This window comes from Agrobacterium sp. A3-95, assembly GCF_053521785.1.
This window is the reverse complement of the sequence record NZ_JBNWDR010000006.1, coordinates 1-57,671: the sequence shown is the minus strand read 5'-3', so window position 1 is coordinate 57,671 and position 57,671 is coordinate 1. Positions and strand designations below refer to the sequence as shown.

The 57,671-nt window shown below is 58.1% G+C and carries 48 protein-coding genes and 1 pseudogene (1 of these 49 running past the window's edge); 16 read left to right on the top strand and 33 right to left on the bottom strand.

Annotation, left to right across the window (positions count from 1 at the left end; genetic code table 11):
- A protein-coding gene (locus ACQZ5Y_RS16525; protein WP_174051484.1) for an aldehyde dehydrogenase family protein crosses the window boundary here: on the bottom strand, positions 1-1,266 show its 5' portion. It extends 150 nt beyond the left edge of the window; the window shows 1,266 of its 1,416 coding nt (coding positions 1-1,266); its start codon is at positions 1,264-1,266; its stop codon lies off the left edge, out of view.
- A 98-nt stretch (positions 1,267-1,364) separates the two neighbouring features.
- Here ACQZ5Y_RS16525 and ACQZ5Y_RS16520 point away from each other — a divergent pair, with 98 nt between their 5' ends.
- The 3 genes from ACQZ5Y_RS16520 to ACQZ5Y_RS16510 all read left to right on the top strand — a co-directional run bounded on the left by ACQZ5Y_RS16520 (position 1,365) and on the right by ACQZ5Y_RS16510 (position 4,923).
- Positions 1,365-2,264 carry a LysR family transcriptional regulator gene (locus ACQZ5Y_RS16520; RefSeq protein ID WP_003517025.1) on the top strand — a complete coding sequence of 300 codons (900 nt, stop codon included), beginning with the start codon at positions 1,365-1,367 and terminating at the stop codon, positions 2,262-2,264.
- 349 nt (positions 2,265-2,613) lie between these two features.
- On the top strand, positions 2,614-3,981 hold the full coding sequence (locus ACQZ5Y_RS16515; RefSeq protein ID WP_174051486.1) for an enoyl ACP reductase FabMG family protein: 1,368 nt from the start codon (positions 2,614-2,616) through the stop codon (positions 3,979-3,981).
- A 318-nt stretch (positions 3,982-4,299) separates the two neighbouring features.
- Positions 4,300-4,923 (top strand): pyridoxamine 5'-phosphate oxidase family protein, encoded by a 624-nt coding sequence (locus ACQZ5Y_RS16510; RefSeq protein ID WP_003517021.1) that lies wholly within the window; start codon positions 4,300-4,302, stop codon positions 4,921-4,923.
- 391 nt (positions 4,924-5,314) lie between these two features.
- On the opposite strand, the gene ACQZ5Y_RS16505 is transcribed toward ACQZ5Y_RS16510, so the two are convergent.
- The 3 genes from ACQZ5Y_RS16505 to ACQZ5Y_RS16495 all read right to left on the bottom strand — a co-directional run bounded on the left by ACQZ5Y_RS16505 (position 5,315) and on the right by ACQZ5Y_RS16495 (position 7,416).
- Positions 5,315-5,674 carry a hypothetical protein gene (locus ACQZ5Y_RS16505; RefSeq protein WP_336509988.1) on the bottom strand — a complete coding sequence of 120 codons (360 nt, stop codon included), beginning with the start codon at positions 5,672-5,674 and terminating at the stop codon, positions 5,315-5,317.
- Positions 5,675-5,768: 94 nt separating this feature from the next.
- Positions 5,769-6,392 (bottom strand): hypothetical protein, encoded by a 624-nt coding sequence (locus ACQZ5Y_RS16500; protein WP_174051528.1) that lies wholly within the window; start codon positions 6,390-6,392, stop codon positions 5,769-5,771.
- A 295-nt stretch (positions 6,393-6,687) separates the two neighbouring features.
- Positions 6,688-7,416: a DeoR/GlpR family DNA-binding transcription regulator gene (locus ACQZ5Y_RS16495; protein WP_013637539.1), complete on the bottom strand. Its 729-nt coding sequence runs from the start codon at positions 7,414-7,416 to the stop codon at positions 6,688-6,690.
- A 337-nt stretch (positions 7,417-7,753) separates the two neighbouring features.
- On the opposite strand from ACQZ5Y_RS16495, the gene ACQZ5Y_RS16490 reads away from it, so the two are divergent.
- The 8 genes from ACQZ5Y_RS16490 to ACQZ5Y_RS16455 all read left to right on the top strand — a co-directional run bounded on the left by ACQZ5Y_RS16490 (position 7,754) and on the right by ACQZ5Y_RS16455 (position 17,813).
- Positions 7,754-8,800 carry an autoinducer 2 ABC transporter substrate-binding protein gene (locus tag ACQZ5Y_RS16490; protein WP_003517012.1) on the top strand — a complete coding sequence of 349 codons (1,047 nt, stop codon included), beginning with the start codon at positions 7,754-7,756 and terminating at the stop codon, positions 8,798-8,800.
- Between the two features lie 71 nt (positions 8,801-8,871).
- On the top strand, positions 8,872-10,371 hold the full coding sequence (locus ACQZ5Y_RS16485) for a sugar ABC transporter ATP-binding protein (RefSeq protein WP_003517010.1): 1,500 nt from the start codon (positions 8,872-8,874) through the stop codon (positions 10,369-10,371).
- Positions 10,372-10,384: 13 nt separating this feature from the next.
- On the top strand, positions 10,385-11,362 hold the full coding sequence (locus tag ACQZ5Y_RS16480; RefSeq protein WP_003517007.1) for an ABC transporter permease: 978 nt from the start codon (positions 10,385-10,387) through the stop codon (positions 11,360-11,362).
- A gap of 14 nt (positions 11,363-11,376) precedes the next feature.
- Positions 11,377-12,375, top strand: a complete 999-nt coding sequence (locus ACQZ5Y_RS16475) for an ABC transporter permease (protein ID WP_003517006.1) — start codon at positions 11,377-11,379, stop codon at positions 12,373-12,375.
- Between the two features lie 4 nt (positions 12,376-12,379).
- Positions 12,380-13,462 (top strand): aldose 1-epimerase family protein, encoded by a 1,083-nt coding sequence (locus ACQZ5Y_RS16470; RefSeq protein ID WP_174051488.1) that lies wholly within the window; start codon positions 12,380-12,382, stop codon positions 13,460-13,462.
- 25 nt (positions 13,463-13,487) lie between these two features.
- Entirely contained in the window at positions 13,488-14,426 is a 939-nt protein-coding gene (rbsK, locus tag ACQZ5Y_RS16465; protein ID WP_174051491.1) for a ribokinase, read from the top strand.
- 19 nt (positions 14,427-14,445) lie between these two features.
- A complete protein-coding gene (gene deoC, locus ACQZ5Y_RS16460; protein ID WP_112496834.1) occupies positions 14,446-15,405 on the top strand; it encodes a deoxyribose-phosphate aldolase in 960 nt (319 codons plus the stop codon).
- A gap of 11 nt (positions 15,406-15,416) precedes the next feature.
- A complete protein-coding gene (locus ACQZ5Y_RS16455; protein ID WP_174060395.1) occupies positions 15,417-17,813 on the top strand; it encodes an aldehyde dehydrogenase family protein in 2,397 nt (798 codons plus the stop codon).
- A 71-nt stretch (positions 17,814-17,884) separates the two neighbouring features.
- Here the strand turns inward: ACQZ5Y_RS16455 and ACQZ5Y_RS16450 are convergent, their stop codons facing one another.
- The 25 genes from ACQZ5Y_RS16450 to ACQZ5Y_RS16330 all read right to left on the bottom strand — a co-directional run bounded on the left by ACQZ5Y_RS16450 (position 17,885) and on the right by ACQZ5Y_RS16330 (position 45,724).
- On the bottom strand, positions 17,885-18,115 hold the full coding sequence (locus ACQZ5Y_RS16450) for a hypothetical protein (protein ID WP_233283723.1): 231 nt from the start codon (positions 18,113-18,115) through the stop codon (positions 17,885-17,887).
- Positions 18,116-18,227: 112 nt separating this feature from the next.
- Positions 18,228-19,979: a nitrilase-related carbon-nitrogen hydrolase gene (locus tag ACQZ5Y_RS16445; RefSeq protein ID WP_174051495.1), complete on the bottom strand. Its 1,752-nt coding sequence runs from the start codon at positions 19,977-19,979 to the stop codon at positions 18,228-18,230.
- A 24-nt stretch (positions 19,980-20,003) separates the two neighbouring features.
- On the bottom strand, positions 20,004-20,699 hold the full coding sequence (gene urtE, locus ACQZ5Y_RS16440; protein WP_121557768.1) for an urea ABC transporter ATP-binding subunit UrtE: 696 nt from the start codon (positions 20,697-20,699) through the stop codon (positions 20,004-20,006).
- Positions 20,699-21,448 carry an urea ABC transporter ATP-binding protein UrtD gene (urtD, locus tag ACQZ5Y_RS16435; RefSeq protein WP_112292355.1) on the bottom strand — a complete coding sequence of 250 codons (750 nt, stop codon included), beginning with the start codon at positions 21,446-21,448 and terminating at the stop codon, positions 20,699-20,701. Before urtD ends, urtE begins: the two co-directional genes overlap by 1 nt.
- Before the next feature lies 1 nt (position 21,449).
- The gene (urtC, locus tag ACQZ5Y_RS16430; RefSeq protein ID WP_111802236.1) at positions 21,450-22,589 is read right to left on the bottom strand and encodes an urea ABC transporter permease subunit UrtC; all 1,140 of its coding nucleotides are present in this window, start codon (positions 22,587-22,589) and stop codon (positions 21,450-21,452) included.
- A gap of 1 nt (position 22,590) precedes the next feature.
- Positions 22,591-23,484, bottom strand: a complete 894-nt coding sequence (gene urtB, locus ACQZ5Y_RS16425) for an urea ABC transporter permease subunit UrtB (protein ID WP_174051497.1) — start codon at positions 23,482-23,484, stop codon at positions 22,591-22,593.
- 156 nt (positions 23,485-23,640) lie between these two features.
- On the bottom strand, positions 23,641-24,891 hold the full coding sequence (locus ACQZ5Y_RS16420; RefSeq protein WP_003516989.1) for a transporter substrate-binding domain-containing protein: 1,251 nt from the start codon (positions 24,889-24,891) through the stop codon (positions 23,641-23,643).
- Between the two features lie 249 nt (positions 24,892-25,140).
- Entirely contained in the window at positions 25,141-25,749 is a 609-nt protein-coding gene (locus ACQZ5Y_RS16415) for an ANTAR domain-containing response regulator (RefSeq protein ID WP_003516987.1), read from the bottom strand.
- Between the two features lie 12 nt (positions 25,750-25,761).
- Positions 25,762-26,913 (bottom strand): transporter substrate-binding domain-containing protein, encoded by a 1,152-nt coding sequence (locus ACQZ5Y_RS16410; protein ID WP_019565875.1) that lies wholly within the window; start codon positions 26,911-26,913, stop codon positions 25,762-25,764.
- Between the two features lie 362 nt (positions 26,914-27,275).
- Positions 27,276-28,082: an ethanolamine ammonia-lyase subunit EutC gene (gene eutC, locus ACQZ5Y_RS16405; protein ID WP_080803045.1), complete on the bottom strand. Its 807-nt coding sequence runs from the start codon at positions 28,080-28,082 to the stop codon at positions 27,276-27,278.
- 1 nt (position 28,083) lies between these two features.
- Positions 28,084-29,475, bottom strand: a complete 1,392-nt coding sequence (locus ACQZ5Y_RS16400; RefSeq protein ID WP_060641971.1) for an ethanolamine ammonia-lyase subunit EutB — start codon at positions 29,473-29,475, stop codon at positions 28,084-28,086.
- 9 nt (positions 29,476-29,484) lie between these two features.
- On the bottom strand, positions 29,485-30,273 hold the full coding sequence (gene hisN, locus ACQZ5Y_RS16395) for a histidinol-phosphatase (protein WP_174051498.1): 789 nt from the start codon (positions 30,271-30,273) through the stop codon (positions 29,485-29,487).
- On the bottom strand, positions 30,273-31,208 hold the full coding sequence (locus tag ACQZ5Y_RS16390; RefSeq protein ID WP_112154713.1) for a phosphotransferase: 936 nt from the start codon (positions 31,206-31,208) through the stop codon (positions 30,273-30,275). Before ACQZ5Y_RS16390 ends, hisN begins: the two co-directional genes overlap by 1 nt.
- A 47-nt stretch (positions 31,209-31,255) precedes the next feature.
- Entirely contained in the window at positions 31,256-32,221 is a 966-nt protein-coding gene (locus tag ACQZ5Y_RS16385) for a phosphotransferase (protein ID WP_236763174.1), read from the bottom strand.
- Positions 32,218-33,507: a Zn-dependent hydrolase gene (locus ACQZ5Y_RS16380; protein WP_174051500.1), complete on the bottom strand. Its 1,290-nt coding sequence runs from the start codon at positions 33,505-33,507 to the stop codon at positions 32,218-32,220. The genes ACQZ5Y_RS16385 and ACQZ5Y_RS16380 overlap by 4 nt, the downstream gene beginning before the upstream one ends.
- Complete coding sequence (locus ACQZ5Y_RS16375; protein ID WP_003516955.1) at positions 33,500-34,261, bottom strand: DeoR/GlpR family DNA-binding transcription regulator; 762 nt, start codon at positions 34,259-34,261, stop codon at positions 33,500-33,502. The genes ACQZ5Y_RS16380 and ACQZ5Y_RS16375 overlap by 8 nt, the downstream gene beginning before the upstream one ends.
- Positions 34,262-34,319: 58 nt before the next feature.
- Positions 34,320-36,155: a dipeptide ABC transporter ATP-binding protein gene (locus ACQZ5Y_RS16370; protein ID WP_174051502.1), complete on the bottom strand. Its 1,836-nt coding sequence runs from the start codon at positions 36,153-36,155 to the stop codon at positions 34,320-34,322.
- Positions 36,155-37,072, bottom strand: coding sequence for an ABC transporter permease (locus ACQZ5Y_RS16365; protein WP_003516951.1), 918 nt, complete (start codon positions 37,070-37,072; stop codon positions 36,155-36,157). The genes ACQZ5Y_RS16370 and ACQZ5Y_RS16365 overlap by 1 nt, the downstream gene beginning before the upstream one ends.
- Positions 37,072-38,052, bottom strand: coding sequence for an ABC transporter permease (locus tag ACQZ5Y_RS16360; RefSeq protein ID WP_013637573.1), 981 nt, complete (start codon positions 38,050-38,052; stop codon positions 37,072-37,074). The genes ACQZ5Y_RS16365 and ACQZ5Y_RS16360 overlap by 1 nt, the downstream gene beginning before the upstream one ends.
- A 71-nt stretch (positions 38,053-38,123) precedes the next feature.
- Positions 38,124-39,707: an ABC transporter substrate-binding protein gene (locus ACQZ5Y_RS16355; RefSeq protein ID WP_174051504.1), complete on the bottom strand. Its 1,584-nt coding sequence runs from the start codon at positions 39,705-39,707 to the stop codon at positions 38,124-38,126.
- Between the two features lie 917 nt (positions 39,708-40,624).
- Positions 40,625-41,674, bottom strand: coding sequence for an ABC transporter ATP-binding protein (locus tag ACQZ5Y_RS16350; RefSeq protein WP_141194255.1), 1,050 nt, complete (start codon positions 41,672-41,674; stop codon positions 40,625-40,627).
- Positions 41,674-42,720 (bottom strand): NAD(P)-dependent alcohol dehydrogenase, encoded by a 1,047-nt coding sequence (locus ACQZ5Y_RS16345; RefSeq protein WP_111802808.1) that lies wholly within the window; start codon positions 42,718-42,720, stop codon positions 41,674-41,676. The genes ACQZ5Y_RS16350 and ACQZ5Y_RS16345 overlap by 1 nt, the downstream gene beginning before the upstream one ends.
- A 7-nt stretch (positions 42,721-42,727) precedes the next feature.
- Entirely contained in the window at positions 42,728-43,546 is an 819-nt protein-coding gene (locus ACQZ5Y_RS16340) for a carbohydrate ABC transporter permease (RefSeq protein ID WP_003516943.1), read from the bottom strand.
- On the bottom strand, positions 43,543-44,406 hold the full coding sequence (locus tag ACQZ5Y_RS16335; protein WP_003516941.1) for a carbohydrate ABC transporter permease: 864 nt from the start codon (positions 44,404-44,406) through the stop codon (positions 43,543-43,545). Before ACQZ5Y_RS16335 ends, ACQZ5Y_RS16340 begins: the two co-directional genes overlap by 4 nt.
- Before the next feature lie 67 nt (positions 44,407-44,473).
- Positions 44,474-45,724 carry an ABC transporter substrate-binding protein gene (locus ACQZ5Y_RS16330; RefSeq protein ID WP_013637578.1) on the bottom strand — a complete coding sequence of 417 codons (1,251 nt, stop codon included), beginning with the start codon at positions 45,722-45,724 and terminating at the stop codon, positions 44,474-44,476.
- 135 nt (positions 45,725-45,859) lie between these two features.
- Here ACQZ5Y_RS16330 and ACQZ5Y_RS16325 point away from each other — a divergent pair, with 135 nt between their 5' ends.
- Positions 45,860-46,798 (top strand): AraC family transcriptional regulator, encoded by a 939-nt coding sequence (locus ACQZ5Y_RS16325; protein ID WP_013637579.1) that lies wholly within the window; start codon positions 45,860-45,862, stop codon positions 46,796-46,798.
- 361 nt (positions 46,799-47,159) lie between these two features.
- Positions 47,160-48,419 (top strand): RhtX/FptX family siderophore transporter, encoded by a 1,260-nt coding sequence (locus tag ACQZ5Y_RS16320; RefSeq protein ID WP_065660667.1) that lies wholly within the window; start codon positions 47,160-47,162, stop codon positions 48,417-48,419.
- A gap of 54 nt (positions 48,420-48,473) precedes the next feature.
- Here ACQZ5Y_RS16320 and rhrA read toward each other — a convergent pair whose 3' ends face one another.
- Positions 48,474-49,433, bottom strand: coding sequence for a rhizobactin biosynthesis transcriptional regulator RhrA (gene rhrA / locus ACQZ5Y_RS16315; protein WP_174051506.1), 960 nt, complete (start codon positions 49,431-49,433; stop codon positions 48,474-48,476).
- 161 nt (positions 49,434-49,594) lie between these two features.
- Here rhrA and ACQZ5Y_RS16310 point away from each other — a divergent pair, with 161 nt between their 5' ends.
- The 3 genes and pseudogenes from ACQZ5Y_RS16310 to htpG all read left to right on the top strand — a co-directional run bounded on the left by ACQZ5Y_RS16310 (position 49,595) and on the right by htpG (position 54,578).
- Positions 49,595-51,847 carry a TonB-dependent receptor gene (locus ACQZ5Y_RS16310; RefSeq protein ID WP_174051508.1) on the top strand — a complete coding sequence of 751 codons (2,253 nt, stop codon included), beginning with the start codon at positions 49,595-49,597 and terminating at the stop codon, positions 51,845-51,847.
- A 444-nt stretch (positions 51,848-52,291) separates the two neighbouring features.
- Positions 52,292-52,448, top strand: a pseudogene (locus ACQZ5Y_RS16305) (DUF4172 domain-containing protein); the annotation flags it as partial.
- 237 nt (positions 52,449-52,685) lie between these two features.
- Complete coding sequence (htpG, locus tag ACQZ5Y_RS16300; protein ID WP_174051510.1) at positions 52,686-54,578, top strand: molecular chaperone HtpG; 1,893 nt, start codon at positions 52,686-52,688, stop codon at positions 54,576-54,578.
- 297 nt (positions 54,579-54,875) lie between these two features.
- Here the strand turns inward: htpG and ACQZ5Y_RS16295 are convergent, their stop codons facing one another.
- The 3 genes from ACQZ5Y_RS16295 to ACQZ5Y_RS16285 form a co-directional block, all read right to left on the bottom strand.
- The gene (locus ACQZ5Y_RS16295) at positions 54,876-55,595 is read right to left on the bottom strand and encodes a class I SAM-dependent methyltransferase (RefSeq protein WP_003516926.1); all 720 of its coding nucleotides are present in this window, start codon (positions 55,593-55,595) and stop codon (positions 54,876-54,878) included.
- Between the two features lie 29 nt (positions 55,596-55,624).
- A complete protein-coding gene (locus ACQZ5Y_RS16290; RefSeq protein WP_236763172.1) occupies positions 55,625-56,269 on the bottom strand; it encodes a YbhB/YbcL family Raf kinase inhibitor-like protein in 645 nt (214 codons plus the stop codon).
- A gap of 154 nt (positions 56,270-56,423) precedes the next feature.
- Positions 56,424-57,314, bottom strand: a complete 891-nt coding sequence (locus ACQZ5Y_RS16285; RefSeq protein WP_174051514.1) for a helix-turn-helix domain-containing protein — start codon at positions 57,312-57,314, stop codon at positions 56,424-56,426.
- Positions 57,315-57,671: the final 357 nt, after the last annotated feature.

Below are 57,671 nucleotides of genomic sequence, written 5' to 3'. Positions count from 1 at the left end.
TGCGACGCGTTTTGCCCGCGCGACGTCGGAAGAAAAGACGTGCGCCTGCAGGCCGTAATCGGTGTCGTTCGCGATCGTGATGGCGTCTTCCTCGTCGCGGTAGGAGATCAGCGATAGCACGGGGCCGAATATCTCCTCGCGCGCGATGCGCATGTCGTTGCGAACGCCGGTAAAGATGGTGGGCTTGACGAACCAGCCGCGCTGCAGCCCTTCCGGACGACCTTCGCCGCCTGCCAGCAGTCTGGCGCCTTCCTCCTGTCCCAGGCGAATATAGCTTTGCACGCGATCCCACTGCTTCTGGCTGACCATCGGACCAACCTGAACCTGTTCGTCGGCCGGTTCTCCCGACCTGAAGTCTTTGATCGTGTGGCTGAGCCGTTCCTCGATTTCACCGAACCTGCTTTCTGGAGCAAGAATGCGGGTTCCGGCAATGCAGGCCTGACCGCTGTTGCGGAACCCTGCCACCAGCACCTGCGGGATGGCGACCTCAAGATCGGCATCGTCCAGAATGATGCTGGGGCTTTTGCCGCCAAGTTCCATTGTGACGCGCTTCATAGTGGCCGCTGCTGCCTGAACAATGCCGCGACCTGTGGCAGTGGAACCGGTGAAGGTGATCTTGGACACGTCGCGGTGAGCAGTCAGTGCCGCACCATCGACGCCTCCATACCCGGTGACGATATTGAAAATGCCATCGGGAAGACCGGCCGCGTGCAGGCATTCAGTGATCACCTGCGTCTGCAGGGCGCTCATCTCCGAAGGTTTGATCACCATCGTTGCTCCGGCTGCAATGGCGGCGGAGAGCTTGCCGCAGATAAAACTGTAATTGCTGTTCCAGGGCGTGATCGCCACGGCAACACCCGACGGTCGCATCTCGACATCGGCGCTGCCCATGCGGCGTTGGAACTCGTAGTCCTTCAGCGTTCTTGCCATGTCGAGAAAGACGCTACCTGCGCGTGACGCTGAAAAGCCGATGAAGCCCGATGGCGCACCGTATTCTTCACGCATGGCGGATGCGAGATCGTCGGTTCGGGCGGACACCGCGGCATGCAGCCGGTTCAGCATGTCGATCCGCTCTTTTCTGGTCGTATTCGAAAAGGCTGGGAAAGCGCGTTTGGCAGCAGCAACTGCGCGGTCGGCGTCCCGGTCATCTGCGAGCCGCACGCTGCCGATCTGGTCCTCGGTTGCCGGATTGAAAAGCGGCGCCCATTGATCGCCGTGCGGCGTGACAAACGCCCCGTTGATATAAATTCGATCGATGATGTGCATGTTTCTTCTCCTGTGATGGCTTCACAGCAAAAATGGCATGCGGTAAGTGTTGCGTGTAGTAGGACAAAATCGGACAGCCTGATGAACTGGATTGCGCAATGAGGGCAAGCCTGATCGAGCTTGAAGCGGTTGCCGGTGTCGCGCGTCACGGTGGATTCCGGGCTGCCGCGCGCGAACTCGGTATGTCGTCATCGGCTTTGAGCCATGCGATCGCCGCACTTGAGGAGCGCCTTGCCGTCAGGCTTTTCAACCGCACCACGCGTAGCGTGTCCTTGTCTGCAGCCGGTGAGCAATTCCTATCTGAAATCGCACCTGCCCTGCAGACGCTCGAGAAGGCGATCGAAAATGTCGGTGAACATTCAGATCGGCCCTCCGGAAGACTCCGGCTGAATATGGCGCCGGGCGCGGCGCGCATTCTGCTGCAGCCGCTCATCCTCGAGTACAGCCGCCGATACCCGGATGTCGACATCGAGATCGTGACCGAAAACGCGCTCGTGGATGTGATCGGCAAAGGTTTCGATGCGGGCATTCGTCTCGCCGAGGCTATCTCGCCCGACATGGTGGCCGTACCGATCATTCCGAAAATGCGGTCTTTCGTCGTCGGCTCGCCGCGCTACTTCGACGGCCGTTCAAAGCTTGTCGTCCCAGCCGATCTCGCCCGGCACGTCTGTATCCAGATGCGCATGACAAGCGGGAGACTCTATCGCTGGGAGTTTGAGAAGCACGGGGAAACACACTTGATCGATGTCAGCGGCCATCTGACATTTGATGGGTCTGACCTTATTCTGGAGGCCGCTCTTGCCGGATTTGGGCTCGCCTATCTGGGTGAACATGCACTTGCGCCCCATATTGCCTCAGGCGATCTCATTCCTGTTTTGGAAGACTGGTCTCCCGAATATCCGGGACTTAGCCTTTATTTCTCGCAACGGAGACACATGCCAGCCAAGCTGCGTGCCTTCATCGAGCTGATCCGAGAGCGTTCGACTGGCGACAATTGATAACGAGGATGCCTATCTTTGTCGTAAGCCTGGTCGTTGGTGCATATTTTGTCGATACCGGTCTTCTTGCAAGCTTGCGAGAAGGCAGTCTGAACAGTCTTCGACGCGACAAGATTCGGCGTGGTGCGCCACTGGAGAGTCGCGATGTTTCCAGCGAGCTCTTTTTGGTATCGGCGCGCCGATCCCCCGGCCTCGGCATCCCCTGTATTGTAGGGCGAACAGAGACCGACTTCACGTTTTGAAATGAACGGTCACCGAAAATGAGTTCCCATTCCGTGCCAATGCGGTCATGTCTTTGCAAAACTTGTACGAGCCAGTGTTCGATGACAAACTTTAAAGAGTTGACAGCATGGAAAATCCGGTTGCATTGAATCGCCTTTCTGAAAACACGGTCTTCCGTAAAGGCGACGTTTTCGTACTCTTCGGCGAACTGTTCGGCCGCGGATACGCCACCGGCTTGCTCGACGAAGCAAGACGGGCTGGAATGGAGATTGTGGGGATCACCGTCGGGCGGCGTGACGAGAACAACACGCTGCGGCCGCTCGACGCCGATGAACTGTCTTCGGCGGAGGCCCAGCTGGGCGGCAGGATCATCAACATACCTCTTATGGCGGGTTTCGATCGCGATGCGCCCGCAGACGGGCCGACTCCCACCGATCTCCTGGCAAAAATGACGCTTGAGAGCTGGGAGCACGACAAGCTCGACTGGGACTATGTCAGGCAATGCCGCGACATTGCCAATGCGCGTTTTACGGAATCGCTTTCGAAAGTCATGACCGTTCTCGACGGTATGATCGCCGATGGCCGCAATGTTTTCTTCGCCCACACAATGGCAGGCGGCATCCCGAAGGCGAAGGTGTTCCTGGTCATCGCCAATCGGATCTACAAGGGAACCGGAACCCGCCACATGTCCTCGCAGACCCTGCTCGACAGTGACATGGGAAAACTCATCCTGCAGAATTTTGACGACGTCTCCGCAAACACCTTTCGCCATCTCATCGATTTCAGTGCGGCGATCCGCGAGCGCGTTGAAGCTTCAGGCGGTCAAGTGCGATATACGGCCTATGGTTATCACGGATCGGCGGTCCTCATCGACGGAACTTATCGTTGGCAGACCTACACCAACTACACCCAGGGTTACGCGAAGATGCGGCTCGAAGGCATTGCAGAGGAAGCCTGGGCTAAAGGGATCAAGGCAACAGTTTATAATTGCCCCGAAATCCGGACCAATTCGTCCGACGTGTTCACCGGTATCGAGCTGCCCCTGATACCGCTGCTGCTTGCGTTGAAGAAAGAAAACGGCGGCCAATGGGCAGATGAACAGTGGCAGGCCTGCCAACAGCTGCTGGTAGATGGCCTAACGATGGAAGACGTCTTCGGCAAGATCGCCGCCATGCAGGCCAGCGATGTCATGCGTCCGTTCTATGACTTTTCGGCATGGCCCATGGCAAACAGCCAGGCGCAGGCTGATCTCACCATCGGCACGTCCAACGAAATCACCCAGATGCATCGGGATAGCAAGGTGATGATCAGCGATCTGTTGAGCAGTCTCGTTGTGACGGCAACAGGGCAGCTAATCTTCGGTGAATCTTCCGAACCCTCCGGTCCAGTTCTGTGGCTCAACCATGACATTGTGGCTCGGCGACTTAACGCTTCCCACCCGCATTCGAAGTCTTCCGCGCCGCTAATGGGATCCGCGCAGCCTGAGATGGCGTGAAGGCTTCCCAGCCTGGCCTGGAGACCGGGTGCTTTAGCCATGAACGATCCAGAACCATATGGGTGGACTGGTCCCTGGTGGTAAGAAACAACTACCCCGATGCCGAGCTTTATGTTGATCGTCTCTCTCGGGCCTTGGTCGGATCGTCGCTGATCGCGGCGAGATGCGTTGGCAAGTTGCAGGCTAGGGCTGGCAGGACTAACGTCTACGCCAGATCTGAAGGATATAGCATCGCAAAAAAATCGGGCTTTCTATAAGACAACTCAGGCTGACACCGGGAGACAGCGGTGCGAGCCTGCGTTAACAGGGGATTGAGACATGCCATATCATTTCCTTGAAGTCGCCGTGACGCCAAGCGTCAGAGCCGCTCAGTCTGCCATGGGCGTGGACCAGATCTGGTTGGGTAATGATAGCCGTCCCTCCGATACCCTCACAGAAGACGAGATCGCTTTCATCGCCGCACGTGACAGCTTCTATATGGCATCAGTCTCTGAAACGGGCTGGCCCTACGTTCAACATCGTGGAGGCAATGCCGGTTTTCTCAAAGTCGTTGATCAACGAACTCTGGCCTTTGCCGATTATCGGGGCAACCGACAGTACATCAGCACCGGCAATCTGGCTGCCAATGACCGGGCCTGTCTTTTTCTGATGGATTACGCGCGAAGGGCGAGGCTTAAAATCTATGTTCATGTAGATCGGCTGACACTTGATGCCGACCCGACGCTCAACGATCTGGTATCCGACCCCACATATAAAGGCCGTGCGGAGGGGATTTTCAGGCTTCGGCTTGAGGCGTACGACTGGAACTGCCCCCAGCATATTACTCCGCGCTACACCCAACAGCAGGTCGAGCAGGCAGTCGCTCCTCTTCGTGAAAAACTGCTGCAATTAGAAACCGAAAACGCAGCCTTGCGAGCACAGTTGGGAGGACTTCAAACATGAATGAAGTTCTACGACCACCATGTCCCCTGTTCAGTGTGGTGGAGAAAGTCCTGCTTGCCGTCTGTCAGGATATCTGGCAGGCGTTCTTGGCCGCTCCTTTGAGCACGCGCAACACCTGCAGTGATCAGCCTCATGGGGTACTCACGGTCTACCGGAAATAATTGTCAGCTTTCGGGCTTTGAGTTTGCGGTGAGGCCGTCACAACGCTTCCGACCGCCTTGTGTCGATCGCGGTAATTGTGGAAGAACGGCCAAGAATGTTGGCCGAGCCGCTGCCTTGAGGCTTGTGCCAGTGCGTATCGGAGCAAGCCATCAGGCAAGCCCAAAAGTGAGAGAAAATGTTCCGTTTTTCAGTGATAGTGGCTGCGTGCTTGAGTATCAGCGGATGCGGACTAACCAAGGTACCTGATTTTGTGCATGATCGCGACGTGAGCAAGCTGGATGCAGTAGGTGTCAGCCTGGAAGCCGCAAGAGCGATGGCGACGCGAAACGGCTTCCGATGCAACCAAAGCCTTGATCGAAACCGCACTGTCGTGACCAAAGACAACGTCCAACGCAAGACCGATATCCTTGAGTGCCATAAAACCTCCTTTGACCTGGTCTGCCCGCAGCGCAGATACGTGGTTTTCAATGCCGATCCGCAGAGCGGCATAGTTTACAGCGTAGGCCGGCGTATAACCCAACATTCCTGTTTCTAAACCGATGAACTCAAAATGCTCCGGCGTTGAACCTGCCGACGAATGTTCTTTCACGGCGAAGATCGCCGCTGCAACATTGACCCTGTCGATGAAATGTCAGGCCAAGTGCTGTGATCGCGCGTGATACCAAGAGTGTTGGCATAAGTGCTTAACGAAGCAGTCCGTCCACGTCGAACTCCTCCCAGCCGCCGAGCTTCGCGGCCGGATCATCGGAAGACGTCGTTGGCCGCTTCGCAACCTTCTTCTTGAGCGACCGCGTCAGCTTCGCCTGATATGCCGCGCGCCGCCTCTTTTCGGCTTTCGCCTCTGCATCCTCCACCCGCCATTCGTCGACAACGCCACGGTCGAGAAGGTCTTCGACCACCTTGGGGTCAAAGACATGGAACGTGATCTGACGGGCGCGGCCGTTCAGTCTGACCGTTCGCGTCCCCGCGCTCGGCAGGCGACCGTCTGCAAGCCAACGATGCCGCTCGCTCGTCTTGATAGTCAGGATGTCCTCGATTTCGCGCGGGATTACCGGCAGTGCAGCGGCCTCCGTCACCACTTTTGTGACGATGGTCGCTGCTGCATTGAACGCGGTCTTTTCACTGGCCGTCATCGCCAGGGTGAGATCAACTCCTTCGAGCGAGATCGACTTTTTTGCATGAGCGGGCAGCCTTGCCTGTATTTCTTGAAGGACGCCTTTGGCGCGAACGGCCGACCCCATTGTCACGGTAGCCGGCAGGGTCCATGTTCTGATCAGTTCGATGTGATGTTTTTCATGCTTCGGCATGTCGCACAGATGGTGTTTGAGCGCGTTCAAGTCAAACAGCTAATTGATGGCACTCGTTCACTCGGCCAACTTGCTACGAGGCATGAAAGACAAGTCTGATGAACATCAGCCGATCTTTCCTCTCCCTTCGTATTGCTGAAATCTTCCACCAAGATACGCAGGAATGGTGTAGCAGCAGGGGCGTTTCTGCCGGCTTTCTGGCCAGACTGCGGTGATGTTCGCCCTCTTGGGGCGAAAGATATCGCTGAGCTCTCTCTGCCGAGGCTTATTTGGGAGCCCTCGTTGTCGGTTTGTCTCAAGCCCAGGGTGAAGGCTGGTCTGCAATAACTGAGTTGAAGTCGCCTATGGCAGCGTAGCGCGCGGCTCGCACTTTTCTGAATTTGCTGCTGTCCACCACCAGATGCTTTTGAACCGAGCGTTGCATAACCATCTGCTTGATCGGCACTTCATGAAAATGTGAGCAGGTGACGCCATGCTGTTCGTCCACGCCACCGGCAGACAAGAATGCCTTGTTGATATTGATGCGCTTCAGCACCTCGATACCCTCATCACCCGAAAACGAAGCCGCTTCCGGATGATAGACCCCCCCGAGCATGATCAGGCGGACATCGGTTCTGCTCGCCAGCTCCTCTGCAACATTGAGGGAATAGCAGATGACCGTGACATGGGCGTTTGCCGGAATTTGCCGCGCCAGATGCGGCATCGTCGTTCCGCAATCGATGAATACAGTGTCATAAGGTTCGATTAGAGCTGCCGCCTGCGTGCAGGCGCGCGCCTTGGCAGTTGCATGGCTGTCCTTCTCCTGCTCGAGCACATAGTCGCTGCTGATGGCGCCATCCTGAACCGGAATAATGTAGCCGCCAAGACAGCTAAGCCGCTGACCGTCGGCGGCAATGTCGCGGCGAATGGTAATTTCGGATACGCCAAGCCGGGACGCTGCGTCCCGCAGCCTCAGGACACCCGTTTCCTGAACCAGCCCGGCCAGCGCGTCCAACCTGGCATTGTGTGCACTTATTCTGCTCACCTTATCTCCGCTTTCGGTTTGTCCCTGCGCTTCATATTTCGGTGTTAGTTTCCTTGCAATCGTCCTCTCTACGCTTGACAGAAGAACAACAAACATGAAACGATCGAAACATAATGATCGGATTGTATCATAATAGTTCGCATTATCGGGAGAGGAAAACAACAGGTTTCTGGGTCACATCGTGGTCCATCTACCGGGGCGTGGGAAGCCTTTTCCGGGAGAATGAGGAGGCGTCGGACGCGTGAGGAGCGGATACCGGCGTTAGGGATCGACCATTGTCGGGTGCTGCGACTGGAATAGGTCCGGCACAGTGCAGTTTCAAAGGGAGGAGTTATCCGTGAACAAGATTTTCGCAACCATCGCGCTTGCTGCCACGCTTTCGGCGTCGGCTGTCTTTGCGCAGAGCGCCGTCGATACATCGAAGGTCAATAAGGAATTGATCACCGCGGCGAGTGGCAAGAAATACACCATTGCGACCGTCGTGAAGGTGGATGGCATCGCGTGGTTTGACCGCATGCGCGATGGCGTCGAGCAGTTCAAGGGCGATACCGGAAACGATGTCTGGATGGTTGGCCCAAGTCAGGCCGATGCCGCCGCCCAGGTACAGATTGTTGAAAATCTCATCGCGCAGGGCGTTGACGCCATCGCCATCGTGCCGTTCTCGGTGGAAGCGGTGGAACCGGTGCTCAAGAAAGCCCGCGATCGCGGCATTGTCGTCATCAGCCATGAGGCTTCCAATATCCAGAACGTCGATTTCGACATCGAAGCCTTCGACAACAAGGCCTATGGCGCGAACCTGATGAAGGAGCTCGGCAAATCCATGGGCGGCAAGGGCAAATATGTCGCCACCGTTGGCAGTCTGACGTCCAAGTCGCAGATGGAATGGATCGATGGCGCCGTCGAGTACCAGAAGGCCAACTTCCCGGAAATGTCGCAGGCGACCGAGCGGCTGGAAACCTATGACGACGCCAATACCGACTATACCAAACTCAAGGAAGCGATGACCGCCTATCCTGATATCACCGGTATTCTCGGCGCGCCGATGCCGACATCGGCAGGCGCGGGTCGCCTGATCGCCGAAGGCGGTCTGTCGGGCAAGGTCTTCTTCTCGGGCACGGGCCTGGTTTCCGTTGCCGGCGAATACATCAAGAACGATAACATCCAGTACATTCAGTTCTGGGATCCGGCCGTTGCCGGTTATGCCATGAACATGCTGGCTGTCGCGGTTCTCGAGAAGAAGAACGAGCAGATCAAGGCCGGCCTGAATATGGGCCTGCCCGGTTACGAAAGCCTGCTGGTTCCTGACGCCTCCAAGCCACATCTGCTCTATGGCGCAGGTTGGGTCGGCGTGACCAAAGAAAACATGGACAAGTACGACTTCTGATCCGAACCACGGAGGGAGGGGCAACCCTCTCTCCTTACACCCCGTGTTTTCCAGCCTTGCACGAGGCCATTATGACTGAAAATCTGATCGAGCTGCGCCATATCGGCAAGCGGTTTGGCGGCGTGAAGGCGCTCGACGACGTGTCGCTGAGCATTCGCCCGGGAGAAATCCATTGCCTTGCCGGTGAGAACGGTTCCGGTAAATCCACTGTCATCAAAATCATGTCCGGGGTTTACACGCCCGAGGACGGCGAGATTCTGATCGACGGGAAGCCTGTTGGCAAACTCGATCCGGTAAAATCCGTTCACCACGGTATTCAGGTGATCTATCAGGATTTTTCGCTGTTCGGTAACCTGACGGTGGCCGAAAACCTGGCGATCAATACCTTCCTGATGGAAGGCCGCAAGACGGTCGACTGGCGACAGGTTCGTCAGCTGGCTCAAAAGGCGTTGGACCGCCTCGGCGTGAGCATCGATCTTGATGCGGATGTCGAAAGCCTGCCCACGTCGGGTAAGCAGATCGTGGCGATCGCCCGCGCTCTCATGGCCGATGCGCGCCTGATCATCATGGATGAGCCGACGACGGCGCTAACGCGCCACGAGGTCGATGCCCTGTTCAAGATCGTGCGCGATATTCAGGCGCAGGGCATTGCCGTTCTCTTTGTCAGCCACAAGATGCGCGAGATGCTCGAAATCAGCGAGCGCCTGACCGTTTTCCGCAACGGCAAGAAGGTTGCCGAAGGACCGATTGCCGAATTCGACGAGCCGGCAATCACACGCGCGATGACGGGGCAGGAACTGACCGCCCACAGCTACCAGTGGGCTCCTCGGGAGGGCGCCGACATGCCGGTGCTGGAAGTGCGCAATCTCTCGGTTCCGGGTTCGGTGGAAAATGCCGACCTGACGCTGAGGCCGGGCGAAATCGTCGGTATTTCGGGCTTGATCGGTTCGGGTCGTACCGAACTTGCACTGGCGCTGTTTGGCATGCGCCCTGACTTTACAGGTTCAGTGCGCCTTGCAGGCCGCGAGGTTCACCCGAGGACCGTTCAGGAAGGTATTGCCTGCGGTGTCGCCTATGTTCCGGAGGACCGCCTGACCGAGGGGCTATTCCTGACACAATCGATCGAGCGCAATATCATTGTCACGTCGATTGAGAAATTTGTCCGCGGTCTTTTCATCAATCGTAAAAAGGCCGACGAAACGACCCGCGATATGTTCTCGGCCATGCAGATCGTGGCGCCGGGACCGCACACGCCGGTCAACCATCTGTCCGGCGGCAACGCACAGCGCGTGGTTCTGGCCCGCTGGCTGCTGACGGGCGCCAAAGTGCTGATCCTGAACGGCCCGACCGTCGGTGTCGATGTTGGTTCCAAAGCACAGATTCATAACATCATCCGCAAACTGGCCGAAAAGGAAGGCCTGTCCGTGCTGATGATTTCCGACGATGTCCCGGAACTGGTGCAGAACTGCAATCGCGTGGTGGTTATGCACCGCGGCCGTTTCGTTGACGAATTGTCCGGAGAAGGCATGACCGAAGACGCCGTTAATGACCGGCTCAAGACGCTGAATTGAGGGGCCGCAAAACATGAAATTCTTCAGAAGCACAGAGTTTATTATCGCGGGCGTCTTGCTGGCGGCCATGGTCATTATTGGTACTATCAACCCGGCATTCTGGTCGCTGGACAACATTTTCGGGCTGCTGCGTTCCAATGTCGTGATCGGCATTATGGCGCTCGGCGTCCTGCTGGTAATGATTTCCGGCGGTATTGATGTTTCGTTCACGGCCTTCGCCATTGCAGCGATGTATCTGACTGTGCGCGCCATGGTCTATCTCGGTTATGACGGCGTGCTCGTTCCCTTCGTTGCGGCAACGCTGATTGGGCTGGCTCTTGGTGCGTTCAACGGGTTCATTATCCACCGTTTTAGGATGATCCCGCTGATCGTGACGCTTGGAACCGGATCGATCGTGCGCGGTCTGGTTCTCGGCCTCGTCGGCACCAGCATCGTCAACATCAACAAGATGCCAAAGGAACTGATCGGGTTCGGCAAAACCGACGTCATCTCGCTGACGTCGGCCACGGGATCGACTTTCGGCCTGACCGCGATGTTTGTGGTCTATATGGGTCTGGCGTTGGTTATCCACCTCGTCCTCACCTACACCATGATCGGGCGCAGTGTTTATGCCTATGGCGGCTCGCCCGAAGCGGCCAAGCGCGTTGGCTTCAATACGGGAGCGACGATCTTCTTTGTCTATTGCGTTGCCGGTGCGCTGGCAGGTTTCTCAGGGCTGCTGCACTCATCGATGATCTGGCTTGCCAACCCGCGTGACTTTGTCGGTCTCGAACTCGACGTGATAGCGGCCGTGGTTCTGGGCGGGGCATCGATCTTTGGCGGACGCGGCACGGTTCTCGGCACCTTGATGGGCGTGTTCATGCTGGTGATGGTCAAAAACTCACTGATCATCATGAAGGTGGACACCACCTGGCAGCGCGTCGTTGTCGGCCTGATCATTATTGTCGCCACCGCCATCACCGCATGGCGCGATCGCAAAAGCATAGCGTAACGGGAGAGCGCATCATGAAAAATTCGTTCGACATGCGCCGGCTTCTCGGCAACGACAACAACATCCTTCAGCTCCTTGTGATCACCGTCATCGTCTTCGCGCTGATGACCTGGATGAACCCCGGCAAGTTCCTGAATTATTACAACTTCGAGTCCATCAGCTATATCATGCCCGAACTGGGGATCCTCTCCATCGCCATGATGATCGCCATGCTGACCGGCGGCATCGATCTTTCCGTGGTGGGCATTGCCAATCTGGCGGGTATCATCGCCGGCGTCTATTTCCATTCCACCATGGTTCAGGCAGGGCAATCCTCCACGTCGGGCATGGTGTTCTACACCGGTCTTGGCATCCTGCTCGCCATGGCAGTCGGCTTGCTGGCCGGTTTGGTCAACGGCCTGCTGGTCGCGAAACTGCGCATTACGCCAATCCTTGCGACGCTTGGCACAGGCCAGGTCTTGATGGGGCTGGCACTGGTGATGACCGGCGGGCCGGCAATCGTCGGTTTTCCCGATGCATGGAACTGGATCGGTAACGGTAAGATCTTCGGCATCGCGACTCCGTTCCTGCTGTTCGTCGCCGTGTGCATTATCGTGGCTATCCTGCTGACGCGCTCGACGCTTGGCATCAACCTGATGCTGATCGGGACCAATCCGCGGGCAGCGGTGTTTGCCGGTATCCGCAAAGATCGCATGATGCTGTATTCCTACATGCTGACCGGCGTTCTGGCGTCACTGGCGGGGATCATTCTGTCTGGCCGAACCAACGCAGCGAAATCCGACTACGGTGCGTCCTATCTGTTGCAGGCGGTGCTGATCGCGGTACTTGGCGGCACCAATCCCGCAGGCGGGAAGGGGCGGGTTCTTGGTATCGCCATCGCGCTGATCGCCCTCATGCTGCTTTCCTCCGGCTTCCAGATGATGCGGTTCTCCAACCACCTTATCGACTTCATCTGGGGGGCATTCCTCATTCTCGTCATCGCCATCAATGCGTGGCGCAACCCCGGCAGGTGATCTCATGCAGGCGACGGAATTTCATCTCCGCAGGCAGGACTTTACAGACGTCCCGCATCTTCTGGCGGCAACGGGCGGGTTGCAGATCACCGCCTTCCGGTATCCTACCGGCATCGAGGCGCTACAGTTAGACAATCGCCACGGCCGGATCGTCATATTGCCTTTCATGGGGCAGATGATCTGGAGCGTCGAGTTCAACGGCGTCGACCTGACCATGGGAAGCCGCTTTTCAATGCCGCGGCCGGCCGGTTCGATCGTGGAGACCTATGGGTGTTTTGCGTTCCACAGCGGCATGCTGCGCAACGGCTGCCCGTCGCCGCAGGACAATCACCCCCTGCATGGTGAAATGCCCTGTGCCGCCATGGACAAGGCCGGTTTTGTCATCGGTCACGACGCGCGCGGCGCCTATGTTCGGGTAACAGGCGAAGTTGAATATGTCATGGGCTTCGGCGCCAATTATCTGGCCCGCCCCAGCGTGACTTTGCACGCTGAAGACACGCTTTTTGACATGGTCATGGATATCCAGAACCTGTCATCAGCGCCCATGGACCTCATGTATATGTGCCATGTGAACTTTGCTTATGCCGAGGGTGCACGCATCGTTCAGCCCGTGCCGTATACGCCGGAGCAGGTGAAGGTGCGCACGGCCGTGCCCGGCCATGTGACGCCAAACCCCGATTATCTTTCCCTGCTGGAGACGCTGGCAAAGCAGCCTTCAGCCATGGAAGTGCTTAACGAGCCGCAACGTTACGACCCCGAACAGGTGTTTTACATTAACGGCCTGCCGACGGACGGCGAGGGGCTTACGCATCTGATGATGCAGCGGCGTGAGGGCGATGGCTTTGCCATCTCCTATCCGCTTGCCGCCTTCCCGAAGACGGTGCGCTGGATCCTGGTCAATGGGGATTCGCAAGTTGCCGCATTTGCCCTGCCGTCGACCTGCGAGCCGGAGGGCTATCTGGCGGAGAAGGCCAAGAACAACGTGCAGAGCCTGGCACCGGGCGAACGCAGGGCGTTTCCGGTACGGCTCGGCTATCTCGATTGCGCTGCCGCCGATCAGTTCGGCGCCAGGATCAGCGCCCTTTGAAACAGGATATCCAGGGAATTTCGGCATGAGCAAGAAAATCGGGGTCGTAGGCTCCAACATGGTCGACCTTATCACCTATGTGAACCGTATGCCCGGACCGGGCGAGACGCTCGAAGCTCCCGGCTTCGAAATGGGTTGCGGCGGCAAGGGCGCCAATCAGGCGGTGGCTGCGGCGCGTCTTGGCGCTGACGTCATGATGGTCACCCGGGTCGGTGACGATGTCTTCGCCGACAATACCATTCGCAATCTCGAGAGCTTCGGCGTGGATACGCGTCACGTGGTGAAGGTTGCCGGCAAGTCCAGTGGCGTCGCGCCGATTTTCGTCGAGCAGTCTGGCGAGAATTCGATCCTCATCGTCAAGGGCGCCAATGCCGATCTTCTGCCGGCAGAGGTCGACAAGGCGGCCGCCGATCTGAAACAGTGCGGTCTGATCCTCATGCAGATGGAAGTGCCGGTTGAGACAGTCTATCACACCATCGAACTTGCGGCCCAAAACGGTATCGAGACGATCCTCAATCCTGCGCCCGCCGCTGCCAATCTCGATCCGGAGCGTATTCGCCAGGTAACGTTCCTCGTTCCGAACGAGAGCGAGCTGGCATTACTGTCCGGCTTGCCGACCGAGACCGACGAAGCAATCATCACTGCCGCCCGTTCCCTGATCGCACGCGGTATCCGTACCGTCATCGTGACGCTGGGCGGACGTGGCGCGCGCATGATTACGTCAGATGAGATCGTCAATATCGAGCCCGTCAAGGTAACGCCGAAAGACACCACCGGCGCTGGCGACGCCTTTATTGGCTCCTTTGCCCGCTTTTATGCCGAAACGGGAGAGGTCGTGTCCTCACTGAAGAAGGCATCTCTCTATGCGGCGCATTCCATCACCCGTCCCGGAACACAGAAGGCTTATGCCAGCATCGAAGAGTTCGAGGCATTCTGCCGCGAACATGACCATGCCGCAGCCTGACCAGAAGAATGGACAGAAAATGAGCGAAGCATTCCCCAGAAACAACGGCACGGCTCTCAAACCGGAATGGTTTGAAGATGTATCGGTCAATCGCAGTGCCTCTGAACGGCGGGCAGCAACAATCACCACACGGCGCTCGGTCAAGAAGGAATATCAGGTTGCCTGGCAGATCAAGGCGATTACCTGCATCGATCTGACAACGCTGTCCGGCGACGACACGCCCGGTCGTGTGCGCCGCCTGTGTGCGAAAGCACGACGTCCGGTCAGGGACGACATTCTTGAAGCACTCGGCCTTGCGGACGCCGGCATCACAACCGGTGCCGTCTGCGTCTATCCGACCATGGTGCCCCATGCCGTCAAGGCGCTGGAAGGCACGACTATTCCGGTCGCATCGGTGGCGACAGGCTTTCCCTCCGGCCTAACTCCGCTACCGCAGCGGCTGGCAGAAATCCGCTATGCCGTCGAGCAGGGCGCTAAGGAAATCGATATCGTCATTACTCGCGAGTTCGTTCTGACGCAGAACTGGCCAGCACTTTATGATGAGATCGCCGCGATGCGTGAAGCCTGTGGCGACGCCCATATGAAGGCTATCCTGGCGACGGGTGATCTCAATACGCTGACCAACGTCTATCGCGCCTCAATGGTGGCGATGCAGGCGGGGTCGGACTTCATCAAAACCTCGACCGGCAAAGAGGAAGTCAACGCCACTCTGCCGGTCAGTCTCACCATGGTGCGTGCGCTGCGCGACTACGGCGAACTGACTGGCCAGATGGTCGGCTTCAAGCCTGCAGGCGGGTTGAAGACAGCGAAGGACGCGGTGTCATGGCTGACGCTGATGAAGGAGGAGCTGGGCAATCGCTGGTTGGAACCGGACCTGTTCCGCATCGGCGCCAGCTCGATGCTTGGCGATATCGAGCGCCAGCTCGAACATTTCGTAACCGGTCGCTATTCCAGCGCTCACCATCACGCTGCCGCATAAGGACTGAAAAAATGCGACCCATCAAGGACATTTTGGAAACCATGGAATATGGACCTTCCCCCGAAGCCAATGGTGATGTGAAACAGTGGCTCGACGCGCATGGACGCTCGTTTGGACATTATATCAACGGCCGGTTCGTTTCTCCGGAGGGCCGCGAGACCATTTCCGTGTCAAACCCCGCAAACGGGGATAAGCTGGCGGAAATCATTCGCGGCAATGAGGAAGACGTCGATCAGGCGGTCAAGGCCGCCCGCACGGCCTTCGCAAAATGGTCGAAGCTGTCGGGTCACGAGCGCGCTCGTTACCTCTATGCCATTGCCCGACATGTACAGAAGCGCGAGCGCTTCCTGTCCGTTCTGGAAACGATGGATAACGGCAAGCCGGTTCGCGAAACACGCGATATCGACATCCCACTCGTCGCCCGCCATTTTTACCATCACGCCGGATGGGCCGAAATGGTGGAAGACGAGTTCCGTGGTTTCTCGCCGGTCGGTGTTTGCGGTCAGGTGATTCCGTGGAATTTCCCTCTGCTGATGTTGGCCTGGAAGATTGCGCCGGCGCTTGCTGCCGGCAATACCGTGGTACTTAAGCCTGCAGACCTGACACCGCTGACCGCTGTCGCCTTTGCGGAAATCTGCCACGAGGTCGGCCTTCCCGCGGGTGTCGTCAACATCGTGCAGGGCGATGGCTCGACAGGCGCTGCAATCTGCGGCCACGACGGCGTCGACAAGGTTGCCTTCACCGGCTCGACCAAGGTCGGTCGCGTTATTCGCGAGCAGATTGCCGGTTCGGGCAAAAAGCTGTCGCTGGAACTGGGCGGCAAGTCACCATTCATCGTTTTCGAGGATGCAGATCTCGATGCGGCGGTTGAAGGTGTTGTTGACGCGATCTGGTTCAATCAGGGCGAAGTCTGCTGCGCCGGTTCCCGCCTGCTGGTGCAGGAAGGTATTGCCGATAAATTTTATGCACGGCTGAAAAAGCGGTTGGAAACCCTGCGGGTCGGCGATCCGCTCGACAAGTCGACCGATGTCGGCGCGATTGTTTCGGCCACGCAGGTGAAACGCATCACGGATCTGGTACGCAAGGGCGTGGAAGAGGGCGGTGAACTCTGGCAGAGTTCCAACCCGTTGCCGGCCACCGGCAATTTCGTCGCTCCCGGCTTCTTCACCGAAGTCGATCAGGCATCGACGGTTTGCCAGGTGGAAATCTTTGGCCCGATCGCTGCGGCGACCACCTTCCGCACGCCGGATGAAGCCGTTTCGCTGGCCAACAATACCCGTTACGGCCTTGCCGCCTCCATCTGGTCGGAAAACATCAATGTCGCGCTTGATCTGGCCGCCCGCGTCAAGGCAGGTGTGGTCTGGATCAACTGCACCAACATGCTCGATGCCGGTGCAGGTTTTGGCGGCTACCGCGAAAGTGGCTTCGGTCGCGAAGGTGCGCGCGAGGGGCTTTACGAATATCTGGTGTCAGACTGGGAAAAGAGCCTGCCGGTCACAAAGCCCGCTGAAGCCTTCACGCCATCTGCATTGCCGAACGCTGACAGCAAGATGGCGATCGATGGCCTTGATCGAACCATGAAGAACTACATCGGCGGCAAACAAGCCCGCCCCGACGGTGGCTACAGTTATTCGGTGACCGGCAAGGGCAACACCGTGATTGGCATGGCCGGAATAGGCAGCCGCAAGGACATCCGCAATGCTGTGGAAGCAGCGTCCAAGGCAGGCAGCTGGAGTTCCGCAACCGCCCATAACCGTGCTCAAGTGCTCTATTATCTTGCAGAGAACCTTGATGCACGGCGTGACGAATTTGTCGCCCGCATCATCGATAGCACCGGTGTCAGCGAAAAGAAGGCAAAGGACGAAGTCGACGCATCTCTGCGCCGTATTTCCTATTATGCCGCCCAGGCAGACAAGTTCGATGGCGCCGTGCACTCCACCAAGTCACGTCACGTCACGCTTGCCATGAACGAGCCCTGGGGCATCGTCGGGATCGTTTGCCCCGATGAGGCACCCCTCCTGTCGTTGGTGTCGCTGGTTCTACCTGCAATCGCCATGGGCAATCGCGTTGTGGTGGTCCCGTCGTCTCGCCATCCATTGATTGCCGGTGATTTCTACCAGGTGCTGGACACGTCGGATATGCCCGGCGGGGTCATCAACATTGTGACCGGCGAAAGCGATCTGCTTGCAAAGACACTCGCCGAGCATGATGACGTTGCGGCTGTCTGGTATTTCGGCTCGACGGAGGGAAGCACGATGGTCGAGCGGGCTTCTGCAGGCAACCTGAAGGCCACCTGGGTCAATAATGGCCGTCAGCCCGATTGGCTAAATCGCACCGAAGCGCAGGGTCGTGATTATCTGCGCAGGGCGATCCAGGTGAAGAACATTTGGGTGCCATACGGAGCCTGACCGGCATTGTGCACGGGCGACAACTGACAAAATGGCTTACGGAGGCCAACGGTCTCCGTAGGTTTTTTGAGTTATACTAATTGCTGCAACCGCATCTTTGCCCTGTTGGTCAACCTGGGAACGTCATTGGCGCAACTTCTGGGTTTCGAGCGGAACGAGGGACTGCGCTGCAGCCACTTGCCGGTTTCCGGCGGATCGGCGATGACGCCAGTGAAAATTGATGTTCCAGCGCCAGTCTGAACGAGGCTGGCGAGGGGCGGCTGATCAAGTCCCGCCTTGACGACCCCACCGTCGGAAATCACCAGGACACGCGCTCCGAGCTTGGACTTGAGCTTTGAAAGCCTTGCGCTGCAGCCCGTCCCGCAATTATCTGCGGGACGGGCGTGAACGTGAATGTCAACATTGTGCCGACTTTTACTGATGCCATTTGACGAGAGGCTGATAGTGATGCGGCTGACGCATGACGACAAGGTCTTTTCGCCGGACGATGTTCGTCGGATATGGCGTGTCGAGATTGGTGGTATCGACAGCCGCAGCGGCAATCCCCTCCTCATCCAGGATCGCCGATTCCTGACGTGGAAAAGCAAAGGAATCCGGCCCGAATACCGCACTCTTGCCCAGATAACCCTTTTCCTGGTCCAGCACATTGGCGAAGGCGAAATAGACGTTGTTCTCGCCGCCGCGAACGCGAAGCGCATGCCAGTGGTAGGGATCGGCGCCCTTTGGGATCGGATAGTTGTGCGGGATTTTCGTACCGCCATGGCTGCCGGTGAAGGTGCCGGCGATCGCCGAAGGGCAGGCAACAAGATCGCATCCCATGAGTGAAAGCGAACGGATGGCTTCCGGATAAAGCGCGTCGTGGCCAATCGCCACGCCCACCCGGCCGATGGCAAGGTCGTATATTTTCCATTCGTCGCCGGCCGTTGCCCAACTGTCGGCGACGCCCAGATGCGTCTTGCGATAGCTGCCCACCAGCCCCTCGGGCCCTGCAAGGACCACGCTGTTATAGATCCTGTCTTCGTCCGCTTCGGCAAATCCGGCGACGATATAAAAGCCGAGCTTCATGGCCAGACGAACGAAGGCGGATACGGTTGGACCAGACAGCGGCTCCGCCCGCGTTTGCGGGGCCTCAAGTCCGGTCAGCGACAATTCCGGGAACACCAGAATGTCCGGCGCCGTTGTCGCCTTAGCCTCGTTTGCGAGCCTTGTTATGTGGGCAATATTGTCTGCAATGACGGAGGTTGGCGCGAACTGGGCAACGGCTGCACGCGATCTGCGTCCGCGCGGGATTGGCTGATAGCCATAGAGGCGGAAGTAATCGCCAGGGTTCCAGGTGAAACTGTTGGTCATCATGTTCATGTAGAGCTCGGGCCGGCGCGTCTTGAAGACCGGTTCGCTTAAGACCTCGCGGCGACGGGCACGGGCAAGATCGACCTTGCCATAGGCAATTCCGTCGCCTGTGTCGATGGATGCGGCAACCGTTCCGTCGGGCTCGATCAGGCAACTTCCCCCGGAAAACTGCACGGTTCTTTCCAGACCCCACCGATTACTTTCGATGACATAGCAGGCATTTTCGAAGGCGCGGTTGATCCAGTAGGGAGCGGGCGCGCGCTCCTGCAGCCAGTTGGAGATGTGGCATATGATGTCGGCACCGGCCAGAGCCTCCAGCCGCGCCGTCTCGAAGAAGTGCAGATCCATGCACACCAGCATTGAAATACGTCCGATCTCCGTTTCGAAGACCTCGTGCACGATGTCGCCATTTGCGGCCCATTTTGGCTCGGCGATATAGGGATGCGACTTGCGGTGCCGACCAACGATGCCATCCGGACCGATCAGAACTGCCGTATTGTAATAGAGATCGCTCGCCGGATCGACTTCCGGCATGCCGACGACGATGTAGCAGCGGTGTTTGCGGGCAATCGCCTGGAAAACATCGGTGGTCGGTCCGGGGATCGCCTCGACGAACGGCTTCACCTCGGCCCTGTCGAACCAGCAATAGCCTGTCGTCCCCATTTCGGGGGTGACGATCAGGCGGGCGCCGGCCTGCGCCGCTTCCTCGCAAAGGGCGCTCAGCCGGCTGATATTGCGCGCCTTTTCGAACATGGTCGGTTCGAACTGGATAGCGGCGGCGGTGTAGCTCTGTGTCGGTGTCATGATTGTTCCCATTGTCTTATGAAAGGATGCGTTTTTTCAAACAGCCATATGCCTATGAACCAGCGCGTCGGAGAGCGCGTCGATGGCGCCGGCCGCGACCACACCTCCCTTCTCCAGCATGGCGAAGTGGTGAGAGGCATGCCGCGCAAATGCAACGTTCTGCTCGACGAGGATGATCGTCATGCCGATCTCGCGATTGAGCCGGATGATGATCTTTTCAATCTCCTCGACGATCGAGGGCTGGATGCCTTCATTGGGTTCATCGAGAAGCAGTACCTTCGGATCCGCGGCCAGTGCGCGGGCGATGGCGAGCTGCTGTTGCTGGCCGCCCGAAAGCACACCGCCGGGCCGATCGAGGTTGGCCATCAGGTATGGAAAAAGCTCCGGCACCAGTACCGGAATTTCGCGTTTGCGATCGGTGCGCGCAAAGGCGCCCATCAGGATGTTCTCGCGGATGGTGAAATCGGGAATGATCTCCCGGCCCTGGGGGACGTAGGCGATCCCGGCCCGTGCCCTCATATGCGTCGAAGATGAGCCTATGTCTTTCCCCTGCAGATGCATCTCGCCCGTCATACGGTCGGTCAGCGCCATCAGGGTTTTCAACAGGGTCGTCTTGCCGGTACCGTTGCGGCCAAGAATGCTGGTTACCTTTCCCGCCGGGATATCAAGCGTGACGCCGTGCAGGATATGGCTGCGGCCGTAATAGCTGTGTACGTTTTTCAATGTCAGCATCAGGATATTCCTTTCGAACCGAGATAGGCCTCGCGGACCTTCGGATTGCTCTCGATATCCTCGACGCTTCCTTCGGCGAGAACCTCTCCCAGATGCAGAACGGTGATGCGTTCGGCGATTTCACGGACGAACCCCATGTCGTGCTCGACGACAAGGATGGTGTGGCGGCCTTTGAGATTTTTGATGATCTGGGCCGTCTTGCGCGTTTCGGCCTGGGTCATGCCCGCCGTCGGCTCGTCCAGCAGAACAACCTTGGGATCCTGGACGATGAGCATGCCCAGTTCCAGCCATTGCGTCTGGCCATGACTGAGATAAGCCGCAGTCACATTCTCCTCCGCTTCGAGGCCGGTGAGGGCGAGTACCTCATCGACGCGTTTGGCTTCGGCGCGCGAAAATCCAAACCGGAGATTGGCAAACACCGATGGATTGCGGCAATTGGCGACCTCCAGATTCTGCCGCACGCTGAGATCGCGAAAAACGCTGGGGATCTGGAATTTTCGACCGATCCCGGCGCGGGCGATCTTGTGTTCCGGCCAGTTGGTGATGTCTGTGTCGTAGACGAAGACCCTGCCTTTTGTGCTGCGGGTCTTGCCGCTGACCAGGTCCATCAAAGTTGTCTTTCCGGCGCCATTTGCGCCGAGCAACACACGCAACTCGCCATCGCGAACGGTAATGCTGACATTGTTGACGGCTCTGAATCCGCCAAAATCGACGCTGAGACCGTCGATGGTCAACGCGATTGCACTCATATTACAATGCCTCGCTCTGTTGCTGTAACGATGAGGATGCCGGGCCTGGTTTGACACGGCGGATAAACTGCCGCAGCACATCGTGCGCGACGCCGCCAAGGCCCCGCGGCATGAACAGGACGACAAGGACGAAGATGAGGCCGATGATCGCTTTCCAGGCCTCGACCAGCGCTTCGGTCTCGCTGACCTCGGCCTCGATCATGTTGATCAGGATCGCGCCGATGCAGGCGCCGAGCAGGGAGGAACGGCCGCCGACGGCAGCCCAGACGACCATCGTCACCGAGAAAGACAGGTCCATGAAGGTCGGCGAGGCGAACTCCGCGACGACCACATAGAGCATGCCGGCAACGCCGGCGATGCCGGCAGAAATGATAAAGAAGAATACTTGGTAAAGCGAGACGTCGAAGCCAAGATAGCGGGCGCGAAGCTGATCGTCGCGGATCGCCTGTAGGATCATGCCTGCACGGGTCTCCACGATGAGACGCGCGCCGATGAGCGTCAGGGACAGGCATGCGGCGCACAGATAATAGGTTGCCCGGCTGTAGGGGTCGAATTCGATGCCGCCGATCGTCAGCCAGCCAAGATCGGTCAGGCCGTTGAAGCCGTTCGTCACCGGTTGCGCATCGACCATGACGAGACGCACAAGCAGAACAAGCGCCAGGGTGATGATCGAGACAAAGACACCGGAAATGCGCTTGCGGAAAACCAGCATGCCCAGTGCCCCGGCAATCACGACGGGAAGCACGATGCCAAGCACGAGACCTACGGACTGGCTCTGAAACGGAAGCCAGAGGAAGGAGCCCTTGTTGATACAGCAAAGTTCCGTCGGCGCGCCGGGCTCGGCATTCCACAGCATGAAATCCGGAACCGGCCTGTCGGAGCCCTGTTGCAGACTGGTCAGGCTCGACAGTTTCAGCGACATGGCGAGCATGTAGGCGCCCAGGCCAAAAAACAGCCCCTGGCCGAGATTGAGAATGCCTGCATATCCCCATGTGAGCGCAATGGCGACGCCGAGCATGCCGTAGACCAGATATTTCGAAATGCGGTTCAGCCAGAATTCGTCACCGAAAACCGGCGCTGCAAAAATCACCGCGATGAAAAGCACATAGGCGGCGATCTGGAATTTTCGTTCGATGCTCATGTTAGCGCCCCTTGAACGAGAATAGCCCGCTGGGCTTGACGAGAATGACGAGGATGACGACCCCGAAGACGACGGCGCGCGCCAGAATGTCGTTCGTTCCAATCGCCACCAGCGCATTGATTTCGCCCAGAAGCCCTGACGACAGGGCCGTGCCGAAAAGGCTGCCGACCCCGCCCGTTACCACGACCATGAAACCGTCAACGACCATCGTCGTGCCCATGTCGGGGAAAACCGTCTTGAAGCCGGACATCATTACGCCGGCGACGCCCGCAAGGCCGGAACCGAAGGCGAAAGTCACGGCATTGATGCGTTTCACATCGATGCCGCAAGCGGCAGCCATTTTTGGATTACGGATGATGGCGCGCACCTGCATGCCCGCTGTCGTCCGGTAGAGAATGAACCATGTCGCCAGCGTCAACGCGGCCGTCACCGCGATGATGAAGGTGCGATACGCGTTGATGTCGGCGCCGGCGAACCTGAAGGTGCCCTGCAGATACGAAGGCACGGCGACGTTTTGCAGTCCGGCTCCCAGGCCCTCGATATGAATGCCGAAAAAGCTGAGGCCGAATTCGAGCCTTACGGCCTGCTGCAAAAGGATGGCAATGCCCCAGGTGGCAAGAAGCGTGTCGAGCAGGCGGCCGTAAAGCCTGCGCACCACCACCCGCTCGATCACCAGGCCGAGCAGGGCGGTCACGACAAAAGCCAGGGGAATTGCGAACAGAAGGCCTGTTTTCAGCCAGATGCCCGAGAGGACGGCGACGTAGGCACCGATCATGACCATTTCGCCGTGGGCCATGTTGATGACGCCCATGGCGCCGTAGGTGATGGCAAGACCGAGTGCCACCAGAAGAAGGATTGAGCCGAGACTGAGGCCGATAAAGAGAATGTCGAGCATAACGCCACCGTTCGTGAGAAGGGCGGACCAGACTTTGTCCTGCTCCTTGCCTGTCCCGAAATCGGGTTGGCACCGAGCAGAGGAAAAAACGCAGATCCGCCTTGCCGAGACATGGTCCCGCCAGGCATGGCTGGCGGGAGGACGCGGAAAGAGGGGTCAGCCCTTTAGCTTTGCTGCGTCGAGACCGTTGCTGGTGCAGAAAAGATTGCTTTCCGTCTCGCCATAGGCCGAATAGGGCAGCGGCTTGATCGGTGCCGGGTAGGCGTTGACGACCTTGCTTTGTCCATCCGGCTGCCATTGGCCGATACGCGGCGTCAGCCAGCAATGCAGGTTGTCGGGGTCGGTGGTCACCTTGCCGCCGGGCGCGTCATAGGTCTGGCCACGAATGCCGGCCCGGATAGCATCGGCGGACAGATCGCCGGATTTCTCCACTGCCTGCTTCCACAGGAATACCTGGAAATAGGCGGCCTCGAGCGAATGGTATGTCACTGCCTTCGGATCGTTGACGAAGGTCCTGAAGCGTTCGATGAAGCTCTTGTTGGCCGGCGTTTCGATCGACATAAAATATGGAAATGATGTGTAGCTGCCCGCCGCATATTCGGCGCCCATGGCGGCGATCTCGATTTCGGAGGTCACTGTCGCGCAGATCGGGATAACCTCCTGCGAGAGGCCCTGGTTCTTGAACTCGCGGTAGAAGGCGATGATCGAGTCGCCAACCACGTTGGAAAGAACCACGTCGGCGCCCGATTCCTTGATCTTGCTGACCATGACAGCCCATTCGGAGTGTCCAAGTTCCAGATATTCGTCCGCCACCCATTCTGCGCCCGCCGCCTCGATCAGTTTCTTGGAAACCTTGGCCATCTCGCGCGGATAGACATAGTTGGAGCCAACGATGAAGAACTTCTTCTTGCCCAGTTTCTCGACAATCCAGGGAATGTAGTTGGAGAGCTGCTGGTTTGGAACAGCGCCGGAATAGACGACGTTGCGCGAGCACTCAAAGCCCTCATAGTGCGTCTGGTAGAACAGCATCGCGCCGCGCCGTTCGAAGATCGGCAGCACGGCCTTGCGGCTGGCAGAGGTGTGGCAGCCGAAGATGGTGGAAATCTTGTCCTTGAGGATCAGTTTCGATGCTTTTTCGCTGAAGGTCTTCGGATCGGAAGCGCCGTCTTCGACGACGACTTCCACCTGGCGGCCAAGAACGCCGCCGGCTGCGTTGATTTCGGCCACGGCCATCATGACACCGTTGGCGAGAAGCTTCTCGGCGACAGAAAGCCCGCCCGTCTGGGAGTAGAGCGCACCGACCTTGATAGCATCGGCTGCAAAGGCCCGGCCGCCCAGCGCCGGCAAGGCGAGTGCGGCGGAAGCGGTGGCTGCGGTTTTCAGAAAGTCACGTCTGTTGAACACCATCTTGGTTCCCCTTTTTTTGATTGGCGCACGCGACGGCACTGCCCGGCTCTACGGCGAGGCTTTCATGCCGAAAAAATACTGGAAGGCCGACTTCACTGTCAGCAGATAACAAAAAACCCGCGAGGCTTTTCACAGCCTGCGGGCACCCTTGCCATCATCGCATCACGGCCGCGCCGCGTGCAACAGCGGCACATGGCTTCGCGAAACGAAGGGATGTGCCGGAGGTGTTCATCTGGAACACATCAAAAACTAATCATGTTTTTGGGAAGGGCGCAAGAGCTGTTCGGCGTTGATAATCGAATTGGCGATTTCATCGATTGGGACGCGCCGAGCCATCGCTTGCTCGCGCATTTCACGATACGCCTCATTCTCGCTCGTGCCGCGATTGGCCATTAGAATGGCTTTTGCCCGGGCGAGCTTCTGGTCTCCCAAGACCTTGCGCTTATATTTACGGGCTTCCTTGACGAGCCTTTGGCGCTCAAGCCAGAGACTGCGCGCTATGGCGAGATTTGTCAGCAGGCCGAACGGTTTGATCGGTCTCTCGACAATGGCAAGCGCGCCGCTTTCCAGAACGATCTGCAATGTGGAGGGATTTTCGTAACCGACGATGGCGAGCATGGTCGGAGCGGGATTGGGGAGGCACTTCAGCAGGCGTTCGATTTCCGGTCGCGCCTCGTCTTCCATGGCAAGAAAGACGACATCCGTGCCGTGTGGCAACTCGGCAGGGACCGGCCAGAGGCAACTGACCGTACAACCGATACGGCGCAGGTGATCAACGAGAAACTCTCCTTCGGATGTCCGGGGATGAATCACCAGAACCTTGAGGTCCCGCAAATCTCTGAGAAGGGCGAAAGACATCGTCGCTCCTTCTCAGACCTGAACACGATGTGGGAACGGCTGCGTCAGGTCCGGGCGATATTCTCGCATGAACGGATCTGGCGCCACGCGCAGCGACGGGTCATGGACGATGTCATAGCTGCCTTGCGCATTTACTTTTGCAACCCTTGGCCAGAGATGGGTGTGGTTCGTCAGCCGGTCTATCTTCACAGCGCCCTGCGGAGCGTCGTACTCGACCTCGTAAAGGGCTGGAAGAAGCTGCTCCAGCCCGTCGCCACCGGCCCGCTGCAAAGCTCCCGCATAGAGATAGACCTGGAAATAGGCCGCTTCGGCCGGCGCGGTCGGCAGCATCTGCTGGCCGTATCGCTGTTGGTAAGCCAAGACGAAGGCACGCGCGCGAGGCGTATCCAGGGAGGCGAAAAACGGGGCCGCGGTGATATGCCCCTCGGCCACTTCAGGCCGCATCCGGATCACGTCGGCCTCGCTTGTCGACTGACTGGCGATTGGCATCGTGGCTGAATCAAAACCCGCCTCTTTGAACGCCGTGTAGAAGGGAATGATACCGTCGCCGACGATTGTCGAATAGATGACATCCGGCCGTGCCGCGCGAATATGCCGGATGATTTTGGCGACATCTTCGGGCTTTAGGTTGAGAGGAACATATATTTCGTCCAGCACCTGACCGCCCAGCTGAAGAAAGAGATCGCTGATCGTCCGGTTGGATTCGTAAGGGTAGACGTAGTTCGAACCCACAAGGAAAACCCGCTTTCCATAATGCTTGGTGAGGAAGTCGACCAGCTGCACGGAGTTTTGGTTGGGTGCGGCCCCGGTGTAGATACAGTGCCGAGAGTATTCAAACCCCTCATACAGTGTCGGATAGAATAGCAGGGCCTCTCGAGCTTCGATGACGGGCAGTACGGCTTTGCGGGTGCTAGACATATGGCAACCGAAAACGACCCGGACCCGATCCTCGTCGCAAAGCTTGACCGCAAGTTCCTTATAGAGATTGGGCGTCGATTTAGGGTCATAGGCGACAGGCTCGATCATCCGGCCAAGGACGCCGCCAGCCGCATTGATTTCGTCGATCGCCAGCAAGGTCGCGAACCTCTGGGTTTTTTCGACGGCTCCGGTCACACCCGTCTCGGAGAAAAGCACACCGACCCGCCAGCTTTCTGAATGCATCATCGCCCACCAAAAAATAAAAAAGCTCCCGCCCGTTTCCGGTCGAGAGCTACCCTGCTCATGGAATATCAGCGGCCCATTGAAGCCTGCAAAACGATGATGTCAGTTTCCGTGTCCCGTGGCAACATAGAGGAGAGCCGAAAACATTCGCAAATCTAAAATCATGGGATCAAAATTCCTCCACGTTTTCGCCTGAGCATCGAGAATACGCACACACACCCCTTTGCTCCAGCGAGCGATGTCTAACTTTTCTTCATCCGCCTCTCCGCACTCAACACAAGGCAGTCGACTGGACTTTCGACGACAGGCCGCAATCCTTCCAAAGGAGATGGGCCGCGTTCCGAGGGTTTCGCACCCCAAAGACTTCAAATTGTCAGTAGGTCTTTAGCTGGAAGCGAATTGTCATGTCTTTCGAGAAACTCCACCATGGCAGCCTTGAGCGCCACGCCACTGACGCGGGTCCTCATCATATCCCTTGTCAGCGTCGCAATGATCTCGGCAGCTTCGCAGACCGGCAGACCACCATCCCTGATATTGGAGACACAATTTCGGCTGGAATCCAGGTTTCCCGACTTGGGACCGTAAGTGATGTAAGCACCGAGGCTGTCGGCAGCTGAAAGTCCCGGACGTTCGCCGACAAGCACGATCGTCAGTTTTGCACCTAATGCCTCACCGGCAGGATCGCCGAGCGCGACGCGCGCCTGGCTCGCCAGCACAATTGGTGCAGCGGTCAGGTTCAGGATAGCGAGCTTCGGAACAAGCGCCTCGATCAACGGCACGGCATTGAGATCGATCGCGTGGGACGACAGGCCATCCGCGACGATAATTGCGACATCATAGCCATTGATCGTTCTCTCATGTTTCAGCCGTTTTTCGGATTCCGCCGCAAGCCGCCGGCCAAGATCCGGCCGCCGCACATAGGTGCTGCGGTCACTTGCCATGCTATCGACATTGACAGCCGGAAGGCCGAGACGATCGAGCCTGTCTGCCAGCGAGGGCCGGTCGACGCTCGTCCAGACCGCTTCGCGTGCCCGCGCGTGGTCCAGAAGGAAGGCAAGTTGAGCGCGTGTCGGAAGACCCGCGCCATGACGGCCGAGCGAAACACGCGCATCGGTCATATCCTTGATAGTGAGGTTTTTTCCGGCAGCAGTGGGTTCTCGCACCTTTTCCATGTCAGGCTCCGATCAATGCGCTGTTGCGGACATAATTGGAAAGCGCGACAGGCTCGCCGACCAGCGCACCATCGGGATCGGTCAGGCCGATTTCGAAAAGCCATTTCTCGAACTCTGGTGCGGGTGGCCGCTTCAGCGTCTCGCGGCAATAGACGGCATCGTGATGCGATAGCGACTGGTAGTTCAGCATGATATCGTCGGCGCCGGGAACGGTGATGACGAAATTGACATTGGCTGCGCAGAGGAGCGTCAACAGCGTATCCATATCTTCCTGATCAGCATCGGCATGGTTGGTGTAGCAGACGTCGACGCCCATCGGCAGGCCAAGGAGCTTGCCGCAGAAATGATCCTCGATGCCGGCACGGATGATCTGCTTGCCGTTGAACAAGTATTCCGGCCCGATGAAACCGACGACCGTATTGACGAGCAGTGGATCGAACTCGCGCGCCACGGCATAGGCACGTGCCTCCATCGTCTGCTGGTCGACGCCGAAATGCGCATCGGCCGAAAGCGCCGCGCCCTGCCCAGTCTCGAAATACATGACGTTTGCGCCCGGCATGCCACGACCAAGCGACCGCCCCGCCTCATGTGCCTCCTTCAGAAGCGCCAGATCGATGCCGAAGCCGCGATTGGCCTTTTCCGATCCCGCCACCGACTGGAAGACGAGATCGACCGGCGCACCCCGTTCGATTGCCTGGATCGCCGTCGTTACATGGCCAAGGCAACAGGTCTGTGTCGGGATCGCAAGCTTTTCCCGCAATTCGTCGAGCAAGGAAACGATGCGGATATAGTCATCCGTCGCATCGGTCGCGGGATTGACGCCAATCACGGCATCTCCCGACCCCATCAGCAGCCCGTCGATGGCAGACGCTATGATACCGCGGCTGTCATCGGTCGGGTGGTTGGGCTGGTTGCGGGTGGAAAGCCGCCCGGCGAGCCCGATCGTGTTGCGGAATCGCGTCACGACACGTCGCTTGGCAGAAACAGCTATCATGTCCTGAAGGCGCATGATCTTCGAAACGGCCGCGACCATTTCCGGTGTCAGTCCAAAGGTCACCGCCTCCAGCCGCTCATGCGACGTCTCGGGCTTGAGCAGCCATTCGCGCAATTCACCGACAGTAAGCGAGGAAACTGCGGAAAAGGCTGCCGGATCGTGCCGTTGCGCGATCAGTCGGGAAACCTCGTCATCCTCCGACGAAATTAGCTCCTCGCCGAGAAATGCTTTCAGAGGTAGATCGGCCAGCGCCATCTGGGCTGCCAAGCGCTCGACCGGGCCTTGCGCCGCAATGCCGGCGAGCTGGTCGCCGGAGCGCTCCGGGGTTGCTTTCGCCAGCAGCATTTTCAGGTCATCAAAGCGGAAGACAGTCTGCTCGATTGTCGTCGTATAGGGCATTTGTTCACGTCACCGGTTGAGGAGGGCCAGGGCTTCGTCATGAAGTCTCGGGGTGGCCGACGCCAGAACCCGTCCGTCGGAATGGATCGAAAGCGCATTGCCCCGCCAGTCGGTAATGCATCCGCCGGCACCCGTCACAACGGGCACGAGAGCCATGTAGTCGTAAGGTTGAAGTCCCGTCTCGAGAGCGATGTCGCAATGGCCGGAAGCGATCAGACCATAGATGTAGCAGTCTCCACCGAAACGCCGCAGCCTGGCTTTGCGAGAGAGACGCTCGAAGCTCTCGGCTTCGCTGTCCACGAACATATCCGGCGAAGTCGTATAAAAACGGGCGCTGGAGAGGTTCTCGCAGCCGCTGGCGTGGGCCGGCTTGCCAGCAAAGAGTGTCTCTCCCGGCCGGCCCTGCCAGCGTTCGCCGGTGGCCGGAATATCGATCAGACCACAGAATGGCTTTTCCTGAAATGTCAGTGAGACAAGCGTACCAAACAGCGGGAAACCGGTGATGAAGCTCTTGGTGCCGTCGATCGGGTCCAGCACCCATGTAAAGGCGTTACCTTCCTTTACGCCGAACTCCTCACCATGGATGCCGTGATCGGGAAAACGCGCCTCGATCATCTCTCGGAGATGTTTTTCGATCGCTCGGTCGGCGATTGTCACCGGGCTATCGTCGAGTTTTGAGATAACGTCGAGCGGGGTCCGGAAATAGGAGAGCGCCAGCGGACGCGCGGCGTCGGCAAGTTCCGTGGCGAAGGTGATATAGGTCGCAGCTTCTTGCGGGCTGATATCGGTGACTGGCATCAAAGGGCTTTCAGGAACAGGGGCCAACGGGGATCGTGGATAATCGAGCGGGCGCGCATATGCTTCCAGATTCCGTACTTGTAAAAGTCGAAATCGAGGGTCGATATCCGGTTTTGTACCATCGCCCAAGTGCTCCACTTGATGTCAGCGAGTGCCTTGTGGACGATGAAGCGAGCGTGATGCGCCTTGTCGTAACGACCGAAATACTCCTCGATTATCTCGCAGTCGGTCGCCTCGGAATAGAACATCTCGCCACTCCAGATCGCGAGATCGTAGAGCCTCTCATTGTTCGACGCATATTCGAAATCGATCAGCTTGATCGACTTGTCTTCACCGATCAGGAAATTGCCCGGCATCGGGTCGTTGAAACAGGGAACCAGATCGAGCCCGGATGCCTCAAGCGCGGCGCGCGCCTGTCTGTAGTTGCGCAAGAGCCAGTCGTGGTCGAGCGGCCAGTGGCCGTCAAGCTGGCGCACCTGGTCGAAATGTTCCTCGATCATGTCGAAGACGGTTTTTGTCAGCGGCAGGGCAGGGGCATTGTGAAACTGCCGATAGACGCGCACCGCTTCGTTGCGGATCGCCGGGTCTGCAAAATCCCTATGTGTCGAGGCGCGGCGACCGTCGATGAACTCGGCGATTTCGATGTCGAGGTGATCGAGATAGTCGAATGTCTTCGGGCCGATTCCGATCACTTCTGCCTGTTTGCTGGCGGCAGCGGCGGCCTTGCGATCGATGAACATCTCGGTGCCGCGGCCGGGGATCTTTAGAAAATAGCCACGCTCTTCACCTTCGACCTCGATGCGGAAATTGGTGTTGCTGATTCCGCCGGAAACCGGACTGTAGCGCAGCCGCCGTCCTTCCCAAGGTGGTACCTGTATGATTGCAGCCTCAACTGCCCGTTCGGCATCGGATCGTGCCATTCCCAGTTCATTCATAGGCTTGTTCCCGTTATTGTTTCTAGCCCGTTATCGTTCTCGTATGCCTAGAGCGCTCTCAGCCTGGCCTCGAAATCCGGCTGGCCGAGCAGCATCCGGCAACGCAGGAACCGCCAGCCGGCATATTTCAGGAATTCGACACCCCGCGGCGGCGAACGAAGCTCCAGTACGAGGCTGCGCAACGCCCAGTAGAGGTCGTCTGCCGCCGCATAGACACGGCAGCGGTTGAAGTTTCTTTCGCTGAAACCTCCATCGTGCATTTCCAGCAACGGCCTCATCTGGCTTTCGAACTGGTAGAGTTCGTTCATCTGAACGCCGAGCTGGTAGTAGGGGTCGACGTCGGCAGCCATGTCGAAGTCCACGAGCTGCATTTTCCCGTCTGGGCCCAGCATGACATTCGAAGCCTGCGGATCACCATGGGCCGGTTTCAGGTCCACGCCGGCCGCTGAAACTGCCTCGCGGATCGGCGTCATCCAGGAGAGCATCCATTCGACATCACCGGGCAGGCTGGTGTCACCGGCACTCACGATCGCCCAGAGCTGATCGATGCCGTCGAAGACTGACCATGTTCGGCCGGTGGAAACACCCCCTGCGATCGTCGTCTGCATCTCGATCAGGCGGGCAACAGTTTGCGGCTGCATCAGATCGTCGATCCTTGCCGCTCGCCAGCCTTCGCCAAGTCGGGCAAACAACATGCTGGCCGTCCCAGCATCGTAACCAATCGGCTCAGGAGAAAGACCAAGGCTGTGAAAACGGTGTGCCGCAGCATGTGCGGTCTCGACATCCACGAGATCGGTTACCTCATCGGCACCGAGACGCAGGAAATAACGTGCCTCCCCGTCTGTCGGCGCGACCACGAAACCGCAGGATTCGACGGCATGATAGGACGGCGATGCGACAGCTGCCGTCGCCTGCGCATAGGAAGGGGTGTCGCCAATCACTGCGGAAAAGACTGAAAGCGCCTTCTCCGCGCGGGCTTCCATCGGTGATTGAGGAGAGCCCGATCTCTTCATTCGGCAGCCTCGCTGAGTTCGACAACTTTCAAACCTTCGCAGGCGATCTTGTAAAGCATGTCCGCCACTATCTGTGTGCCAAGGGCCTGATCTTCAGGCGAGGTATACTCGGTCGGGTGGTGGATGACGCCGTCACGGCTCTGAACTGCCAGCACCACCGCCGGGCAGACATCGGAGACGGCAACGGCATCATGGCCGCCGATCGTATCGAGGTGACGGGCGCTCTGGCCGAGATGCGCCGCAGCACTTTGCGCAAGCGTCACCAGGCCCGGCGCGAACCTTCCCGCCTTGCGGCGGTCGATGGAGCGGACCTCCGAGGTGACGCCGGCTTTCATCGCCGCTTCCTCGATCTTGATCTTCATCTTGCGTTCCGCCTCCGTCAGGACGTCTGGCGATCCCGAGCGCAGCTCGATGAACAGCACGGCTTCGGCCGGCACGACATTGGGTGAATTGGGGAAGACTTCCAGGCGGCCAACCGACGTATGCAGGTCCAGCCCGTGTTCGGTCGATATCTGCTTGAGATCGGCGATCAGATAGGCAGCAGCAAGCAGCGCATCCTTGCGATCTGCCATCGGGGTCGCGCCGGTATGTGCCTGGCGTCCATGGAAGGCGAGGCGATATTTTGTCGCGCCCCAGAACCGCGTGAAGATACCGAACCGCTCCCCGGCGCGGCTGAGCGTCGTGTCACCTTCTATATGCAGCTCGATCAATGCGTCGGGAATTTCCACCTTTTCCTTGCCAGCATAACCGATCTCGTCCAGCGACTGGCGCACCGTAATGCCATCACCGTCGGCCCGTTCGAGCGCCCATTCCAGGTCAATGGCGCCGGTAAACACGCTGCTGCCGAGCAGGCTCGGCTGGAAACGGGCGCCTTCCTCATTGGTCCAGTTGACGATCTGGAAGTTGCAGGCGGACAACCTGCCTTCCGCCTTGAGACGTTCGCTGACGGACAAAACCGCCTCGCAGGCGGCGATGACACCAAGCGCTCCGTCGAACCGGCCGCCGTTCGGCTGGCTGTCGATATGGGAGCCGACCATGACGACGGGCGCATTTGCGCCCGCCAAGGTCATCTTGCCGAACTGGTTGCCGATCGGGTCCACGGCCTGCTCGAAGCCGTTTTCGGCAAACCAGTGCCCCAACCAGTCGCGCGCCATTCCGTCTTCCCTGGAAAGCGTCAGGCGGGTCATCGAGCCATCGGGGCCGCCGCCAAAAGTGGAGAGGGTCTCCATCAGCATCTGGAGCCGCTCGGCATTGATCGGGACAGGGGAGGAGGAGACGTCAGGCATGTATGATTTCCACTTTGGATTGATTGAATTGATCTGAAAATTCCCGCGCGATGACGCCGCTGGTCACCACCGCGTCGATTTCGCTGAGGCCGAATGTGTGGATGGAGCCGAGACGACCAAACTTGGAACTGTCGGCAACAATGATCGAACGTTTAGCCTGGGCCTTGGCGACGCGGCGCAGGATCGCCTCGTCCTCGCCGAAATCCATGAACCCGCGTTCGGCGTGAATGGCGCTGATGGCGATGATCGCGAGATCGAAGAAATGCTCCTTCAGCGCGGCCACGGTCTCATGGCCGTATGTCGCCTGATAATCTGGGCGCATGCGACCGCCAAGAACGCGCACACTTGCCTGCGGCAGATTGAAGAAGTGGGCTGCGACCGCCAGCGAATTGCTGACAACGGTCAAGTCCCTGCGCGTCTCGATATGTTTCAGGCAGGCAATCGTTGTGGTGCCGGTATCGATGAACACCTTCATGCCGTCCTCGACCAGCGACGCTGCGGCCTCGCCGATCTTGGCTTTCTCGCGTGAGCTGACACGCAGTCGGTCGGTAAACGGCTGATCGCTTTCCTGCTGGTCAAGGACCGCGCCGCCATAGACGCGGCGGGCATAACCGCGCATCTCAAGTTCCTTGAGGTCGCGCCGGATCGACTCCTGGCTGACCTGCAGATAATCTGCAAGCTCCCTCACATTGACGCGCTGGGTTTGCTTCAGCATGTCGAGGATAAGCTTGAGGCGATGTTCGGTGAAACTCATGAATGCACCCTGGATTCTAGTGATCGTTGCGGCCCCGTCTGTGGCGCCGCAACCATGGTCAGGCTAAAGCCATTTGACGGGTTGCGTCATCGAGAGCCAATGGCTGGATGAGATGACAGGCGGCGAAATCCTGGCTGCCACGCGCGGTAAGCGCGGGCTGCAGGCTGCCACATCTCTCCATCGCACGCGGACAGCGCGACTTGAAGCTGCAACCTGGAGGAATATCGATCGGGCTTGGCGGTTCACCTTCCAGAAGGCAGTCTTCCGCTTTGTAGCGGCGTTCTTCAAGTGTCGGCATCGCGCTGAGCAACGCCATTGTGTACGGATGTCCGGGATCGAAGAACAACCGCTCGTTATCAGCCAGTTCGAAGACCTCGCCGAGATACATTACCGCCACCCGGTTGCAGACCTTGCGGACCATCGCAAGGTCGTGGGAGATGAAGATGTAAGTGAGGTCGTATTCCTTCTGCAGCTTCTGGAAAAGATCGAGAAGCTTGAACTGTTCTGTCTGGTCCAGGGCAGAAAGCGTTTCGTCCATGATCAGTATTTCAGGCTCCAGAACCAGCGCACGGGCAACATTGATGCGCTGGCGCTGGCCGGCACTCAGGCCGATCGGCAATTCCTCGTAGAGATCGGCGGAGAGGCCGACTTCGCCCATGACCTTGAGAACCCGCTCACGAATTTTGGCACTGTCCTTCCATCCGTGCGTGCGAAGCGGGCCCTCCAGCATCTTCCCGACCGATGTGCGTGGCGGCAGGGAGCCGAACGGATCCTGCAGTACCATTTGCAGCTTCTTGCGGAAGGTCAGAAGGTCTTTGCCACCGAGCATGGCGATATCGTCGGCACCGCACAGAACCTGGCCGGAGCTCGGCAGTTCCAGCCTGCTCAGAAGCCGCATCAGCGTCGACTTGCCACAACCGGATTCACCGACGATCGCGAAACTGTCGCCGCGCCGGACATCGAAGGTGACGTTGCGAACCGCACGCACATGGTTGAAGCCACCGAAGCCGGTCTTCTTCTTTACCCTGTAGACCTGTGAGGCATCGCGCAGGCTCAAGACAACGTTGCGTTTGTCGTTGAGACGCGGCATCTCGGTCTTTTCGATCCAGATCTTCGGCGTCTGTTCGACAAGCTCCTTCGTATAGGCATATGCAGGGGCGGCGATCAGCCTTTCGGTTTCCTGTTCCTCGACGATGCGACCTTTCTCCATCACCAAAATCCGGTTGCAGGCTTCGCGGGCAACGGGAAGTGAGGAGGAGACGAACAGCACAGCGGTATTGAAACCGTCGGTCAGTTCCTTCATCAGACGGATGACCTGGGCTGCGACGGTAACGTCGAGCGGCTGGGTGACGTTATCTGCAATCAGCAGCGCCGGGTTCGTTACCAACGCATCAACGATCAGTGCGCGCTGCATCATGCCGCCGGAAAACTGCGAAGGGTAGTCGCTGAAACGGCTGCGGGCCGAGGGAATGCGGACGGCCTCCAGAAGCTCGATCGTGCGCTTTTCCGCCTCTTTCCGCGAGGTTCCTGGAACGACCGCACGCAGCTTCTCGACGATCTGGACGCCGACCGGCAGTGTCGGATCGAGTGCACCCATCGGATTGGCGCCGACATAGGCGACCCGGCGGCGCAGGGTACGCATCTCGTTCTCGGAGATGCCGTAGATATCCTTGCCTTCGAAGAGGACGCTGCCGGAACGCACGGAAAGCGGCGGTTCCAGCCAGTTGACGACTGCCTTGGACAGCACCGTCTTGCCGGCTCCGCTGGCCCCGACCACACCGACGATCTCTCGCGGCGCGAGGCTGAAGGAGATATTGTCCAGAATAATCTTCGCCTTGTCCGAGCGACCGGCATTAACGGTGAGGTTTTGCAGCTCAAGAAGCGGCTTGATCATCACTCGGACCCTCCGTGAATGGTGTTGCGGGCCCGTTCCAGCGAAGCGCCTATGAGATTGATGCTGGTTAAAGTGAGGCCTAGGAAAATGCCGGGCATGGTTGCGATCCACCAGGCGTTCAGAAGATACTTTCGGCCATCGGCAATGATATTGCCGAAGGTCGGGGTCGGCGGCTGGACACCCAGGCCGAGGAAGCCGAGTGTCGATTCAAAGATCATCATGCGCGCCACATCAAGCACCGAGGTGAAGATCACCGGCGGCAGGAGCAGCGGCAGAAGCAGGCTGACGATAATGCGGAAATCGGTCGAGCCCCCAAGTTTGGCAGCGCGCACATATTCCCGCTGCCTTTCCGTCATCACAATGCTGCGCATGATGCGCGCATAGACCGGCCAGCTTGAGAGACCAAGCACCAGGACGATGGCCGGAATTGTCGGGCGCGACACGCCAAGAACGGCGATCGCCAGAATGATCATCGGGATAGACAGCTGCGCATCGGTCAGACGCATGATCAGCATGTCGATACGACCGCCGAAGTAACCGGCGATCGTGCCGAGGGCACAGCCGATGATGAGTGTCACTGCAACCGATGCAATCCCGATCAGGAAGGAGTAACGCAGGCCGACAAGCGACCTCACCAGCATGTCGCGGCCAATCTGATCGGTGCCAAGCGGGTGGCCCCAGCTCCAGTTGTCGCCGAAGAAAAGTGGCGGCAGAAGGCGGGCCTTCACATCCATCTTGGTCGGGTCGACGCCACTGATTTCCGGATAAAGTGCGGCGGCAATCGCAAGCAGCAGGAAGATCGCAAGGCCAATGCGAAAACCGGGCGTCGATGCGGCGCGATCGAATATGCGGCGCGCAATCGAGCGGCTTGCCATTTTCGAAATGATCGGGGTGTCGAGTGCGGATGTGATGGACATCAGTATTCAAGCCTCGGATCGATGGTTGTTGCGACGAGATCGACGACAATGTTGATCAGTACAAAAATGGCGCTCGTGACGATCGCGATACCCTGGATCAACGGAAAGTCGCGCTGCAGCACGGCATTGATGGTCAGAAGGCCGAGTCCGGGATAATCGAAGATATATTCGACGATGATGACCCCGCCGAGCAGGCTGGAGAATTGCACACCGAGCAGGTTGAGAAGCGGCACCGAGGCGTTGCGCAGGGCATGGTTGGAGATGATCCGCGAACGGCTCAGGCCACGTACGCGTCCGACTGCCACATAGGGCTCCATCATCTGGCTGGATACGGAACTGACCAGCGTGCGGATCAGCACCGGAGACAATTCGACCGCCAGCACGATTGCCGGCAGGATTGTGTAGGCAAAGCCCTGATAGCCAATGGCAGGAAGCCATCCGAGCTTCACCGAGAAAAGCAATGCCAGAACGATGCCAAGCCAGAAATTTGGCAGCGAGATGAATATCGATGAGATGTAGAAGGCAAGCTTGTCTGGCCATCTGCCGATCGCAAGCCCGCCGGCAATGCCGATGATTGCCGAGAAGATCAGTGCAATCACCAGCGTCACGGCCGCCAGTTGAAGCGTCATTGGAAGTGCATCGAAAATCAGGTCGAAGACCTTTGCTCGTTCGCCGCGAGTTGAGTCGTTGAATGTCGCGCCACCGGTCGAGGCGCCGTTTGCCGGGCGCACGAAGGACTGGCCAAGATCGCCACGAACCACACCGCCCATGTAGCGACCGAATTGCACCAGTATGGGATCGCGAAGGCCCATGTCGGTTGCGATCTTTTCGATCAGTGCTTCGGGCGCCATGCCGCCCGCCATAAGGCGTACCGGGTCACCCGGCACCACCCGCAAGAGGGTAAAGATCAGCAAGGACACAAGGAATATGATGATGGCGCCCTGCATGAGGCGTCGCATCAGGAAGTTCACGGCAAACATTCAGTCACTCCGCTCGAGAAGTCACGGGCAAGTCCACACGCCGCCTGATCGCGGCGTGTGGCTGATCACGGTCAGGCAGCAGGTTTGGCGGCATCGATCGACCCGTCGGGATAGATGTACATGCCCTCAAAGTCCTTCTGCATTGCGTGGATCATCACGGATGTGAACAGCGAGAGTGCCGGCATCTTGGCGGTGATGAGAGGCATGGTCTCTTCCTGAAGGATCTTCTTGCGCTCTTCCAGCGTTGGTGCCGAACGTTCCTTGTCGAGGCTGGTATCGATCTCCTTGTCCTCGATGCCGCAGATGCGGTGCGAAGTGGAATGGAAATGGGTGCGCAGGACCAGATCCGGTTCCGGAGACGCTGTCGACCAGCCGCAATCGACCATATGGCCCGGGCCGCCACCGGGGCGATGGTACAGTTGCTCGTTCCAGGCCGCAGGTTCAAGCACGGTCAGGCTGACGTTAAATCCCTGCTCCTGCAGCATGGCGGTCAGCATCTCGCCATATTCCTTGGTCTTCGGATAGAAGCCGACGGACGTGATGTATTCAAGTGGCGGCAGGCCCTTGCCGTTTGGGAAACCGGCTTCGGCGAGCAGAGCCTGGGCCTTCTCGGGGTCGAATTTCGGGTAGTTCGCCAGATCGACATAGCCGAATTTGACCGGCGAGACGAAGTTCGACGAGGCATGGCCGGCCGAGCCCATCAGTTCCATGATCATGTCGCGATCGATCGAATGGCAGGCGGCAAGACGGATACGCGGATCGTCGAAAGGCGGTTTCGAGCAGCGGAACCAAAGATACTTGTTCTCGACGGAAACGACCTTGTTGATGAAAATCGCCGGATTGTCCTTGATCGTGTCAACCTGTTCAGGCTCCAGACGTTCAACGATCGAAGCCTGGCCGTTCATCAGCGACAACATACGGGTGGTGGAATCGCCGGTGAAGGTGAAGTTGATGCCAGGGATGGCCGGCTTGCCCTTGAAGTAGCCGTCATAGGCCTGCATCACGGTGTCGTTGCCGCGCTGTTCGACGAATTTAAAAGGACCGGTGCCGTTGAGCCGCTGGGAGAGCGGGCCGCCGGGGCCGCCGGCGACATCCTTGGCCGACATGATCGGCAGGAACGACGCAAGAAAGATGAAGAGATGGGCCGGATAGCCGCCCTTGGATGTGTCGACGATGACGGTGTAATCGTCCGGTGTTTCGATCGTCAGTGTCTCGGTCGGGCCGGGATACCACTGGGCCGGACGATCTGCCCTGGAGCCGTATTCGAAGGTTGCTTTGACGTCTTCTGCCTTGAACGGCTTGCCGTCATGGAAGACGATACCTTCGCGCAGCTTGATCTGTAGCCGGTGCGGGTCAAGCAGCTTGATGTCGGTGGCCAGTTCGTAGACGACCGCGCCGGGATCATCGAGTTTCATCGGCGTGCGGGTAAGAAAGCCCATGACGAAACCTTCGATATTCTTCTGAGAAAGTGTCGTATGAGCGGTCGGGTCCCAGTTGCCGGTGATGTTTTCGGCCGACAGGAACGTCATGGTCTTGCCGGCCTGAGCGAAGGCCGGCGAGATGAAGAAGTCAGGATTGATCTGCATGTAGCCAGCGACGGCGGCTGCGCCCGCGGATCCTTGCAGGAAGCGACGACGACTGAATTCTGAACCCATCGAGTTCCCCTTTTCTATTTTGAATAAACCGTCAAATCAGTCAAAACGGTCAAATCAGTCACAAGCAAACAGCGTGCCAATCTCGATTTCCTGCAAGAACCGGGCCTTTGGTTCGATGCAATTTGTGGGATTTGACCATTTATTGGACGAATGAGAAAGATTTAAGCGGCCAGCCGGATCGCTAAAATTACGGGGTCATTTCTGCCGTTGAATCGGGGGATGCTGATCCGTTGTCAGGATGTGTCCGAAACGGACAGCGACGATGATTTCAAGCGCCGCCGGATTGAAACTCCCACGAGAGTTCAACTGAATATTTCGTTTGCTCTTTTGATGGCGTGAATACATCAACAGCGGGCAGTACATCCGCCGATCCATTTCGTGCATGCCCGCCCGCATTTTTGCTGCGGTCTCATCTCTCTGCCGCCTCAGTTGATCACTTGATCCTTCATAGTGATTAATGCTGTACGATGGGTGATCGCGGTTATAGTGACGTCGCCGGCACGGGCTGTCGGTTCCGTCGTTTCACGCTGGGCTGGCCTCAGTAAGGAAAATAAGAGCAGGACCAGAATAAGGTTCTTGCCATGGCAATTGGCCGTCTTTCACCGCCCGAGAAATTTAGGTCATGCTTGCCGACCTCACTGGTAAGGCCGCTCGGTATGACAACCGTTCGGTCATAAATCGCAGCCTGCATATTGCGTGTTTACGGCTGATATCAGCCGCTATACTGCTCTTTCAATATCCCAATGAATTGCTCGTCCGCGAATGCTTGGCGCTGCCCGTCTCTTCAGGGTAACCGACCCTACCAGGATTAAAGGACGTTTTGCGGCCCCGGTCACAGGCCATCCGCAAAAGGCCAGGCGGATTGTAGGCGTCCAGTTGCCCTGCGCGACGTGATTGAAGGTCCCACCTGAGTGGGTTTAAATCAACCTCAGTCCCGTGCCGGGATCAAACACGTGTAGGTCGGACGATGCCACTTCAACACCAAGCACCTCGCCGATGGCGGGTCTTATGTCCGCAGGAACAGAAATATTGATCTCGTGGCGGTCGTTTTTCAGGCAGATCAGACGTGTCTCACCGTGGAACTCGTTCCGCTCTACGGTGCCGCGAAAGGCTTGAGCATCCTGGTTTATGCGAAATGATCCGGGCCGAATTCCAACGGTAACCTCACCGGAACGGAGGCCTGCCGGAGCTGTAAACCTGACAAGATTGTCGCCGAGCCACTCCTGCGTCATCTGCAACCGAAGGAAATTCATGTTCGGTGTGCCGATGAAGCCGGCAGCAAACACTGTCCGAGGCGCCTGATAAATTTCTTCGGGCGTGCCCATCTGCTCAATACGGCCGTCCTTCATCAGGACAATACGGTCGGCAAGCGTCATGGCTTCGAGCTGGTCGTGAGTGACATATATGCTTGTCGTTTTCAGGTCGCGGTGGAGGCGCGCGATCTCGACCCGCAGGCTGCCGCGCAGCTTGGCATCAAGGTTGGAAAGCGGTTCGTCAAACAGGAAGACCTCCGGGGTCTTGATCATGGCGCGGGCGATGGCCACACGCTGCTGCTGTCCGCCGGACAGTTCCGTCGGCTTGCGCGCAAGATAGACGCCAAGACCGAGCGCGTCGACCACAGGCGCCAGGCGCTGATCGATCGCGGCTTTTCCTATTCCGGCCCTCTCGAGACCGAAAGTGATATTGTCCCGCACGCTCATATGGGGGTAAAGCGCGTAGTTCTGGAACACCATCGCGATGCCCCGGTCACCCGGATCGCGATCGTTCATCCGCTCGCCACCGATGAGCAGATCCCCGCCTGAAATCTCTTCAAGCCCGGCAATCATCCGCAGCATGGTGGATTTTCCGCAGCCTGACGGGCCGAGAAAGACGACGAATTCGTGGTTGTCGATCTTCAGGTCAAAATCCCGCATGACCTCAAGCGAACCATAGACTTTCCTGATCCCCCGGCACTCAACAGTGGCCATCACTTCGTCTCCCCGTCCACGACGATCTGCAGCTTTACGTCCTGCGGCCGGCCTTCGGCCGCCCTTTCGAAGGCCTTGATCGATTGATCAAAGGCATAGGTGCCGGAAACCAATGGCTTCAGGTCGACCTTGCCTGCGGCGATCAGCGCCAGGGCACGGTCAAACACGTTGGCGTAGCGGAAAACCGTTTCAATACGGCATTCGCGGAAGCAGGCCGCCGCAAGGTCTACCGCGACGGGTTCGGGCGGCAGACCGACGATAACGACTGTTCCGCCCGGGCGCACGACCTTGAAGAGATCACGGACCGCGGCCGGTGCGCCGGAGCATTCAAAGACGATATCGGCTCCCCAGCCTTCTGTCGCCTCGTTGACGGTCTCAATGAGATCGACCTCCTTGAGGTTGATACCAGTGATGCCGCCATAACTTTCGGCCAGTTTAAGCTTTGTTGCGGAAATGTCCGAGATCAGCACTCGCGAGCAGCCGCCGGCAAGGGCGGCCAGTGCCACCATGATGCCGATGGTGCCGCAGCCGGTAACAACCGCCGTATCGCCGGGCGTGATCTTCGCCCGCGCGGCCGCCTGCATGCCCACGGCAAATGGTTCAACCATCGCGCCTTCCGCGAAGGAGACATTGTCAGGCAGCTTGTAGGTGAAACTTGCCGGATGGACTGTCTCCGGGCACAAGACGCCGTGCACCGGCGGCGTTGCCCAGAATGTCACGGCAGGATCAACATTGTAGAGGCCGAGCCGCGACGCACGCGATTTCGGATCGGGGATGCCCGGTTCCATGCAGACGCGGTCGCCGGGCTTCAGATGGGTGACGTTGGCGCCGGTCTCGGTGACGGTTCCTGCTGCCTCGTGGCCGAGAACCATGGGCGCGTTCACGACGAAGTCACCGATGCGACCATGGGTGTAATAGTGCACGTCGCTGCCGCAGACGCCAACAGTATGGATACGAATGCGAACGTCATCCGGCCCCAACTCTTGAGGAATTTCGATATCGCGCAGGGAAAGTTCGCCGACATGTTCGAGGACAAGTGCTTTCATGGGTCAGTCAACCTTGGTCAGTTTTCTTGGAAAATGCGGCGTTGAGGCCACCGGCAAGCACTCCGAGCAGGATCAGAGGTGGCAGCGACAACAGGACGACGGCGGCGTTCAGAATACCCCATGGCACATTCATGCCGAGCTGCGACATCTCGGACGCGATGATCGGCAGGGTCTTTGCCTTCGAGGTCGTGAGCATCATGGCAAGCAGGAACTCGTTCCAGACAAGGACGAAGGAGAAGGCAATGGCGCCGAAGACCTGGAAACGGGCAATCGGCAGGGCGATGCGGAAGAAGGTCGCATAAGGGCCAAGCCCATCCACCCGGGCAGCTTCTTCAACGTGAAGGCTGACACGCTCGAAAGCCGGCACGGAAAGCCAGATAGTGATCGAGGCTGTCACAATGAGATAGGTCACGATCAACGACAGCCGGGTGTCATAGAGATCAAGACCGAGCCAGATGACCAGCATGGGAATAGCGATCGCGACGGGCGGCAGAAAGCGCAGTGACAGAACGAAGAACTGCGCCTCCGCCGTGATCCTGTTCTTGAACCGGGCAATCACATAGGCCGCCGGTACACCGAGCACGGCGCCAAGCACGACCGCACTCGAGCAGATGATCAACGAATTGGTAAGTGCGCGCGCCACCGAGCGGCGATTGAGCACATAACTCATATTGTCGAAGACAGGCTGGAAGATAAGCTTTGGTGTTGACACCAGCAGATCGGCATTGGTCTTGAAGGCGTTTAGCAGGGTCCATAGGAGTGGCAGCACGACAAGTGCAGCGGCAAGAACCAACAAAAGCCTGAGCAGAAAGGTGGATATCTTCATCGGTTCAGCCTCTTCCAGGTAAAGGTAAAGGTGACGATGGTCAGGACCATCATGATGACGGCCATGGAGGACGCATAGGAGATCTTGCCGGCTTCTATGAAGCCTTGGGAATAGGCATACATGTCAAGCGTCTCGGTTGAGATGCCGGGACCGCCGCGCGTCATGACGTAAACGAGGTCGAAGGAGCGAAGACTCTCGATCGCCTTGACCAGCAGCAGACTGATCAAGGGTGCTTTCAGCATCGGCAGGGTCACGAAACGATGGATTTCGAAGCGGGTCGCCCGATCTATGCGTGCGGCTTCCAGCGGCTGAGGCGGCAGGGATTCGAGAAGCTTCAAGATGATCACTGAAAAGAACAAGCCCCATTGCCAGACATCGACGAAAGCAACAGCAAGCAGGGCGCCGAGCGGCGTCGACAGAATGTCGGGCGTGATGCCGGTGAGCTCCCTGACCGGCCAGGTCAGCGCGCCGTAGAGCGGATGAAAGGCGAACTTCCACACAAAAGCGGCGCACACGCGTGGCAGGAGAACGGGAATGATGAAGAGCACGCAGAGGACGTTGCGCATACGGGGGCTCGCTGCCTCGAACATGGCAATCCCGAGCGCAACCCCCGTCACCATGGTCAACGAGACGCTGATGACCTCCCACTTGAAAGATACCCAGAGCGCGTTCAGGAAACGGGCATCCGAAAACAGCGCCAGATAATTGGCTAACCAGACATAGTCTGCATCGGGTGCCGAAAGGGTCCGGTTCTGCAGGGATATATTGATAGCGTAGATCGTCGGCACGAGCGCCAGAATGATCAGGATACCCAAACTGGGCCCAAGAAAGACGTAAGGCAGCGAGCGGCCTCGGCGCATGGCAGATCCTCGGATTGGGAAAAGGGGGCGCGTCATCAGACGCGCCCGTCAGACGGCTTGGGAGGCGTCAGAGTTTGGCTGCGAAGGCTTCTAGGTCGTTCAGCGTCGCCTTGATGTCAGTGCGGCTACCGGTGATCAGCTCTTCCAGCATGATGCCCCACTGGTTGCCCAATTCCTGCCAGCGCGGATCCTGCCAGAAGGTGACTGTGGTCTTTTGACCGGTCGCCGCCATGGCGTCGGCAAGGTTCTGGCCAAAGGTCTTGGCGTATTCCGGGCTCTGATAGGTGCTTGTGCGCGTCAACTCGCCCGGCTGGCCGGCGGCGAGGCGGCGGGCTTCCTGTTCCTTGGATGTTGCCCAGGCAACAAAGAGACCGGCACAGGCCTTTTCCTCATCTGTCTTGTTGGCCTTGGACGCGATTGCAAAACCATGGGCGTAACCGGCCCCCGGCAGCGGCGACGGCGGAACGGAGAACGCAACCTTGTCTGCAACCTGGCTCTGTGCCTTGTCGACGGACATGCCGCCAAGGGGTGCGGATTCGATGATGATCGCCACCTTGCCGGAGCGGAAGGCGCCGGTGGACTCGTCCCAAGAGCCGGTCTGCGTGCCCGGCGCCGAATATTTGAAGAGTTCGAGATAGGTTTCGGTCGCCTTTACCGCGGCATCCGAATTGAAGGCCGGCTTGCCGTCCTTGAACCACTCGCCACCGTTTGCTTTGAAGAACGGCATCCAGCGCCAGACGTTGGCGCCTGAACCGCGCTGTCCGCGAAGCGCAGTGCCGTAGACGCCGTTGGCCGGATCATGCAGCTTCTGCACGGCTGCGAAATATTCGTCCCAGGTCTTCGGCGGCGCGATGCCTGCCTTTTCCAGGAGGTCGGTGCGATAGACCATCAGGTCGCCGCCGCCCTGCACCGGTGCAAACCACTCTTTGCCGTCATAGGTCGCAGCTGCGCGCATACCGGCGTCAAAATCTTTGTAGTCGTATTCGGATGGATAAAAGCCATCAAGCGGGACGATCCAGCCAGACGAGGCAAAAAGCGCCAGATTGGCTTCATCAACATAATACACGTTGAAGCTTCCGACCGTCGAGGCGTCGGCCTGCGACTTCGCGCGGCGATCGTTCTCGTTGAGATAACTGATCTCGAAGCCTGCGCCGGAGAGCTCTTCGAACTCATCGACATATTTTTCGAGAAGGGTCAGTCCGTCGCGCGGCTGCGCCAGGACACGCACGTCGCTGGTGCATTGTGCGGCGGCAAAAGCGCTGGATGCTGCAAATATGGCGATAACCGCGCAACCGGCGCGGAGAGCGTTGAGTGTCATGATGTCCTCCCTGAATGGCAACTCCCTTGCCATCGACCAGCCCACATTTACGCAAGCGACGGGCGCGTACTAGTTTGCCTCCGTCACAGAACTGGTATTATATTGACATTTGTGCGCTGTAACATGAGCAATTGAATGCCTATTGCATCAGACTTTCCTCAAACAGTCTCTGAGACTTTCACCGCCACGCGCGAGCAGATCGTCTTACCCGGAGGCGCTTCCTATCTGATCCGGAGGGACGACTATCCCAATCCGATCTGCATCTGGAACTATCATCCCGAATGGGAGATTCACTTCATCCCTGACGCTTCAGGATTTGCTTATGTGGGGGACTATATCGGCCCGTTTCGGCCTGGGCATCTGGTGCTCACCGGGACAAATCTGCCGCACAACTGGATCACACCCGGTGCACCGGCTTTGCCAGGCCGAGACATGGTCCTGCAATTCGACGCGGATGCCCTGATCGGTATTCGCGCAGTATGCCCTGAATTTGAAGTGCTCCACCGGCTGAAGCCTCTGGCCCAACGGGGGATCGAGGTTCTGGGCGCCGACGCGCTCTTGATTGGAGCGAAGATTCTCGAGCTTCACGCGGTGGGACACCGTGGTGGGCTCGGGCTGTTTTTAGAGATACTGGAGGCAATCGAAGCGGCCACCGAAAAGAGGTTGCTCGCCAGCGAACACTTCATAGCGGTCTATAACCAGGTGTCGGACCGCAGGCACCGCCGGATCGACCAGGCAATCCAGATCCTGCAATCGGATCCTGGTGCGCAGATGCATGAAGTGGCTGCGATGGTTGGTTTCGAGCCGTCCGCCTTCTCGCGTGCCTTTCGGCGTCTAACCGGCATGAACTTTTCTGACTACAGCCGATCCGTCCGCGTCTGGCGAGCAAGAACCCTTCTCGCGGAGACCGAAATATCGATCACCGATATCTGTTTCGAGGCGGGCTTCAACAACCTTTCGAACTTCAATCGCTATTTCAGGATGGAGATGGGACTCACGCCCCGGGCCTACCGAAAGGCCGCGCGCATAAGAGCCAAGTCTGTCATTGGAGGAGTGCCGGTTAAGTCCATTTAAGGGGTGGTCGCGCCGAGATATTATCGATCCCTCAGGCTGCAATCGGTTTTTATCGTATCACCGCCGCTTCGATATGTCGGCCTCTTCGCTCACAACAAAACTGGCATCTCCATTTCCCTGAACCAGTCTTGCGAGGGGGGTGGCAGCCGGCCGTTGCATTTGTTGCTTCAGCTCTGTCGCATCGAGCGGCTGTTCGCAATTGTCCTATTCGGGTTCGCCCATATCCAAGCATTTGCTTGCCGGTGAGATAAAGACGATTAAAAAATACTCCTGTTTACGCTCCGGGACAGACCGGCGTTTGAAGCGCTGAAAACCTTACCTGGGTCTGTGGTGTTCCGGGCTCATGAATTCGGTTCTTGCAATGGCCCAAATCGACGACGCGATTCCTGGCGACACCGTTTCGACTTCGACGTTCGAGCGGCGGTTGATGTATGTGCTGGGCGGTCTTTACCTCGCTCAGGGGATACCAACGTATTTTCTTTTGGTGGCCCTGCCGCCGATCATGCGTGAGAGTGGGGCGTCGCGCACGTCTATCGGGCTGTTTTCGTTGCTGATGCTGCCGCTCATCCTGAAATTTGCGGTCGCACCGTTGGTGGATCGATGGTCTCCGTTACCCAAGCTTGGCCATCGCCGCGGCTGGGTTGTGCCGACCCAGCTTCTCGTCAGCGCCGGTATCGCTTCCATGACGCTGGTGGATCCGAGCGATGCCACGGTCCTTTTTGCAATCTGCATATCGATCACGCTTGTCTCCTCAATCCAGGATATTGCAACCGACGGCTACGCCGTAAGATGCCTGACCGACAAGACGCGCTCGCTGGGGAATGCCGTGCAGGCGGGTGCCGTAGCGCTGGGCGTAATCGTTGGCGGGACGGCGGCACTGGTGGTGTTTCATGTCGCTGGATGGCGCACGATGATACTGCTGGTAGCCGCGCTGTCGTTGCTGCCCCTTCTTGCAGCCCTGGCGATGCAGCCGGAAGCGCCCACGGTTGGCAAAGAAAAAAAGCGCGCAAGCCTTGCTGGTTTCTTCCGCCGTCCGAGTGCCTGGCTGATCCTCGGATTTGCGCTGACATACCGGGCGAGCGAAGGTCTCGTGCGCGGGATGGAAGGCACCTATCTGGTTGACAGCAAGGTCCCGGCTGACTGGATCGGTTACCTCTCTGGCGGAGCGGCGGCAACTGCGGGCCTGATCGGCGTGGGTATCGCTGCCTCCATTATCCGCAAGGTTGGCCTGACGACAACGCTTATCCTGCTGGGTGGCCTCAGAAGCTTGTGCTTCCTCGCCTTCACGCTGAATGCGTCCGGCGTCTGGCCCGGCATGTGGGTGGCGATGTCGGCCTCGGCATTCCAGACGCTGATCCGCTACATGGAGCTGGTCGCCATCTATTCATTCTTCATGAAGAACTCTTCGGACGATCAGCCAGGAACGGATTTTACCATTCTCACCTGTGCCGAACTGGTCGTCTACATGGTTGGTGCATCCGCAGCCGGCCTGGTTGCCGACCGGATGGGTTATTCGGCGCTGTTTTCGACGGCAACAGTTCTTTCGCTTGTCGGAATGGGACTTTCCGTCTGGTTCCTTGGAAGGATCGGACGCGGTTCAGGCGCGTCGTTACGGCGATGATGACAAGCGGCCGGAGTGACGCTTTGCAGCGGTGTCACGAGACGGCTTAATTCCTCACATGTTTTTTGCCTCGTCAGGCGCCGTCATGCGGCGCAGGTCTGTCGGGCGTATTCCGTAGCGACTGCGGAAGGTGCGATTGAAATATGACAGGTCGTTGAAACCGACGCTGTAGACGATCTGGCTGATCGGAGTTGCGGTGTTCTCGGCAAGAATCAGGCTCTTGGCGAGCACCAGCCGCCGCTCCAGCACGTAGCGCGAAAAGGTCGTGCCTGTCCGACTGAAAAGTTTCTGGATCGCGCGCGGTGTGATGCCTTCGGTGCGTGCCACATCAGCGATCGAAAACGCACCGTCGGCAAGATTTTCCTCAACCATCGCCTTGATCGCTTCAATGCGGTTTTGCGGAACTGCCGAAGGCGCAACCTCGTTCCCATATCGGGCGAGAACGGGAAGCAGGGAGTAGAAGTGCGCCACCATCATGGTGGCATGCTCTTTGTCCTGATGGTCCTGTTGAAGAAGATATCCTGCATAGTGGGTCAACAACTGCAATGGCAGGCATTCTGCTGAAAAGGGCCGCAACAAGATCCGGTCGATCGACTTTCGTGCAAGGGTGAGGGCGGCATGGGGAAGATGGGCGCAGTCGAGGCGCCCGCCTTCCGGCAAAATAATTTCCGATGCCATATCCGTGGGAAGGATGATGACATCACGGGGTTCCAGTTCGAAAGTGTGCTTGCGATGATGGACAATCAAGGTTCCGTCAGTTGCACGCAACATCGCGATATCAGGCCTGCCGATCCCATGAGCTGTCAGCCGCAAGGGTGTTTTGGGCAGGTAAACGGTTGCGAGAGAAAGGTTTTCGTGTTTCCAGACAAGGCCGGTGACCCCCGCCAGATCACCGTCTTCAACGGTGATTGTTGCTTCTCCCAACATGTCCAGGAGGATTGTGCGGCAGACCAGTCTGCTTTCTGGATCAGGTAGCGAGAGGGTTCCAAGTTTCAGGGGGCGGACAACTTCCATGAAAAATCAAACCTGTCTTTGCTGTTGATGTTCGCATCTATCCAAATCGGGTTCGTTCCCATCCAAGCCCGGCGGTTTCATAGCGCATAAAACATGATCAAAACAGTCTTGTATTTTCCGAGGGACGACTTGGAAGATATTTTTTGCGCATTGGGGGCGACATGATCGGAAAGTGGAATGTCGGCGTTAGTCTTGTGGCTATCGTCGTCGCAATCGGGGGCGGCAACGACGCCGTTCAGGCGCAGGATACGTCTCAGAACGCGCAGTCAGACAACGGTTCTACGGTGCTGGAGCCGATCGTTGTAAGTGGCAACCGTATACCCCAGCAAATCTCGCGGACGGCGCGAACGATTTATGTCGTTGATGCACAGGCCATCGAGGCCGAAGCCCGTTCAGGCAAGTCGCTTCAGCAGATTCTTGCTGAGAGAGTTCCAAGTTTCGACCCCGCCAGCGAAGGTGCGCGCACAGCCTATGGCCAGAACTTGCGGGGACGCACGGCCCTCATTCTCATCGATGGTGTTTCGATGAACTCGGCGCGCTCCCTGAGCCGCCAATTCGATTCAATCGATCCGTTCAATGTCGAGCGTGTCGAGGTTCTGTCTGGCGCGACGGCAATCTACGGCGGCAATGCAACAGGTGGTGTCATCAACATCATCACGAAGAAGGGGAAAGATGCGCCGGACGGTTTGCGCGGTGAAGTGACGGCGGGCCTTGGCAGTGGCTTTGGCCGTACCCGTGACCTTGACCGCAACGGTGCAGGTGCCGTGACCTATAACAGCGAAAACTGGGATGCGCGTTTCTCCATCGCGGGCAACCAGACGGGAGCCTTTTACGATGGCTCCGGCACGATGCTCACCCCCGATATTACCCAGACTTCCACAGCATTCAACAAGCGCATCGATTTCATGGGAACTGTCGGTTTGCAGATCGATGACGACAGGCGCCTTGAGGTGTCCGGCCAGTTTTATGACAGCGCCCAGGATTCGCCGTTCGGGCTTTATCTTGGCGCAGGCCTTGCCGGGATCCGCAATTCCAACCTGGTTGAAACGCGGGACGGATACCGATCGGATTTCGACCCCCGCACGCGCCGTTCCATGGTAAACGCGACTTACACCGACAATGATTTCCTGGGGCAGGAACTGCTTCTGCAGGGCAGTTTCCGGCGGGAAGAAATCCGGTTCCACCCGTTTCCCGGTAGTGCGATTTTCTCCCCCTTCGTCTATTTCGGCGGCAGCTCGCAGGATACCGATTACTATAGCCTGAAGGCAGCGATGATCTCGGAGCCGCTGGACGGGCTTAAGGTGACATATGGCATCGACGCCGACCGGGATTCGCTGAGTTCCAAACAGAACGTGTTCGATTTCCTGACAGTCGCGACGACCGGTGCGATGGACTTCAGGACACGCGGCATTACCGGGCTTTATCCCGACATCGATGTCTCGACCCTGGCCGGTTTCATCCAGGGATCTTATGAGGCGACGGACCGGCTGACGGTCAACGGTGGTGTGCGTTATCAATATGTCACCACCGACGTATCGAGCTTCGCCGGCGCGGCACAGCAGGTCGCCGTTCTCAACCGGGTCGGCTCCTCTGTGGATCCCATTCCCGGCGGGGAAGTCAGCTACGATGCGGCTCTGTTTAACGCCGGCGCGACCTATGAGCTGACCGATACGCAGCAAATCTATGCCAATTTCGGCCAGGGTTTCGAGCTTCCTGACCCGGCAAAATATTACGGGATCGGGAGCTATAGGCTTGTCGGAGGCCGTTACGTCCTCCTGGATAGCGTCAATGTTGCCGACTCCGCACTCGAGGCGATCAAGACCAACTCTTTTGAAGTCGGTTATCGTTTCAATGACGATAGCTTCAGCTTCCAGACCGCGGCATATTACTCGCTCTCCAACCGATCCATCGAGTTGAACCGCACGACCCTGGCTGTTGATGTCGTTGATCGTGAGCGACGTGTCTATGGTCTAGAGGCCAGCGCCAGCGCGACACTGGATTACGGGTTTGATGTTGGCGCATCCGGTCACTGGGTGAAGTCGGAAATCAAGTCTGACGGTAACTGGGAGAAGGAAAGCATCGGTACCGCCAGTGTTTCCAAGCTCGGCAGTTATATTGGCTGGACGAAAGATAACTTCAACATCAAGCTGGCCGGGCAGCATGCCTTCAATCTCAGCGACGACGACAGCCGGAAGATTGATGGTTACACCCTGTTCGATCTAACCGGTGCCTATCGCTTCGAAGCGCAGGACACAACGCTTCGCTTCGGCGTGATGAACCTGTTCGACAAGGATTACACAACCATATGGGGCGCGCGCGCCAACGCGCTTTATGGGGCTTTGGCCAATGAAGCCGTGTTCGACTACAAGGGACGCGGACGCACGTTCGCCGTTTCATTGACGAAAGTTTTCTGATGGATCATCAGGGCGGCATGTGGCGGGGATCTTTATTCCCGCCACGCGCCGCCAGGTCAGCGCAATGACCGGTCCGACCGGCTATGGTGCCTTCACTCTCCATGGCTGCGGAACTGAAGGGTTTATCTGGAGGGCGTGCGGGTTCTGGGCGCGGGCGCTGAAGAAGAAGCGGCAATTTCGATATTTCTAAGGCTCACAGTGGTGGAAAGATCGAGGTTGGTGACATGTCGGCGATGCGTCAGGCATCGAGTGTCTGGAAGCCGCCGTGTTTGAATGTCTGTCTTGCACATCTCCCGCGCTTCGATTTCTGACCCTGTCGGACAATGGCCGGGCAGGGCTTAAAGACGAATTTGCGGCCCAACGGCTCTGCGCGCAGCGATATCTAGCTTTACCGCATCTGCAATGTGGACCGATAGGATGGGGCAGACACCCGTTGTCAGGAACGGCGAGGTTATCGGTGCTGTTCGCCATTTCAACGAGGACACCAGCAAACAACTTTGTATCGAGTTGCTGGGCGATGAAGCGGTCAAGACCTCAGAAGTTGAGGGGGGAATTTATGGACCGCGTGAGTGTCCAGTCATCATTGCGCCGGAGTTTCGGTCGGTAACGGTTATATCTCTGCTGACTTACCGGTAAAAAGCTACCGAATGTCATCTTTTTCGCAGCACTATTTGCGCGGAGGTTGTTGGCGCAATCTCAAAGGCTCACGGAAACTGAAAATCGGAAACAATCTAGTCGAAAGACGATCCAGGAACGCTGGCGCAAGCGGTAGATAGCGCTTGAAATATGACTCTGGAAAAACCATTTGACCGGCGATTTATGTGCAATGGAGGTATCAATGACGACCGTACAAGAGCGCCAGCCCGAGCAACACGTATTCGAAGCCGATGTCAGCCGACTTCTGCACATGATGGTGCATTCGGTCTACTCGGACAAAGATGTATTCCTCCGCGAATTGATCTCGAACGCGGCGGATGCTTGCGAAAAGCTGCGGTATGAGTCGATTTCCAAGCCGCAACTCTCGGCCGATGGGATCCAGCCGGGAATTCTCGTGACGCTCAATGAAGAGGCGCAGACACTCGTTGTCGAAGACAGCGGCATTGGCATGGACCGCGACGAGATGATCGACGCGCTCGGTACGATCGCGCGCTCGGGGACAAAAGCATTCATGGATCGGCTTGAGGCGGCCAAAGCTGGAGAGAAAGCGCAACTGATCGGCCAGTTCGGCGTCGGCTTCTATTCATCGTTCATGGTCGCTCACCGGGTCGAAGTAATCTCGCGCCGCGCCGGCAAGGACGAGGCCTGGAAATGGTCATCCGACGGCAAAGGAAGCTATGACATTGTTGCGGTCGATCCGGGACAAGCACCGACACGCGGTACTCGCGTCGTGTTACATCTCTTGGAAGATGCAAAGAAATATACGAGCAAATGGACGGTGGAGGAGATCATTCGAAACCAGTCCGGCCACGTCCCCGTACCTATCCGTCTGGTCGAGAAGGAGGGTGCCGAGCCCTCACAGGTATCTGATGGTGCAGCGCTCTGGATCAAGCAGAAGAACGAAATATCCAAGCAGGATTATGTCGATTTCTATCGGAGCGTTTCAGGCCAGTACGACGAGCCGCTGAGTAACGTCCATTTCCGCGCTGAGGGCCGACACGAATATACGACTCTTGCCTTCATACCCGGTTCTCAGCCATTCGATGTGTTTGATCCGGACCGACATGGTCGGATGAAGCTCTATGTGAAGCGCGTCTTCATAACCGATGATGCCGAACTGCTACCGCGCTATCTGCGCTTCGTCCGTGGCATCGTTGATACTTCGGATCTGCCGCTCAACATCTCCCGTGAGATGATCCAGGAAAGTCCGGTCCTCGCGGCCATCAAAAAGGGCGTGACGAGCCGGATCCTTTCCGCGCTGGAGAAGATGGCCGAGCACGACGGCGAGACCTTTGCCAAGTTCTGGGATATGTTCGGGGCTATTCTCAAGGAAGGCATCTACGAGGACTTCGAACGGCGCTCACAGTTGCTGAAGCTGGCACGCTTCCGCAGCACCGCATCGGGCGAGGCGACACGCAGCCTGGCTGACTACCTGGCCACGATGAAGGAAGGACAATCGGCGATCTACTATATTAGCGGCTCCACTCTGGACCAGCTGAAATCGTCGCCGCACCTTGAGGGTTTCCGGGCCAAAGGGATCGAAGTCCTCCTGCTTACAGATGGCGTCGATAACTTTTGGCCGACCAATGTGCCAGATTTTGAAGGCAAGCCATTTAAATCTGTCACCCAAGGTCTTGCCGATCTGAACACTGTTGCCGGGGAGGGGGACGCTGATGAGGCTGGCCGGCAAGCTTCTCCCGAGGTCGGAGCCTTCATCGATTTCGCGCGAAGCGCCCTCGGTGAGGAGGTTGCTGACGTGCGTATTTCTGATCGGTTGACCGAAAGTGCGGTCTGCCTTGTCGCGTCGGATTATGGCCCCGACCGCCAACTCGAAAAACTCCTGAAAGGCGCCGGGCGGTTGCAAACAACGTCGAAGCCGATCCTGGAGATCAATGGGCAGAGCGAACTTGTGAAAAACATTGCTTCAATGGACGATCAGGCGTTTCGCGAGGATGCTGCGTGGCTTTTGCTTGACGAAGCCCGCATCCTTGACGGGGACAAACCAGCCAACCCGCGCGCGTTCGCCGATCGGCAGGCCAGGTTATTTGCCCTTGCGATGAGATCCGGTAATTGACAAGCCTCGGCGAGGCGGCCTTTGGCTGCCTTGCCAACACCCGGCCGAAGAGGACGATTGGTGGTTGCCGATGGTGCGCAGGTTATCAATGAGTGTGACTGCGTTTTCTCAGATGATGCATCATGACAGCGCCAATTGCGCCCGGCACAGCCCCTTCAGTGCCGCTTTACCCTCTGGAAGATGCAACTGCACTGCAGAACCCACCATAAGTCATCATTGGAACTGTAAACTGCCAAGGGCCCGTTATAGAACCCCTGCAGATCTCATAAACCGCTGATGCCAGGTCTTGCTGCTATCTCAAAAGCTCGTAGTGGCTTGCGGCTCGCCCTGACGCCGACCACTGAGCACCGCGAAACGCCATGCTTTGAAGCTGCAGTCCACCTCGGAAAATCCCGTATCGTGCATCCATTGCAACTGGTTCTCGATAGGGGAGCAACGATCGTGGGACATCCGCTCGAGCGCTTTGGTGATTTCCTCTTCGGGTACGCCCAGCCTCCTGACCTGTTGCAGCCAGATACGGGCGTAACGGGCCTCTACCTCGCAATCATGGCCGAGGACCTGCTCGGCGTTGACGAACAGGCCACCCTCCGACAAGGCGCTCCGAATTTCACCGAAGAGATGCTTTTTCGCGGCGTCTTCCAGATGATGGATCGCCAGCGCTGAGATGATGAGATCCCACGGACCGCCGAGTTCGGTATCTGACATGTCGGCCACGGCATAGGTAATGGCCGGATTGCCATCGAAGCGTTGCCGGGCCTGCTCGAGCATCTTTTCGGAGGCATCGACGAGGTGGATCTGGGCATCGGGGTGGCGGGCCAGCAGCATTGCCGTGAAAAGGCCAGTGCCAGCGCCAAGATCGAGTACACGCAGTTTCTCGGCGTCCCGCCAGTCGTCGATCAAGTCGAGTGCTGTCCCGTAAAACGTATCGAAACAGGGAATAAGGCCGCGCCGAAGGGCGTCGTAGCCGGATGCATCCCGATTGAAGACGGGTAAGGACGAAACATTTATCGGTGCCATGGTGTGTCTGAACCTTTCGGGATTGTGATCTACTTCGCCGTGGCGGCGGGGATCAGGCTCGGGTTCAATGAATATCTCGCTGTCGCCTTGCCGCTTGCAAGGATGTGGCCAGCCATGGCTTTTTCCACGTCTTCGCCAGTGAACGGCCCGGAAAGGCCCAGTGTCGCAACGTCGAGCGCGACCACTTCAAGGATGTAGTGATGAACGCGCTGATCGTTTATGGGCGGGCAGGGGCCGTCGTAACCACCATAGGTGCCTGCCATGCCATCAGTTTTGGCCAGAAAACTCGTATAGACATTGGCGCCGCGCAGTCCGTGTGGTGTCAATCCGACCGGCTTGCCGCCCAGCACGAGACCCTCGCTTTCCGTACCTTCGCCGATGGATATGATGCCGGCGGGAATATCGGCCAAAACCCAGTGGAAAACGTTGATCCGCGGCGCGTCGTCTGGAATCGTGGTGCCAGGTTTATTGATGAGGCTAAAATCGAATGGTACGTCCGGATCGGTCATCAGTAACACATAAGATCTGGTACCCTCTGGGCCTGCCGACCATGAGACCCCCGGGCTCACGTCCTTCTCCCCTTTTCCGGGCGGGCAGAAGGCGGCGGAATCTGAGAACCGGCCAGAACCGTCAAGCCCTTCGATCTTTACGGACAGCGTGGAGTCCGCGGCCATGGGCGCTGTCGCAGAAAATGCGGCGGCCACAATGGCGGCGCATATGCTTCTTTTATTCCTGTTCATCTCGTCTCGCCTGTTTGATTTCAGTCGAGCATAGGGAACGATGCCAGTGCGGGTGGGCCCGATCTGATCAGCAATGAGCCTGAAGCGGTCAGGCTAATGGTTTTTTACGTGTCCTGCGAACGGTCGAAGGAGCCTGTCCGAAGGCATCCTGGAAGTGCCGCGAGAAGTGTGAACGCGAGGCGTAGCCGGTAGCGGCTATTGCGTCGGCGACATCGGCATCCCGATCCGAGAGTATGAGGTAAGCGGCATGCATTCTTTCGGTGAGCAGCAGCGCGCGTAGTGAGTGGTTTTCGTCCCGTAGTCGCCGCCGCAGGGTGGCCTCTGACATCGACAGGGACGCAGCGACCGCGGCGGTTGACCACGCGTGATCGAGCCGGTGGCGGATCAGGAGGCGCACGGCGTCTGTGACTGAGCGGTCGACATATTTGGGCATCAATGGCAGCGCACCCTGTTCGGCCAGGATAAGCAGAACCTCGAGAACACGGTGATCTACGACGCGCCGGGAAAGGTCGAGCGCACCCGCCAGCGCCTCGCCACTATGGATGATTGCCGAGCAGAGCGTCGGACTGATCGTGATGGGCGAGCCGAGGGGTATGTCGCGCTTGGTGAGTTGCGGCCAAAGGCGTGCCGCCTCAATGACCAGGGTGCGAGAGAAGCGGACGAAGAGGGCGCGATAGACGCCAGTGTCGGCATCTGGTTCATTGACAACATCAACCTCCGCACCGGCCGGCAGCACGAAGGCGTCGCCGGCGTGGTAAATATTGCGTTCCGCGCCCCACAGCACTTCTTTGCGGCCTTCGATGACAATGACGAGGCCGGCGGCGGGCATGCTGAGCTCGGAAATGGTTTCCCGGTGACGGGCGACGAAGGCCGAGATGAACGGTGGATCTTCGTTTTCGAGCATCAAGCGCGTGTCGCGCTCGGCCAGCGGGCGAAGGGCATCGACGAGACGCCGCCGTGTTTTGTCGCTGTCACGCATTGAACAAGCTATCTCGAAATTGGATCAGGCGTCATTGCTATGTTGAAATCAAGTCGCTGTCGATACGCCGCCGAAGGGCGCTGAAAACAGAAAGGTAATGTCTGCCATTGGCGATCTTTTGGAGGGCTACAACGTCTGAGATGGTCGGATATTGCAAGCCGGCAAAGCGCCGTTATCTTGGTAGTAGAGGTTGTCATCGCGCGCCTGAACGCAGAGTGCGGCACGCCTGAACGGTTGGAATGTACCCAGCTACACACAATGTGGCGGCAAGGTTGAAATGTCGCGAATCGTGCAAAGTTAAAATGTCATCTGTCGCTCTGCCAGCCAGTTAGAAATGCGACACTGGCTCAAACAATC

Coding starts and splice junctions, on each gene's coding strand:
- ACQZ5Y_RS16335 (WP_003516941.1), bottom strand. CDS start 44,406: ATGCGCCGAGGCCGCTCGCTGCCTTACGTCTTTCTTGGGCCCAGTTTG.
- ACQZ5Y_RS16500 (WP_174051528.1), bottom strand. CDS start 6,392: ATGCCGAAGCATGAAAAACATCACATCGAACTGATCAGAACATGGACC.
- ACQZ5Y_RS16325 (WP_013637579.1), top strand. CDS start 45,860: ATGCCTATTGCATCAGACTTTCCTCAAACAGTCTCTGAGACTTTCACC.
- urtB (WP_174051497.1), bottom strand. CDS start 23,484: ATGCTCGACATTCTCTTTATCGGCCTCAGTCTCGGCTCAATCCTTCTT.
- ACQZ5Y_RS16470 (WP_174051488.1), top strand. CDS start 12,380: ATGCAGGCGACGGAATTTCATCTCCGCAGGCAGGACTTTACAGACGTC.
- ACQZ5Y_RS16485 (WP_003517010.1), top strand. CDS start 8,872: ATGACTGAAAATCTGATCGAGCTGCGCCATATCGGCAAGCGGTTTGGC.
- ACQZ5Y_RS16420 (WP_003516989.1), bottom strand. CDS start 24,891: ATGGTGTTCAACAGACGTGACTTTCTGAAAACCGCAGCCACCGCTTCC.
- ACQZ5Y_RS16515 (WP_174051486.1), top strand. CDS start 2,614: ATGGAAAATCCGGTTGCATTGAATCGCCTTTCTGAAAACACGGTCTTC.
- htpG (WP_174051510.1), top strand. CDS start 52,686: ATGACGACCGTACAAGAGCGCCAGCCCGAGCAACACGTATTCGAAGCC.
- ACQZ5Y_RS16410 (WP_019565875.1), bottom strand. CDS start 26,913: ATGATGCATTCAGAAAGCTGGCGGGTCGGTGTGCTTTTCTCCGAGACG.
- ACQZ5Y_RS16355 (WP_174051504.1), bottom strand. CDS start 39,707: ATGGGTTCAGAATTCAGTCGTCGTCGCTTCCTGCAAGGATCCGCGGGC.
- rhrA (WP_174051506.1), bottom strand. CDS start 49,433: ATGGAAGTTGTCCGCCCCCTGAAACTTGGAACCCTCTCGCTACCTGAT.
- urtE (WP_121557768.1), bottom strand. CDS start 20,699: ATGCTGACATTGAAAAACGTACACAGCTATTACGGCCGCAGCCATATC.
- rbsK (WP_174051491.1), top strand. CDS start 13,488: ATGAGCAAGAAAATCGGGGTCGTAGGCTCCAACATGGTCGACCTTATC.
- ACQZ5Y_RS16365 (WP_003516951.1), bottom strand. CDS start 37,072: ATGTCCATCACATCCGCACTCGACACCCCGATCATTTCGAAAATGGCA.
- ACQZ5Y_RS16475 (WP_003517006.1), top strand. CDS start 11,377: ATGAAAAATTCGTTCGACATGCGCCGGCTTCTCGGCAACGACAACAAC.
- ACQZ5Y_RS16375 (WP_003516955.1), bottom strand. CDS start 34,261: ATGAGTTTCACCGAACATCGCCTCAAGCTTATCCTCGACATGCTGAAG.
- ACQZ5Y_RS16290 (WP_236763172.1), bottom strand. CDS start 56,269: ATGGCCGCGGACTCCACGCTGTCCGTAAAGATCGAAGGGCTTGACGGT.
- ACQZ5Y_RS16400 (WP_060641971.1), bottom strand. CDS start 29,475: ATGCCCTATACGACGACAATCGAGCAGACTGTCTTCCGCTTTGATGAC.
- urtD (WP_112292355.1), bottom strand. CDS start 21,448: ATGAGTGCAATCGCGTTGACCATCGACGGTCTCAGCGTCGATTTTGGC.
- ACQZ5Y_RS16370 (WP_174051502.1), bottom strand. CDS start 36,155: ATGATCAAGCCGCTTCTTGAGCTGCAAAACCTCACCGTTAATGCCGGT.
- deoC (WP_112496834.1), top strand. CDS start 14,446: ATGAGCGAAGCATTCCCCAGAAACAACGGCACGGCTCTCAAACCGGAA.
- eutC (WP_080803045.1), bottom strand. CDS start 28,082: ATGGAAAAGGTGCGAGAACCCACTGCTGCCGGAAAAAACCTCACTATC.
- ACQZ5Y_RS16520 (WP_003517025.1), top strand. CDS start 1,365: ATGAGGGCAAGCCTGATCGAGCTTGAAGCGGTTGCCGGTGTCGCGCGT.
- ACQZ5Y_RS16480 (WP_003517007.1), top strand. CDS start 10,385: ATGAAATTCTTCAGAAGCACAGAGTTTATTATCGCGGGCGTCTTGCTG.
- ACQZ5Y_RS16310 (WP_174051508.1), top strand. CDS start 49,595: ATGATCGGAAAGTGGAATGTCGGCGTTAGTCTTGTGGCTATCGTCGTC.
- ACQZ5Y_RS16350 (WP_141194255.1), bottom strand. CDS start 41,674: ATGGCCACTGTTGAGTGCCGGGGGATCAGGAAAGTCTATGGTTCGCTT.
- ACQZ5Y_RS16320 (WP_065660667.1), top strand. CDS start 47,160: ATGGCCCAAATCGACGACGCGATTCCTGGCGACACCGTTTCGACTTCG.
- ACQZ5Y_RS16455 (WP_174060395.1), top strand. CDS start 15,417: ATGCGACCCATCAAGGACATTTTGGAAACCATGGAATATGGACCTTCC.
- ACQZ5Y_RS16360 (WP_013637573.1), bottom strand. CDS start 38,052: ATGTTTGCCGTGAACTTCCTGATGCGACGCCTCATGCAGGGCGCCATC.
- hisN (WP_174051498.1), bottom strand. CDS start 30,273: ATGCCAGTCACCGATATCAGCCCGCAAGAAGCTGCGACCTATATCACC.
- ACQZ5Y_RS16340 (WP_003516943.1), bottom strand. CDS start 43,546: ATGAAGATATCCACCTTTCTGCTCAGGCTTTTGTTGGTTCTTGCCGCT.
- ACQZ5Y_RS16345 (WP_111802808.1), bottom strand. CDS start 42,720: ATGAAAGCACTTGTCCTCGAACATGTCGGCGAACTTTCCCTGCGCGAT.
- ACQZ5Y_RS16295 (WP_003516926.1), bottom strand. CDS start 55,595: ATGGCACCGATAAATGTTTCGTCCTTACCCGTCTTCAATCGGGATGCA.
- ACQZ5Y_RS16415 (WP_003516987.1), bottom strand. CDS start 25,749: ATGTCTTTCGCCCTTCTCAGAGATTTGCGGGACCTCAAGGTTCTGGTG.
- ACQZ5Y_RS16390 (WP_112154713.1), bottom strand. CDS start 31,208: ATGAATGAACTGGGAATGGCACGATCCGATGCCGAACGGGCAGTTGAG.
- ACQZ5Y_RS16510 (WP_003517021.1), top strand. CDS start 4,300: ATGCCATATCATTTCCTTGAAGTCGCCGTGACGCCAAGCGTCAGAGCC.
- ACQZ5Y_RS16285 (WP_174051514.1), bottom strand. CDS start 57,314: ATGCGTGACAGCGACAAAACACGGCGGCGTCTCGTCGATGCCCTTCGC.
- urtC (WP_111802236.1), bottom strand. CDS start 22,589: ATGAGCATCGAACGAAAATTCCAGATCGCCGCCTATGTGCTTTTCATC.
- ACQZ5Y_RS16445 (WP_174051495.1), bottom strand. CDS start 19,979: ATGGGAACAATCATGACACCGACACAGAGCTACACCGCCGCCGCTATC.
- ACQZ5Y_RS16330 (WP_013637578.1), bottom strand. CDS start 45,724: ATGACACTCAACGCTCTCCGCGCCGGTTGCGCGGTTATCGCCATATTT.
- ACQZ5Y_RS16385 (WP_236763174.1), bottom strand. CDS start 32,221: ATGAAGAGATCGGGCTCTCCTCAATCACCGATGGAAGCCCGCGCGGAG.
- ACQZ5Y_RS16380 (WP_174051500.1), bottom strand. CDS start 33,507: ATGCCTGACGTCTCCTCCTCCCCTGTCCCGATCAATGCCGAGCGGCTC.